Genomic DNA, 57,370 nt, shown 5'->3' with positions numbered 1-57,370 from the left:
ACAGCTCGACGGCACGCGCCTTCTGAACCTCTTTCGATGCCATGAATTTTACGAGCGCGATGGCCGCGTCCTGCTTTTCGGAATATTTCGAAACCGCCAGATTCCAGCCGCCAAGCGTCGAGGAAGGCTTGTCGCCGGCCGCCGCCACCGGCAGCGTCATGACGTCGAACTTGCCCTTCACGGCGCTGTCGGCACCATTGCCGAGGGAATAGGCATAGGGCCAGTTGCGCATGAAGACGGCGTTGCCGGTCTGCCAGACGCCGCGCGATTCTTCTTCCTGATAGGCAAGCACGCCGGGCGGTGAAATCGTACCGATCCAGCTCTTGGCGCGGTCAAGCGCTGCCGCCGCCTTCTCGTTGTTGATCGAGATCGTCCCGTCCGGCTCGACGATCTGGCCGCCACCCGACGACTTTACCCATTCCAGCGCGTTGCAGGTCAGCCCTTCATAGGAATTGCCCTGGAAGACGTAGCCCCAGATGTCCTTCTGTCCGGCCTGGCGTTCCTTGTCCTGAACCTCTTTGGCCGTTGCGGCCATCTCGTCCCAGGTCTTCGGCGGCTGCTTGCCGTATTTCTCCAGCAGGTCCTTTCGGTAAAACAGCGCCGGCGCGTCGGTAAACAACGGCAGCGCCACCAGCCGGCCATTGACCGTCTGCGAGGCAATGATCGACGGGAAAAACTGGCCGGCCACATCCTTGGTGGCCTCCTTGAGATCGATGAACTGATCGGCAAGCTGCGGCGCCCAGATGACGTCGGTCTGATAGACGTCGATGTCCTTGTTTCCAGCGGCGAGCCACAGGCGATATTGAGAGAACTGCTCGCTGCTCGAGGACGGCATCGTGACGAGCTTGACCTGATTGCCGGTCTCCTTCTCGAAAATTGCCAGTTGCTTGTTGAGGAATTCGACGTTTTTCCCCGTCGTGTTGGCGGCAAATGAAATCTCGGCGGCACGGATCGGACCGGCGACTGCGATGGCGACTGCGAGCGCGGAAAAGCCTAATGCAAACTGTTTCATGATCTCCTCCCAGAAATTGAAATCGATTTGGCTCGCAGAACATTGCAGAAGGCCTTGGCCGCGTCAATACGCCAACTGAACACTTTTCAGTTGCAGATTACGCGACTTCCAACACTATATACACTTTAAAAGAAAACCTATGGCCTTTGCACGCGACGCATCCAGCCGCCAAATTTGAAATCGATTTCAATCATACTTGAATTGGATATTTGCCCGTTGCGTACCGCCAACACATCGTCCATTGATTGCCCAGATAAAGAAGACACCGATGAAACTTCGTGAATTCGCAAAGCAGCTTGGGCTTTCTCCGACGACGGTCAGCCGTGCGCTCAGCGGCTACCCGGAGGTGAGCGAAGCCACGCGCGCCCGGGTTGCAAGCGAAGCAATGCGGCTCGGCTATCGTCCCGACATCAATGCCGTGCGCCTGAAGACCGGACGAGCCGGAGCGATAGGCGTTATGATGGGACGTTCGGGAGAAATTCATTTCGCTGAATTCGTGTCGGGAATGGCGCAGCGCCTGGAAACGGCCGATACGGATATTCTCATCACACCCATCACCGCTCACAATGATGACGACGAGATCCAGGCCTATCGACGCCTGGTCGAAAGCCGCCGGGTGGATGCCGTGATCATTCATTCGCCACGCCCCCAGGACCCTCGGATCGAGATGCTGAACAGCCTCGGCGTGCCTTTCCTGGTTCACGGCCGCTCGGACACCGAGCACGTTCATGCTTGGCTCGACATCGATAATGACGGTGCCGTGCGCAGGTCCACCGAACACCTGCTCGATCTCGGGCACCGCCGCATCGCCATGATCAACGGCCTCAGGGGCAAGACCTATTCCATCCATCGCGAACAGGGTTTTCGGATTGCCCATCAGGAGCGTGGACTCATCGCCGATCCCAACATGATGGTCTGCGATAAATTCTCCGACGAGAGCGGCTTTCGCCATGCCCGCTCCTTCCTCGAGAGAGCGAATGCGCCGACCGCCATCGTCGCCGGTTCCACGATGACGGCGCTTGGCGTTTACCGCGCCATCCGCTCGCTTGGGATGACGGTCGGGCGGGACGTCTCCGTTATCGCCCATGACGACGTCTTCCCTTATCTGACGGCCGAAAATATGGTGCCGTCACTCTCGACAACGCGATCCTCCATGCGTGCTGCGGGCACACGTTGCGCCGAGCTGACGCTGCAGCTTATTGCGGGACGCGCCGCCGAGGAAATCCACGAATTATGGCCGGTCGAACTGATCCTCCGAGAAAGCACTGCGGCCCCGCGCTGACAGATACGGAACTCCGCTTCAGCGGGAGATGGCAACGCGCGCGGCACCTCTCGCACCAGATCTGCGAACAAGCCGGCGATTAGAGTAAGGTTTGCCGGACGGGCCAACCGACTGCGTTGTCGCCGAAGTCCATTAGCCGGCATTTCGCCTTACCCCGCCATTCGCCCTGACGAGCGCCATCAACATCGGGCCGATCGCAAATTCGCCCCTTTCGGTCCTGCGGGTGAGATCGCGAAGATAACCGCCGGGCGAGTTGATATGCCCTCCTCGTTCCAGGATGCAGGCGATCACAGTGGCGGCGTTTTCCGGCCCCATGCCGGCACAGGCGTCCTCATAAGCCGAGGGGCTGACGCCGAGCATCGAGCGCACGACGACGGCGGCCGACATCAGGTCGCGCCAATTGCCGATCGCGCCACCCGGCCCATAGTCGAGAATGGCGGGGCAGGCCTGCAGGACGAGGCCGAGCGGGAAGGATTTTAGGCTGTGGCCGGCGACAGGATTGGCCGCACCCGGCCCCTTGCCACCTGGTCCCGTGGAAGGCCTCGGCGGTTTCAGCCTTTGTGCATCCAACGGCTCGGCCATCCCTTCGTTGTTTGCCAGTGCCTTTTCGCCCTGCTTCGTTTCGAAGCTTGGTTCAAGTTCAGAATTGGATTCGGGGTTTGAATTCTGTTTGTGGCGCTCAATTTGAGACTCATTGGCGTTCATTTTTTCTATTTTTATCTGCCTTTCCAGCAGGTTGACGGCCTCGTCGCGCAACAGCGCCATCTCGTAGAGCAGCGATGCCAGTTCTTCGATGCACGCCACCCGCGGGATCCTTGCGACAAGCGCACGAAACATCACGGTCATCTCTTCCCAGTCACCGGGAACCGCTTCGTCGATGGCCGCCGAAATCAGCTTGGAGATATCGCGCCGGCAGACCGTCAGGCGTTCTCTCGTCGCCCGGAGCAGCTCCCGGTCGGCAATTACCTGGGCCGCCAGGTTTTCAATCTCGACCGCACGGGCCAAAAGCGGCGCGACGCTGAAGCCGAAGGCTTCGCCGATCGCCCCTGCCCTGTCGCGGCGGGCATAGCGTTTCCCGTTCGGACTGTCCTTGCGCAGGATCAGGCCGGCCTCGACCAGGACGGCCAGGTGCCGCCGCAGCGTCGCCGGCGTCATGCCGCGGGCGCGCAGCGATAGCTGGGCATTCGAGGGAAAGACGATCAGGCCCCTCTCCTCGGAGATTTCATCGTCGGGATAGAAGGTCAGCAGCGCGTCGAGCACCGTCAGCGCCCGATCGGTCACGCCGAGCGCCGGGCGCGCCTCGCAGATCGCCCGGAACAGCTTCCACTTGCTGCGCTTCATCCCCGGCTCGATCGTCTCGGCCAGTTGCTGGCTTGCCAGCATGCCAAGCGACATCGGCCGCCGCCCAAAGGGCGTCGTCACATATCCACTCTCCATTTGCCTTCACCTTCGTTCAGGCAAAAGAAAACCATCCACCAATTTGGTGCCTAAGACGCTTGACTGTGATTCGTGGAAATGCGATTCTCGATGTGCTTAAGATCTGAGAAGGGCTTCCACGACGGCGTCGTTGGGGGCCTTTTTCTTTTGCGCGCTACGCTCCTCTGTGCTTCTTGAATTCCTGGAATAGGTCTTGCAGCCGTTCCTGGACGAATTGATCGAAACCCGGCGCGGTCTTGCCGTCGAAGACGAAAGTAGCGCCGGCTGCTGTCTTCTTGATCATCACAGGAACGCCGCTGACTTCGGTTTTGGCCACCGCCGGCTTTGGCGTGGCCGTCTTCTTCGTCGCCAGAACCAATGCCCGGTGGAAGCGTTCGTCGCTCGAAATCTTGCGTGCGTCGTCCGCGGACAACTCCGCGATGATCGTCCCGACGTCGGCTTTCTCCAGTCGCTCGCCCAGCTCCAGCCAGCGGCGGCGGCCGATCTCGGGCGCAGCACCGATGGCGTTGATGAGGTCGAGCGGCACCTGCCGCATGACGATCAGCATTCTCGACAGCGCCGCTTTGTCGACACTGAGCGCCGCCATGATGACATCCCGGCCGAAGCCGCGTTCCTCGAGCCGCGACGCGAAGAGCGCGCGCTCGATATAGGAGAGATTGGTGCGGGCGCTGTTTTCCTGCCCCTGGCTGACGACCAGCTGGTCATCCGTGAGATCGCGCACGACCGCACGAACCTTGATGCCGAGGTCTCGGATGGCCGCCAGCCGTCGATGGCCGTAGGCGACCTGATAACGTCCCTTGGCTTCAGGATGCGGGCGCACGAGGATCGGAACCTGCTGCCCGTGTTCGCGGATCTGCTCGACGAGCTCGCTAAGACCGGACGCGTCGATCGCCAGGCGGTCGCTGACGAAGGAGGCGTCGATCAGGCCTGGGTCGAGCTCGATTATCATCTGGCCCGCCGCCAGCTGCCGTTCCAGCTCGCCCGCTCGCTCCATCTTTTCGGTGATGTTGCCGAGCGTCTTCGTAATGCCGCCGACCGGCCCGCCGACACGCTCCTGCGGCACGAAGCCGGCGATCGGACGATTGTCGCGTGGCGCGACCGCTTCCACCCTTGCCGGGCTCGGAGCGGAGATTTCGATGAGATTCTTGCGCGCCATTTCTATCTCCTTCCCCAGGTGGAGCGAATATGCGCTTCGATCTCACCATTCACGAGGTTCAGCGACTCCAGCGCCCGGTCATAGGTTCCGCGCGTGAATTGCGACCGCTCGACCTCATAAAGGGTTTGCTTGGTGACGCCGGCGTCGGCGACCGCGGTCGATTTCACCATGGCGTTGTGGAGCATGCGGTTGCCGAAGATCGCCCGCATGAAGCCGGTCATCTGGCTCTGCGGTCCGTCATTCGGCTCGAACCGCGTCACGAGATAGCGCATCCAATCATAGCTGGTGCGCCCGCCGGCCCTCTCGACGACCGACATGAGTTCGCTCGTCATCGTCAGGAACTGCGACATCGACATGACGTCGAGCATCTGCGGGTGGACCGTGATCAAGACCGAAGTCGCCGCGCAGAGCGCCGACATTGTCAAGAAACCAAGCTGCGGCGGGCAGTCGATGACCACGATGTCGTAGAGGCTTTCGATGTCGGTCAGCACCTCGCCGATGCGGGCGAAGAACATCGTCTCCGCCGTGCCGGACGCCATCGCCTTCGGCGTCTCGTGCTCGAATTCCATCAGCTCGAGATTGCCCGGAATGAGATGCAGATTGGGCGTATAGGTGGCGCGCACGATATCGGCGATCGGGCGCGGTTCTTCATAGCGGATCGCACCGTAGATCGTCTCGCCCTCGCCGACGTCGAACTCCGGCTGGTGACCGAACAGCGCCGACAGCGATGCCTGCGGATCGAGATCGACGGCGAGCACGCGGTAGCCGCGCAGCGCCATGAACTGCGCCAGATGTGCCGCCGTGGTGGTCTTGCCCGAGCCGCCCTTGAAATTCATGACGGAGACGATCTGGAGCTTCTCGCCGGCTCTGCGGGCCGGCACATATTTCGGCGTGCCGTTGCGCTCGTCGAGGACCCGGCGAATGCGGTCCATGTCGGATGCGCTGTAAAGCCGACGTCCGTTTGGCAGCGGATCCGGTCCGTGGCCATCGGCCGCCACCTGCCTGAGATAACCTTCACCGATGCCGATGAAGGCTGCGGCTTCCGCCGGCGAGAAGGTCCTGATCGTCTTCTGGGAAAGCGGCGGAAAGATTTTCGCCTGATGCTGCTGAAGCTGATAGGACAACTCCTTCGCATCTGTTGCCAGAAGCGACGGGAGATGCTCTTGATCGTCTTGAAGAGCAAGACTCGGCTGCATGATTGTTTTCCCAAGTAACTGCGCAATTTTGAACGAAAGCGCTTCAGTTGCGCAGTTACTATATGCCGCGATTCGTGACCGAATTACAAACGCTTAACCAAACCACGCCTCGACCCACACCGAACGGGTTCCGGAATCCGGCAAATTCGCGGACAGACCGGCGGGTGATTCGCATCCGCGCGAGGGCCGAAGGGCAAGGCCTATGCCATCGGTTATGCACATGAAATTCATGAAATTTTTGCGAGGCCGCGGGCGGAATGGAAAGGCCCGAGCCGACTATTGCCCGTCATCCTTCAGATAGTTGTTGCCGTTGATCACCAGAAGCCCATCCGAACCCTTGTCCGGCTCGAAAATGCTCAGGCTCTCCGTCTTACCGGTCGCGTCAGTCAGATCGAGGCGATAGCCGGAAAGCCTATAGCGTCCGCTGGAGCCGGGCCGATCGCCTGACGCGGTCACACCCGTCCGCGACTCGCCGATTTCGTTCGTCATTGAGACGCCAGACCAGCGGCTGCGTTCGAAAGTGCCGTTTTTATGCAGCGTCAGCGTATTGCTGGAGGCGACCGATCCCGACGAGGTCGCGGTCATGCCGCTCGAAGCGAAGTTGTAGACCCATTCGCCGTCGAGCGTGGCGCCATCCTCGAATGGCGGCACCGCACGATACTCGTCTTCGTCGATCACCAGGTCGTCGCCTTTTTTCGAAAATGGCTTCGTCTCGATCTCGATCGTGCCGTAGGCAGAGGTGACGCTGCGCGTTTCGATCGATCCGGCGGCGGTGAAGAAGCCACCGCCGATGAGTTTATAAAGGCCGCAGTCGGAGGGGTTTTCCGTGCAGTGCTCGGTCATGCTGCGGCCGCCCTTCGGCAGCTCCGTGCTGAACAGGCCCTTCGGATCGAACATGGTGATCTCGCTATCGGAATAGAAATCCACGCCGCCGAAGAGATTGGGGCGGACACCGGTATCGAGATGGGTGAAGACGCCATCGAGCCCGCCGTCGTCGCTCGCGGGAGCAAGATCGAAATCCTTGTCCGAAGGGTCAAGCTTCACCGAACGCACGAGAGCCTCGAACTCGGCCTCGGCGCTTTGGCTTCCGTCGCCTTTGAGGTTCAAGAGCACGAGCTGCAGATAGGCCTGCCGCTCGTCATTGGCGATGCCGACGACGATCTGGCTGATGCTGACATTCTTCTGCTGGACGCAGCAGCGTTCCTCCACGCGGATATCGTGGCCGTTTATCGTGACGCCATAATACTTAATCAGAATATCTTCCTTGGCCATGTCGGGCAGCGTTGCGACAAAGGTCTTCATCCCGGCCGGAAGGGAATTGCGCCCTCCCGCAAGCGGCTTGGATATCTGGATCAGAGCGCTGCCGCGCTTGTCATCCCCGGTTTCGGGAAAATCCTTCTGCAGCATGAAAAGATCGCCCTTGCCGGCCTTCCTCCAGCCGGAAGCGGCATCGGGCAGCGTCACCGTCAGCCCCCCAATATCGGCGGGCGCGGCAAACGCCTGCGGGCAGGATAGAAGGCAGAAGAGAACAACAACGTGTTCCAAGACCGATTTAATCCCACGGATCCGCCCGCCGTCCCTATTGCCCATGCGCCCCTCCCCTGCCGTTTCGGCGACCGCCGGCGGGATTTGGAGCTGGACCGGAGCTTTTCAACCCTGGGCTTCATGAAGATTTATTTGAATGTGCCGCGCGCCGCAAAGCGCCGGCTTAAAAATCGGGCGATATCAATTTCAGCGAGGGGAAATAGGTGCGGTAGCGCCCGACATCCCGCGCCAAGAGCGGCAGTTGCTGCATGGCTGCGTGAGCGCCGATGAAGAAATCGGCTAGCACACCGGTGCGTGATCCGCCTATTACCTCGCGCCGCCAATTTCAAGCCGGCCGTTAGGCGGCCATCGATTTGAAGAGCCAGTCGGAGAGGGTCTGCCTCGCCGTGCGGGCGCCAGCACCGGGAAGCAGTACATCGCCGGTCAATTCGACGTCGAAATAGGAAACAGCTGTATCGGTCGTTACCGGCCGTTGGTCTTCGTTTGCGGCGAGATATATCCGCGCGATTTCGTCGATACCGAACTGTTCCGGGCCGCCGATCTCGACAATGTCCCCGACCGGAGTTCCCGGTGCCAGTTCCATCAGAAACGCGGCGACGTCACCGGCCGCAACCGGCCTCATAGCCGCCGGCGGCAACCGAAGGACGTCGCCATCAGCACCGATATCGATCAATCCACTGATGAATTCGTAGAACTGCGTCGAGCGGAGGATCGTATGGGGTCGGCCGGACGCACGGATGAGATTTTCCTGCACCATTTTCGCGCGGAAATAATCGCTTTCGACGAGGTAAGGCGTGCCGACGACGGAGAGCGCGAGATAATGTCTGACGTTGGCACAGGCCGCAGCGGCGAGCAGGTTCTTCGTCGATGTCCTGAAGAAATCAAACGCCGAACTGTCACCGAATGATGCGGCATTGGTGACATCGATGACGACTTCGTTTCCCGCCATCGCTGCTTCGAGGCCCCTGCCCGTCACCGTATCGACGCCAAGCGATAAGGATGCGGCGGTGACATCGTGGCCCGCCCGGCGCAACTTCGCCGTGAGTTGCGTTCCGACAACGCCGCTTGCTCCCGCCACCATGATCTTCATATCGACACCCTCTCTATCTCTACCCAATGCCCGCGGTTGAGCGACAATGACCGGAAAGTTAGAGACCTTCCATCGTGCCTGAGGTCCTGCATCCTAGCCCATGGGCATAGGGGAGCCAGCCTCCGGTATAGGGTGCGCCATCGGATAAAGCGGCCCCTGCTTCACTCCGAAATCCGGCTACATCCCCGCGCAATGCATGGGTTTCCATGAGTTGCGGTTGTGGTGCGGCAGGATTACGGTTCGAACATGAGCTCGCCGGCCCCAAAATCAAAAACAACCATCGCAAATGCTGACGACCCCCCGGTTATTTCCGTCCGGCAGGAGCAGCTGATGATGAGCGTCTGGTCGCACCGTCCCAAGCTTTTGCATCTGGGCTTCTTTGTTGCGGCTTATGTGCTTGCCTGCGGCTTTGCTCAATCTCTTGCAATCGTGCCCGGAACCGGCATTTCCATCTGGCCGGCGAGCGGACTTTTCATCGCGACGCTGATTCTCAGCTCCGGCTACAGCTGGCCGTGGTGGGTGCTGGGCGGCTGCCTGGCGGAGATGTTCAGCAATGTCCTGTGGTTTCACAGCCCACCAGTCGCCGCCTTCCTGATTTATGTCGGCAACGCCCTGGAGGCGCTGGTGGGAGCCTGGCTCGTGAACCGCGTGCTGACACGGCCGGTGCGGCTGGAAAGCCTGCAGGAAGTCCTTGCTTTCGTCGCGCTGGGCGCCGGGGTTGCGCCGATCGTCAGCGCGACCGTGGGAAGTGCGACGCTTGCCTGGTTCAGCATCCTGTCACAATCCTTCTTGACGGCATGGCCTCTGTGGTGGATCGGCGATGCCACCGGCGTCCTCATCGTGGCGCCGCTGGCGCTGGTCGTGCTCCACAACTGGCGGGGCAGACCGCAGCTTTCGACCACACAGTGGATGGAAGCCTGCGTTCTCGGGCTGATATTTCTAGCCATTGCCGCTCTTTCGCTGAGCGGCTACCTGCCTTTCGCCTATATCATCATGCCGCCGCTTCTGTGGGCCGCGGTCCGCTTCGAGTTCAAGGGCGCGGCGGTGTCACTCGTGCTACTGGCGCTGATAACGGCAATCTTCACGATAACGGGCGCCAGCCAATTCGCCGGCGATCCGGAGGCCCAGAAACACAAGCAGATCATGCTGCAGCTTTTTCTGGCCATCTCGGCGCTTTCGGCGCTCATTGTCGCCGCCATATCCCGCCAGCATCAACTGGCAGTGCTTTCGCTGCGCCAAAGCGTGGAGGCATTGCGCGAACGGGAACGCGAGCTCTCACAACTCGTCGACATGGTCCCGGCCCAGATCCGACGGTTGACACCGACAGGCGAGCCTGTCTTCTTCAACAAGCGCCTGATCGACTTCTTCGGCCTCGACGTCGGTGACATGGATCAGCCGGGCGTGAGCCGTCTTTCGGCCGTCATTCATACGCTGGTTCATCCCGATGATGCACCGAGGCTACTTCAGACGGTTCACCGTTCCCTCGTCAGCGGCGATCCCTTCTCGATCAAATACCGCATGCGCCGCTTCGACGGAGCCTATCGCTGGGTCGACGGCCGCGCCGAGCCGCTGCGGGACCAGAACGGCACGATCACGCAATGGTACGTCATCTCTGTCGATATCGACGATGAGATGCGCGCGCAGGAGGCGTTGCGCGAGCGGGAACGCGAGCTCTCGCAACTCGTATCGCCGACGGCGATCATCCGCCGATCGTCTTCATCACCGGACATGGCGACATCCCCTCCTCCGTGCGTGCGATCAAAAGCGGTGCCGTAGATTTCCTGACCAAACCGTTCAGCGATGCCGATCTCATGACGGCGATCCACGCGGCGATTGACCAGGATCGAAAAAAGAGAGGCGAGCGCGCCGAGCTCGACACGCTGAAACGGCACTATCTCGACCTGACGCCGCGCGAGCGCGAAGTGCTGCCGCTCGTGGTCAGCGGTCTTCTCAACAAGCAGGCGGCAGCCGAACTCGGGATTAGCGAAGTCACGCTGCAGATCCACAGAAGAAATGTGATGCAGAAAATGGCGGCGGCGTCGCTCGCCGATCTCGTGCGGATCGCGGAGAAACTTGAAATACCGATTACCCACTCGCGTCGGGTGGGGGGGAATTGAATATGAACGAGACAAGACATGTCGTCGCCGTTGTCGATGACGATCCAAGACTGCTTGAATCGATGGGCGACCTTCTGGAATCGGCGGGTTATGTGGCCCGAGGTTTCCCGTCGGCGGGCTCGCTGCTCGTCAGCGGGCTGTCGGACCTTGATGTGCTCATCACCGATATCGGAATGCCCGGTATCGACGGCTTCGAACTTCGCGACCTGGTAAGGAAGTCACGTCCGGAGCTGCCGGTGTTCCTGATCACGGGCCGCCACGAGATCGCCGATCAGGGCCGCGCGCAGGGCACCGGCGGGTTTTTCCGCAAGCCCTTCGATGCCCAGGCCCTGCTGACGGCTATCGCCAATGCTTTACAACAATCGAGAGATGGAGGGTAACATGAGGGTTGACCAGCCGTTGCTGCGGAGATCGGCGCCGTTATCATTGCAGTGCAGATATCAAGAGGACCAGCCGCTCGTCATTATCGTCGATGACGACGCATCGGTACGCGAGGCCCTGTCCGAGCTGATCCTGTCGGCGGGCTTTCAGCCGGTCAGTTTTGCCTCGACCCGAGAATTGCTTGACGCCGACATATTGGAAAATCCCGGCTGCCTGATCCTCGATGTGCGCATGCCGGGGGCAAGCGGCCTTCACCTGCAGAGCCATCTAGCCGAGAACGGCATTTCCAAGCCGATCATTTTTCTGACCGGCCACGGCGACATTCCGATGACCGTCCAGGCGATGAAGGCGGGTGCTGTGGATTTTCTCACCAAACCGGTGCGCGATCAAACGCTGCTCGACGCCGTCGCGGCGGCCATTGCGATGGATGCCGAACGACGTGCCGAAGCCGCAATTGCCAAACGCAATGTCAAACGCCTGGAGACGTTGACGCAGCGCGAGCGCGAAGTTCTGCACGAAGTGGCACGCGGACGCCTCAACAAACAGATCGCGTTCGATCTCGGCATTAGCGAGGTGACGGTCAAGCTGCATCGCAGCAATGTCATGCACAAGATGGAGGCCGCCTCAATCGGTGAACTGATCCGGGCCTGGGAAACGCTGCCGGCGCAAATGCGTCAGGCCGGCTCGCGTTAGCTCTTTTGTCTGGCGCCTTCCAATGACGACGAATACCGGCCTTGCACGCGGTCGGCCTGTCCATTTAATGCGCGCCGTATCCGATTCGCGTTGAAAAAGACGGCGCGGCGCCGGCAATGGGTTTCGGCTTTGCACCCTTGCGGTATCTCTAAATTAAAGCTCAGGGATATGACCTCATGCCCGGCTTTGATTCCATAAGGAGATCACGCCTGAACAATCGATCGTCAGCCACGCCTTCCCCTGAAACCAACGCCTTCGACACCGAAGCAACCTTCTTGTCGGCCATTGGGAACGCCAAACGACTCCACATCCTGCATCTGTTGACCGAGGGAGAAGTGTCGGTGACCGTCCTCGCCGATGAAGTGGGATTGAGCCAATCGTCGACTTCCCAGCATCTGGCAATTCTTCGAGAACACGGACTCGTGCAGACGCGAAGGGTTGCCCAGACGATCTATTATTCCCTTCAATCCGGCGCGGCGAGGACGATGCTCGATACGCTCGCCGATATCTTCGGATCGCGCCGTCGCGCCCCTGGAGAACGCCTCCGAGCCGGGCACCTGACGAAATGACCACACGTTGCCCTTGCCGCTTCTGATTCGCCTCCAATTTTGCTGAGGCTGACCTTGCAGCCAATCAGCATCGGCGCCGCAGCGACGAGAACGCGGTTTGAACGAGATGACAGCGGCTTGAGCGTCAGCACCAAGCTGAGGCCTGTGGCACTTCACCGACATACCCCTCTGACGCATCGATCCCTGATGGACGTTTGATGTACGCCTCCTAGACCACGGTGTGGTTACGTCTCCGTGGCGAACGGCGATAATGAACCCATCAGCAACGGAACGGTCAGGAGAGGGATCATGGACGTCTATGAGGCAGTCACAAGCCGACGGTCGGTGCGCGGTTTCAAAGACAAGCCAGTGGCGAGGGAGATACTCGAGCGCGTGCTGTCCGCCGCGGCGTGGTCGCCCTCAGGATCGAACATCCAGCCGTGGAACACCTATGTGATGACCGGCGCGTCGCTGGCCGAGCTCAAGACGTCAGCCATCGAGCGCGTGGCCCACGGCGACCCCTGGGACAAACGGCAGTACGAGATGTACCCGGCCGCGCTCAAGCCCCCGTACGGGGAACGCCGATCCGCCTTCGGCAAGGAGCGCTACGGCGCGCTCGGTATTGCCCGCGAGGACTGGGAGGCCCGCCAGCGCGCAGCAATCGCCAACTGGAACTGCTTCGGCGCGCCCGCCGCCCTGTTCTGCTACATCGACCGTGACCTTGGTCCACCCCAATGGGCCGATGTCGGCATGTATCTGCAGACCGTCATGCTGCTGCTGCGCGCCGAAGGACTGCACAGTTGTCCGCAGATGGCATGGTCACAGGTTCGCGAGACGGTCGCGGAAGCCCTGTCACCGCCGGACGGGCTCATCCTCTTCTGCGGCATGTCGATCGGATACGAGGATCCCGCAGTCAGTTTTGCCCGGACGGGCCGCGCGCCCCTCGCCGAGACGGTCACTTTCGTCGATGAGTAATACCTGCGCTCAAGGAACAAGAGACCCCTTCCATGCGTCCTGCGTATGATAGGTCCTTGATCATCCGCGATATTGGAGAACGCCATGACCACGCATAAAGTCGGTTATCTCATCGGCAGCCTCGCCAAGGGCTCGATCAATCGCAAGCTCGCCAAGGCGCTGGTGCGGCTCGCCCCGCCGGAACTTGAAATGTCGGAGATATCCTTCAAGGATCTGCCGCTCTACAGCTACGACTATGACGCCGACTATCCTCCGGCCGGCAAGGCATTCAAGGCGGCAATCGCGGCAGTCGACGCCGTGTTGTTCGTCACGCCCGAATACAATCGATCCATACCCGGCGGGCTGAAAAACGCCATCGACTGGGCAAGCCGCCCCTACGGCACCAACTCGTTCACGCGCAAGCCGTCAGCGGTCATCGGCACCTCGCCGGGCGCGATCGGCACCGCAGTCGCCCAGCAGAATTTGCGCAGCGTGCTCAGTTTCTGCAACTCGCCCCAGATGAATGCCCCGGAAGCCTACATCCAGTTCACACCGGGGCTGATCACCGATGACGGTGAGGTCACGAACAAGGCCACGGCGGAATTCCTCCGCAAGTTCATGCAGGACTTCCATGTCTTCATCGCAAGGGTTCGCTCGGTGCTGCCGAAAGATGCGTAGCGCTTAAAAGAACTGGCCGCTGCGATGCGGCAGCGGCCAGTACCCGGTTTTCTTGAGCGACTTATTTAAGCGAAGGCGTAGGAGCCGTCCGGCCGCTTCGGCACGCGCCGCTGCCAGTGGATGTAGCCCTCCTCCTCCATCGCCTTCTCGTCCATTTCGACGCCCCAGCCGGGCCGGTCGGGACGCAGTTCGAGATAGCCGTCCTTCGGCAGATAGGGATCGACCACGTAGCGCGTCTCTCCCTGGCGCTTCTCGACATCGAGGCCGCCATAAACATAGGCCTGGCCCTTCGGCAGCCGGTATTCGAGGATGCGGAAATTCTGCGCGGCGGCGGAGAAATGCACATTGACCGCGGTTGCCAGCGGGCCCATCGGGTTATGCGGAGCGACGCCGACGAAATAGGCTTCGGCAAGCGTGGCGATGCGGCGCATTTCGCTGATACCGCCGACGACGCAGATATCGGGCTGGATCAGATCGGCGCCTTTGACCTGTAGCAGCCGCAGGAATTCGTTCCTGTTGTAGAGCGACTCGCCGGTCGCCAGTACGCAGTTCAGACCTTGTTTCAAGTCACCCCAGGCCTCGATATTCTCCGGGCGCAGCGGCTCCTCGAAAAACAGCGGGTCGTAGGGCGCCAGCGCGTTGCCGAGCTGGCGGGCAGCGATCGGCTCGAAAATCTTGGCATGCGCATCGAAGGCGATCTCGTACTCGTCATTGACCGTCTCGCGAAGCGAGCGGAAATAATCCGCAGACGCTTTCACGACATTGCCCCAGCGATGGGCGTGCATATCGATCCGCCAAGGGCTGAGCTTGAAGGCGGTGAAACCCCATTCCTCCTTCAGGCGGTCGAATTCGTCGCGGGCGGCCGGCGCATCGGGCGCGGTGTAGACCCCGGCATAGACCTTGATGCGGTCACGCACCTCGCCGCCGAGCAACTTGTAAACCGGCACGTTCGCCGCCTTGGCCGCCAGATCCCACAGGCAATGATCGAGCGCGGAGATCGCGGCAAGGCCGAGTGCGCCCGGCGGGAAGCGGCTTTGCTGGATCAGCAGATTGACCAGATATTCCACGCGCGTCGGATCCTGTCCGGAGAGAAATCCGTAGAGATAATCGAGCAGCGGCGGCAGCGCCTTGTCGGGGCCGTGATTGTAGCATTCGCCCCAGCCGGTCAGCCCGTCGTCGGTATCGAGCGCGACGATCACGCGCGGACGGTCCTTGTCGCGGGTCATGAAAACCCGCATGCGGTCGATCTTCATCATTCTGTCCTTCTAGCGATTGAAATAGCTGCGGCACGCCACGCGCGTCTGCACGTAGACATGTTCGTTGTCGGTTCCTGGATTATGGGCGCCCGCGGCTTGCGGCACCGAGACATTGCCGCCGCTCGGGAAGCGGGCGACGAATTCATCGTCGATATCGCAGCCCAGCCGTTGTTCGGGAGCCCAATTCGAGGGATCGGGCTGGCCGACATGCATGAGAAACGTGCGGATTCCAGTGATTTTCATCTCTGAGAACTTCCATTCTTCAGACTGTCTGGCTTCAGACTATCAGGCGCGACGTAGCGGAAGCGCCTCGAATGATCGCGGTCGCGCGGGTCGGGGCGCGGGATCGCCGAGATGAGCGCCTGCGTATAGGCGTGCTCGGGCGTATTGCAGACCTTCTCCGCGTCACCGATTTCGACGAGCTGGCCTTTGTACATGACGCCAACACGGTCGCACATGTAGCGAATGACGCCGATGTCATGGCTGATGAAGATATAGGCGAGACCAAGTTCATCCTGCAGGCGCATCAGCAGATCGAGCACCTGTGAGCGCACCGAGACATCGAGCGCCGAGGTCGCCTCGTCGGCGACGATGACACGCGGATTGAGCGTGATGGCGCGGGCAATGCCGATGCGCTGGCGCTGGCCGCCGGAGAAAGCGTGCGGGTAGCGTTCGCGCGCCCTCGGATCGAGGCCGACCTGCTCCATGAGATGAGAGACGCGCTCGTCCAGCGCCCGCCCCTTTGCAACGCCATTGACCAGCAACGGCTCGCCGATGATCTGGGAAACGGTCATACGTGGGTTGAGGGAGCCGAACGGATCCTGAAACACCATGCGCAATTCGCGCCGTGCAGCAGCCAACGTCGGGCCCTTTGCCGTTGCCAGATCGATGACCTCGCCGCCGGCGCGGCGGTAGAGGATTTCGCCGGCAGTCGGGTCGAGCAGCCGCATGATCGAACGGCCCATCGTCGTCTTGCCGGATCCGCTCTCGCCGACAATGCCGAGCGTTTCGCCCGGCAGAAGCGAAATGGAGACATCGTCCAGCGCTTTCAAATCACCGAAATTCATCGACAGATTGCGCAGTTCGAGGATCGGCGCCGCCGTCCTGTCGAGCGGTGCGCGCGCCAACCGGATTTCGGCCTTCTGCTCCAGCTTCAGCACCGAGCCGATCAGCATGCGGGTATAGTCGTCTTTCGGCGCATGAAAGATCTGCTCGACCGGTCCATATTCCTTCGCCACACCGTTGTGCATGACGAGCACGTCGTCGGCGATCTGCGCCACGACGCCCATATCATGCGTGATGAAGAGAACGGCCATGCCTTTGGCCTTCTGCAGCCGGGCGATCAGGTCGAGGATTTCGGCCTGCGTCGTCACGTCGAGCGCCGTAGTCGGCTCGTCGGCGATCAGAAGCTGCGGTTTGCAGGCAAGCGCCATGGCGATCATCGCACGCTGGCGCATGCCGCCGGAATATTGGAAAGCATAGCGATCCAGCGCTTTTTCCGGTGACGGAATTTCGACCTGTTTGAGCAGCGATATCGCTTCCGCGCGCGCCTCGGCCTTGCTCATCCTGGTGTGCAGACGAAGCGCCTCGACGATCTGGTTGCCGACCGTGTGGATCGGCGACAGCGACGACATCGGCTCCTGAAAGATCATGGCGATGTCCCGGCCGCGGATCGCCCGGATCTGGCGCCCGCGCGGATTGAGACTGGTCAAATCGGTAGAGCCGCCGTTCTGATCGTTCAGCACGATCGATCCGGCAGCAATGCGACCGGGCGCATCGACGATCTGCAGAATCGAACGCGCCGTGACCGACTTGCCGGATCCGCTTTCGCCGACGACACAGAGCGTCTTGCCCTGTTCGATCGAGAAAGAAAGATCGTTGACGGCGCGAAAAACACCGGTGCGCAGCGGGAACTCGACGGTCAGGTTTTTCACCTGGAGCAGCGGTTTGCCGGCAATGGAAACGATATCGGTCATGCCGGCCTCATTTGTTGTAGGGATCGGCCGCATCGCGCAGGCCGTCGCCGAGAAGGTTGAGCGCCATCACGGCGATCACGACGGCGCAGCCGGGCATGAACAGCCAGGGTGCGGTGGCGATCGAGCGAATGTTCTGGGCTTCGCGCAGAAGCACGCCCCAGGAGATGGTCGGCGGCTGCAACCCGAGCCCCAGGAAGGAGAGAGAGGTTTCGGCAAGGATCATCGCCGGCACCGCAAGCGTGATCGATGCTATGATGTGGCTGGCAAAGCTCGGCAGCATGTGGCGAAAAATAATGCGTCTTTCACGCACGCCGTCGAGCCTCGCGGCAGCAACGAATTCCTCGGTGCGCAAGGACAGGAACCGGCCGCGAACGACGCGGGCGAGCTGCGCCCAGCCGGTCAGCGACAGAATGATTGTGATCATCATATATTGCAGTGTTGCCGGCCAATCCTGCGGCAGGGCCGCGGCCATGGCGAGCCAGATCGGGATCGTCGGCAGAGACAGCACGAAATCGATCACGCGCTGCATGAAGAAATCGATGCGGCCGCCATAATATCCTGAGATGCCGCCGATGACGATGCCGAGCATCAACGACAGGAAGACGCCGACAAGGCCGATCGACAGCGAGACCTGCGAACCCTGCACCGTCCGGCTGAAGACATCGCGCCCCAGCCGGTCGGCGCCGAAGAGGAGCAGTGGCGTGGTCTTGTCGGGTGAGGCGATCAGATGGATGTTGCTATTGAACAGGCCAAATACCGAATATTCGTAGCCGCGCCCGAAGAACTGCACGTCGACACGCTTCGTCGTGTCTTCCTTGAAGATGGCCGCCAGGGTTTCCGGATCGCGGGTCAGCTTCATCGGATAATAATGCGGGCCGAAGGAGAACCCGTTCTCGGTATCGATCAGATGCAATTTCTGCGGCGGATGAAAGGTCGCCCGCGCATTTTGCAGATTCGGATCGTTGATGGCGAAGAAGCCGGGAACCAGGGCAACGAAATACATCAGCACGGTGACGACGAGCGCCACCATGGCCAGCCGATGCCGGCGGAAAGCCCACCAGATCAGCTGCCACTGCGATGCGACGGCGGCGCGGTCCGGCTGCAGATTTGTAACGGTGATGTCGGCCATGTGAGGCTCCTATTCCAACCGGATGCGGGGATCGACCAGCGCAAGCAGGATGTCGCTGATCAGGGAGCCTATCAGCGTCAGGGCGCAGATCAGCAGAACGAAGGCGCCCGCCAGATACATGTCCTGAGCCATCAGCGCCTGCAGCAGCAGGGGTGCTGCCGTCGGCAGATTGAGGACGATGGCGACGACGACCGAGCCGGAGATGAGATTGGGCAGCAGCCAGGCAATCGTCGAGATGAACGGATTGAGCGCGATCATCAATGGGTATTTCATCAGCAGCCGGAACTCGGAGAGTCCCTTTGCCCGCGCCGTCGTCACGTAAGGCTTCGGCAGTTCGTCGAGCATGTTGGCGCGCATGACGCGGATGAGGCTCGCCGTCGACGAGACGGCAAGAATGATGACGGGAAGCCAGAGATGCGAGAAGAGATCGACCATCTTGGCTAAGCTCCAGGGGGCGTTCTCGTATTGAGGCGAAAACAGCCCGCCGACATCCTGGCCGAATTCGACCGCCGCGATATACATCAGCACCAGCGCCAGCAGGAAGGAGGGAACGGCCAGACCGAAAAAGGTGAAGGCGGTGAAGAAATAGTCGCCGATCGAATATTTGCGTACGGCGGAAAACACGCCGATCGGCAGCGCGATCGCCCAGGTGGCGATCAACGTCGAAAGAGCCAGGACGAGGGTCAGCGCCATGCGCTCCCAGATCAGGTCGGAGACCGGCTGCTGCCATTCGAAGGAGATGCCGAAATCGCCGCGCGAGAGGATGCCCCACATCCACTTGAAATATTGGATTAGCATCGGATCATCGAGGCCGAAGCGCTCACGCAATTGCGCCGCCGTGTTCTGGTCGACGATCTCGTTGGAGGCTGCCAGCGTCGCGATATATGTGGTGACATAGTCGCCCGGCGGCAGCTGGATCAGCACGAAAGCCAGGAAGCTGACGGCAAAGAGCGATGGAATCATCCATAGCAAACGTTTGGCGATAAAGACCAGCATGAGGCGCCTCTTGCATTGAACACCGCCCTTCGGGCCTTGCCGGCTGTCGCGGCCGGCAAGGCGTCTCGGAGGACGAACCGAAAGAAAGCGCCGTGCCGTCGGTACGGCGCTCGATCAAAATCAGCTCGTGAAGGTGAATTGCTGCGGCATCGCCGGCCCCGGATTGGGCCAAGACCAGCTGTCCGGCTCCTTCTCGGGAACATTGCGCAGATTGTTGCGGATGATGCCGAAGCCGCCGACGGCGAGGCAGAGGCCGACGGTCTCGAATTCCTCCGCCGCGATATCGAAGATCTGCTTCATGATCGCGCCGCGCTTGTCGAGATCGGCCGTGGAACGCGCCTCGTCGAACAGCTTCATGCGCTTCTTCTGGCTTTCCGGCGGTTCCTCGCCGCGCGCACCGTTGGACGTGTACCAGAGCGTCCAAGGAATGGCGTAGCGCGAGCCCTGCGGATGGAAGGCGAAAAAGTCACGCGGGTCGAGCATCGGATCGAGACCGCCAGGACCCGGCCACACCGCCGCATCATGGGCATTGTCGTCGCCGCGGGTGTAATAGAGCGCCCGCTCGATCGTGTTGACCTTCATGTCGATACCGATCTGAGCCCAATGCGTCTTGACCAGTTCCAGCGCATCGACGAGGTCGGGATAGAGCGTCGGAATGACGTCGATCGAGAAGAATACCTTCTGGCCATCGGGCCGGAGGCGAAAACCGTCGCCGCCCTTCTTGTAGCCGGCTTCATCGAGCATCGCGCCGGCCTTGTCGGCGTCATATTCGGTGAACTGGCGCGCATATTTCTCGTTGTACCAGGGATGGGTCGGACGCGGCCCGGCCTGGTAGGGTTCGCTCTGTCCGAAATAGACGATGTCGATCAGTTCCGGCCGATTGATGCCGATCGACAGCGCTTGCCGGAACGACTTGTCGGCAAACATCTTGCGCATGGCAGGATCTTTGTGGGTGATGTTGAAGTAGATCTGGCACTGTTGCGCGGCTGACGGCACGAGCGTCAGCAGGCGGTAGTCGCCTTTCTGCATATTCTGCGATAGCGTCGGCTTGTTGGCGAGCACGCTGATGTGGCGCTCCTGGATGTCGATCTTGCCGGAGATGACGTTCAGCATCAGCGATTCGACGTCCTGCGAAATGCCGAAGTTGACCTCGTCGATATAGGGAAGCTGGTTGCCTGCGGTATCGACCTGCCAGAAATAGGGGTTGCGGGTCATGACGACGCGGGTCGCACCCCCGACATAAGGCTCCTGGACGACCCAGGGATCGAGCGTCGGCTTGTCGACATTGCCCCAGCGCGTCGGAATTTCGATGTCGCCGCAGCGGCTGCGGAACAGTTCCGTCCAGCTGGTGACCCCCGCCTTCTTCACATCGGCCTCGAGGTTGGGATTATATTTCGGCAGGAACTGGCTGCAGTAATGCTTCGGGAAGAGCGTCGGATGCTGGCCGAGCGGCGTGGCAAGATTTTCCAGATAAAGCGCGTTGGCCGCTGCAAAGGTGAACTTCACCGTGTAATCGTCGATTTTCTCGACGGTGACCGGCTTGCCGGCGACGGCAAGCTGCGCCGGCGTGGCGCTGTAGAGCTCGGTATTCTTGACGCAGTCTTCGATCGCAAAAACGATGTCGTCGGCCGTGAAGGGATGGCCGTCGGACCAGCGCACGCCTTCGATCAGATGGAAGGTGAACTGGGTGGCGTCGTCGCTGACCTCCCAGCCTTCGGCCAGGTTCGGCTGGACGGCGGTGAATTCCAGGTTCCAGCGCACGAGGCTCTGGTTGCCGACCATGCGCAGGATGCCGTTGTGATCCGATGAACCGCGCAGGCCGCGCCGCAGCGTACCGCCATAGGTGCCGACCTTTTCGAACGGCGTCACCACCATCGGCTTTTTCGGCAGGCGCTCGGCGAGCGGCGGCAGTTTTCCGTCCTTGACGAGCTGCGCCAAAGCCGGCGCTTCACCTCCCGCCGCAAAAGCGCGACCGGCGATGGACAGTGCCGCAGCGCCGGCCATGCCGCCGAGAACGGCGCGGCGGGTGACACCGCGAGACAGAATTTCATTGGGCATCGATTCCTCCCCTTTTATGCCGGAACAGGCTTGTCCCGCTTGGCACGGCAGGCTCCCGACCTGCCGTTTCGCGCCCTCCTCGGCGCTGGGAGGAAACCATAGACACGTTCCCAGATGATTACAAGAGTTGACAGATAATTACAGATTCTGTAGCGATGCAGCATCAAACCTGGCGCCAAAGCCGTTGGGACGAGCCTTGGGGAGAAAAAACGGCTGATCTGTCAGATGCTGTCCAGTAGCCACACCGTGGCTGCGACAGCACGGCGCCATCCCGGCGCATGATCGAGCAGGCACATTCGGCTTCTACTCGCCGGCCAGGAAGGCGGCGGCTGAAATTGCCGCGGGGGCGGGAGAGAAAAGGACGATAATGACATTCGCAGTCGATGCCGTTTCCAACAGAGGCGCAACGCGCTTCAGCGACATCATTTACGAGAAGATCGTAGGGATGATCGCGGACGGCAAGTTTCCGGTAAATGAGCGGCTGCCGTCGGAGACGAAGCTCGCCACCGATTTCGGCGCGTCGAGGCCCGTGGTGCGCGAGGCGCTGGAGCGGCTCAGAACCGACGGCCTCATCGTCTCGCGCAAGGGGTCCGGCTCCTATGTCCGGCAGCGGCCGGACTCGTCGATGCTGAAAATGGTTCCGGTCGGCTCGCTCGCCGACGTGCAGCGCTTCTTCGAATTCCGCGCTGGGCTCGAGGCAGAGGCCGCGGAGCTGGCCGCGCGGAACTGGCAGCCGGCCGACAAGGAGCGGATCACGGCGGCCCTGGTCGCGATCGAGCAATGCCTGAAGAATGGCGAACTCGGCGCCGAGGAGGACCAAGCCCTCCACGACGCGATCGCCATGGCGACAGGCAACCAGTTTCACATCACCGTGCGCGAATGGTTCCGGCCGCATTTCGCCATCGGCCATTCGGTGACGCGAAGCCTCAGCCTGAAGCGCACGCCGGAGCAGATCCGCAGCGTGCAGGACGAGCACGCGGTGATCGTGGAGGCGATCTTCGCGCGGCAGGAAGCCGAAGCCCACGATGCGATGAAGAGACACATACTGAATGCGCGCGCCCGCATGTTCCAGGGGGTTTGAGCGATGATGGAAGGAAGAACGATGAGACGGGTTGCTGTGACAGGTGCTGCCGGACGCGTCGGGGCGCTGCTTCGCCCGTTCCTTCGCCAGCACGCAGAGCACTTGCGTCTGATCGACATTCATGAGCCCGCCGAGCTGGCTGAAAACGAAGATTTCGTGCGCGCCGATCTCTCGCAGCTCGACGAGGCGACGGCGGCCCTCAGAGAGGTCGATGGCGTCGTTCATCTTGCTGGCATCGCCAGCGGCGTCGACATGAATGCCATTCTTCAGGCCAATGTGCTCGGGACCTACAATCTCTACGAGGCCGCCCGGATCAACAAGGTCGGGCGGATGGTCTACGCCTCGAGCAACCACGCGACGGGCTTTTATCCGCGTGGCGAAGTCATATCGCCGCTTGATCCGATGCGGCCGGACAGTCCCTACGGATTGTCCAAATGCTGGGGCGAGCTGGTGGCGGGGCTCTACTACGACACTTCGGGCATCCGTTCTCTTTCCATTCGCATCGGCAATGCCGGCAGCTATCCGAACAGCGAGCGATCGATCGCGATCTGGATCAGCGCCCGGGATCTCGCGCAGCTGGTGCAGATCGGGCTCACCCATCCGTCGATCGCCGCGACTGTGGTCTATGGCGTCTCCGATACGGACGAGAAATGGTGGAACAACGATCTGGCAAGGCGGCTCGGCTACCAGCCTCAAGACCGGCCCCGCGATCACGCCCATATCGAGGGCGGAGCCGAGGGACGGGTCGCCCGCGCCTTCCAGGGCGGCGGTTTCTGCGAGTTCAACCATGACGGCAACATCCGCATGCGCGATGCCGAGGGTCTCATCAAAGACCTGGAGACGGCACCGTGACGGCGCCCCGCATCATTGAGCCGAAGATCCGTTCGGTGCTGCAGCAGCCACTGACGGTCGGTGAATCGCCCGTATGGGACGAGGAGACTGGTACTCTCTGGCTTGTCGACATCCTGGCGCCGGCAGTGCTGCGGCTTTCCCCGGAAGGCGCGGTCGACCGCTTCGCAATGCCGGCGGCGGTCGGCTGCCTCGGGCTTTGCCGTGACAGCAGGATAGTCGTCGGTCTTCAGACGGGCGTCCACCTCTTCGATCCCGCCTCGGGCGATATCGAGTTTCTTTGCGATCCGGTCGGGCGTCACGTCAACGGCCGCCTCAACGACGGCAAGGTCGGCCCGGAAGGACACTTCTGGGTCGGCTCGATCAGCGAAGCCAAGCCACAGGTAAATGACGCCGCGCTTTTTCGCGTGGGAGCCGACGGCAGCGCGCGCGCCGTCGCAACTGGTCTAACGAGTTCCAACGGCCTCGCCTGGTCGCCGGACGGCCGGCGCATGTATCACTCCGACAGCCGGCAATGTTTCCTGCAGGCCTTCGATTTCAATCCCGGGACGGGTGAACTCGGCGAAGGACGCCGCCTTCGCAGCTTCACCGAAGAACAGGGACGGCCTGATGGCGCGACGACCGATCGCGACGGGTTTTACTGGAGCGCCGGCGTTTCCGCCGGCCGCCTCAACAGAATATCTCCCGAAGGCGAGATCGTCGAAATCTACATTCTGCCGGTCGCAGCACCGACAATGCCGTGTTTCGGAGGGCCTGATTTCAGCACCCTCTACGTCACGAGCCTGTCGACCGACCGGACCGGCCGTTTCGAGGCGGGCACGGTCATCGCCTTCGACGTGGATGCGGAGGGGCTGCCGCCTTTCCGCTTCGGCAAACAGTCATTTTGATGGAAAGCGAGCGGGGTAGAAAAATGAGCATCGCGATCATGCGCAAGGCGCTTACGGGCGTGTCGGGCGTGCCAGTCACGGCTTATGACGGTGGGGGCGAAGTTGAACCCCGAATTACGGCGAAGGTTTATGCGCGGGTGGCTGCGGCGGGCATTCACAACATCGTCGCAGCCGGCAATACCGGGGAATTCTATGCCCTGACGCCGCAGGAGATCCGGATCGTCCACGAAGCGGCGGTTGCAGGCGTCGACGGCCGCGCGCCGGTGACGGCGGCGGTTGGCCGCTCGCTGCGCGAAGCGATCGGCATGGCCAAGGATGCGGCGGCGATCGGCGCATCGGCCGTCATGTCGCATCAGCCCGTCGATCCTTTCGCGGCTCCTTCGGCTCAGATCGATTATTTCTGCAACCTCGCCGATGTGTCGGCCCTGCCGCTCGTCGCCTATGTCAGGGCCGAGGGTTTCACCGTCGCCGAAATCGTCCGCCTTGCCAATCACGGTAATATTGCCGGCATCAAATTCGCCACGACCGATCTGATGCTGCTGTCGCGCGCGATTCCCGCCGCCGACCCGAACGGTGCGCTGTTCGTCTGCGGCCTGGCGGAAAGCTGGGCGCCGACCTTCACCGCAGCCGGCGCGCGTGGCTTCACGTCAGGCCTCGTCAACGTCGCACCGAAGCTTTCGCTCGCCGTCCACGACGCACTTGAGAGGGGCGATTTCGCCGCAGCAAGAGCAATCGTCGGCAAGCTCGAACCCTTCGAGCGGATGCGAACCAAATTTCGCAACGGCGCAAACGTGACGGTCGTCAAAGAAGCCGTCACCTATTCCGGCCTCGATGTCGGGCCGGTGCGTGTGCCGGGATTGCCGCAGCTCGATCAACATGATCGCCAGGAGCTGCATCGCCTGCTTCGAGGCTGGGAGGCCGAGGGCGACATTCAAACGCAACCGGACCGGCAGGCCGTGAAGGCTGCCGGCTGAGTTCGAACATCTTCTGCAAGCAACAGGCGCGGGATGGCGCCATGAGATTGGGAGGTCTTGAGATGCTGAAACAGCTATTGACGACGATCGCAGTTACCGGAGCCCTGATGGCGGCGCAGCCGAGCGTGGCGGCATCGCCGCGCAACATGCTGGTCATCGGAACGAATCTGACCGGTATCCGGACGCTCGATCCGGCCCAGAACAACGCCCGCACGGTGTCCGAGCTGATCTCGAATCTTTACGACAACCTCGTGCAACTCTCGCCCGACGACCTCAAGACGCTGAAGCCGATGCTTGCGACGAAATGGGAGGTTTCGGCCGACGGCAAGATCATCACGCTGACCCTGCGCGACGATGCGGTCTTCCAGAGCGGCAACAAGGTGACCGCCGAGGATGCTGCCTGGTCGATCCAGCGCGTCATCAAGATGGGCCAGGTCGGCTCCACCGATATCGCTCTCTGGGGTTTTACTTCAGACAACGTCGAAAAGCTCGTTCGCGCCAAAGATGAGCATACGCTGGAGATCGAGTTGCCGCAGGCCGTCAACACCGACCTCGTGCTCTATTCGCTGGCCGGCTCGTCGATCGGCATCGTCGACAAGAAAACGGTCCTGTCGCATGAGGCGAACGGCGATTTCGGCGGCGCCTGGCTTTCGGCCAATTCCGCCGGCAGCGGCCCGTTCAGGCTGGCGCAATGGCGTCCGAACGATGTGGCGATCTTCAATGCGCAGCCGAAATATTGGGGCGGCAAGCCGGCCATGGCGCGCGTCGTCGCCCGCCACATCCCGGAATCCGGCAATCTCCGGCTCCAGCTCGAGGCCGGCGACGTCGATGTCGGCCAGTATGTGGCAAGCGGCGATCTCGATGCGCTCGCCAGCAACAAGGACGTGATGATCGAAAACGTTCCGGGGCTCGGGTTCTACTACATCGCCCTCAACCAGAAAGACCCCGATCTGCAGAAGCCGAAGGTTCGCGAGGCATTCCAGCATGCCTTCGACTGGAAGGCGATCTCCGGCAACATCATGCGTTATACCGGCTTTCCCTGGCAGTCGATGATCCCGCGCGGCATGATTGGCGCGCCCGAGGAGGCGGCCGTTCGTTATGATTACGACCCCGCCAAGGCCAAGGCGCTGCTGGCGGAGGCAGGGTATCCCAACGGCCTGAAGAAGGTGCTCAATCCCTCGGGAGCCCCAACCCTGCCCTTCGCGGAGGCGCTGCAGGCGAGTGCGCGCGCCGCCGGTTTCGATCTCGACCTGGTGCCCGGCGAGTTCACGCCCGCCTTCCGCGAGCGCAAATTCGAGGTGCTGCTCGGCAATTCCGGCGCCCGCCTGCCGGATCCCTTCGCTGTCGCCACGCAATATGCCTTCAACCCCGACAATAGCGACGAGGCGCGCCTCGGCAGCTACTATCTCTGGCGTACGGGCATGAAGGTGGACGAGCTCAACACGCTCATCGACCAGTCGATGCGGGAGCGCGACACCGAAAAGCGCACCGACATCTTCAAGAAGATGGACGGCATCTATGCCGGCATGGCTTCGCCGCTCGTCATCTTCTTCCAGCGAACCGACCCCTATGTCATGCGCGCCAACGTGAAGAATTATCACGGGCATACGACCTGGTCGACGCGCTGGCATGATGTGACCAAGGAGTAGAGCGCGTGGCGAGCGCCGATCTGACATCGAAGCGGGAGGGCCGGCAACCGGCAGGGAGCGGGTTCACCGATGCGGCTCCGCATCCGCTGCTGAGTCTGCTGCGGCGGCTGGCGGGACGCGTGGTGGCCGTTGTGACGACGCTGCTCGGCCTGCTCTTTCTGACCTTCTCGATGGGCCGCCTGCTGCCTGCCGACCCGGTGCTTGCTATCACCGGGGCGGAGGTCAGCAAGGAGGTTTACGACCGCGTCTATAACGAGCTCGGCCTCGGGCAGCCGATCTGGATGCAGTTCCTCTCCTATGTCGGGAAGATCGCCACCGGCGATCTCGGCATGTCGGCGACGACAGGCCAGCCGATCCTGACCGATCTGATGACGATCTTTCCGGCAACCATCGAGCTTGCCATCATCGCGATGATCATCGGAGCGATCGTCGGCATTCCCTTGGGCATCACCGCTGCGGTCCGGCGTGGGACGATCATCGACCATATCGCCCGCATCGTCGCCCTTGCCGGCCATTCCATTCCGATCTTCTGGACCGGCCTGATGGCGCTCTTCATCTTCTACGCCAAGCTGAAGCTCGTCGGCGCATCGGGCCGGGTCGACGTCTTCTACGAAGGCCTCGTCACGCCGATGACCGGTTTTCTCTTGATCGATGCGGCGATTGAGGGCCAATGGGACGTGTTTTACAATGCGCTCGGCCACATCATCTTGCCGGCGGCAATCCTCGGCTATTACTCCGTCGCCTATATCAGCCGCATGTCGCGAAGCTTCATGCTGGAACAGCTCAGCCAGGAATATATCATCACCGCCCGGGCAAAGGGGCTCGGCACCCGCAAGGTCGTCTGGCGCCATGCCTTCCGCAATATCCGCGTGCAGCTCCTGACGATCCTGGCGCTGACCTTCGGCGGCCTGCTCGAAGGCGCGGTGCTGATCGAGACGGTTTTCGGCTGGCCGGGGCTTGGCCAATACCTCACCCGCGGGCTGCAGATGAACGACATGAACGTCGTGATGGGCTCGGTGCTGACGATCGGCGCCGTCTTCCTGACCATCAACATCCTGTCTGACGTCCTCTATCGCATCCTTGATCCGAGAACACGGTGACGCCATGACGATCTCTACCGAAGACGCAGAGACCACCCATGCCGGCGGCTTTCGCAACTGGCTGCACGCGCCCGAGCCTCAGGGCTGGTTCCAGTCGTCGGCGCAGCAGATCCATCAGGGCTGGCAGAAATTCAGCCTGCATCCGCTCGGGCTCGCTGGCCTCGTCATCATCGTGCTGCTGATCGTCGTGGCGACAGCCGCTCCCCTGCTGACGAGCTACGATCCGATCGTTCAGGACATGGCAGGGCGGCTTGCGCCGCCTTCCGCCGAACATTGGCTCGGCACCGACAATTTCGGCCGCGACGTCTTTGCGCGGGTGATCTACGGCGCCCGCACGACGCTCTACATCATCATGCTGGTCACGATCATCGTCGCGCCGCTCGGCCTGCTGATCGGCACCTTTTCGGGCTATTTCGGCGGAATCGTCGACGAAATCCTGATGCGCATCACCGATATCTTCCTCTCCTTCCCCGGGCTGGTGCTGGCGCTCGGCTTTGCCGCCGCTCTCGGGCCCGGCATCACCAATGCGATCATCGCCATTTCGCTGACGGCCTGGCCGCCAATCGCGCGACTGGCGCGCGCCGAAACGCTCAGCCTGCGCAAGGCCGATTATATCGCCGCCGTGCGCCTGCAGGGCGCAACGTCGATCGCCATCATCACACGCCACATCCTGCCGATGTGCATTCCCTCGGTGATCGTGCGCGTCACGCTCAACATGGCCGGCATCATCATCACCGCTGCCGGTCTCGGCTTTCTCGGCCTCGGCGCACAGCCGCCATGGCCGGAATGGGGTTCGATGGCCGCCAGCGGCCGCGAATTCATGCTCGATAGCCCCTGGGTGATCGCCGCGCCCGGCATCGCCATCGCCCTCGTCAGCCTCGCCTTCAATCTCGTCGGCGATACGCTGCGCGACGTACTCGACCCGAGAGGTTCGGAATGACGCAGCCCCTGATCGACATCCGCAATCTCGAAATCGCCTATGGCGGCGGCCACATGCGCGCGGTGCGCGGCGTGAGCTTTGCGCTCGGCCAGGAAAAGCTCGGCATCGTCGGCGAATCCGGATCGGGCAAATCCACAGTCGGCCGGGCAATCATGAAACTGCTGCCGCCGACAGCACAGGTCAGCGCCGAGCGAATGCGCTTCCGAGATGTGGATCTCCTCAAGGCGAATGAGCGGACGATGATGACGATCCGCGGGCGGCGGATCGGCCTCATCCTGCAGGACCCGAAATATTCGCTCAATCCTGTCATGCGGATCGGTGAGCAGATCGCCGAGACCTACCGCTTCCATCATCCCAAGGTGAGCGCGAAAAAGACCTACGCCCAGGCGCTCGACATGCTCGAAGCCGTGCGGATCCGCGATCCCGAGCGCGTTGCCCGCCTCTATCCGCACGAAATATCCGGCGGGATGGGCCAGCGCGTGATGATCGCCATGATGCTGATTGCCGAACCAGAGGTGCTGATCGCCGACGAGCCGACCTCCGCGCTTGACGTAACCGTAAGGCTCGAGATCCTGGCACTGCTCGACGAACTCGTTTCAAGCCGCAATCTCGGCCTGATCTTCATCAGCCACGACCTCAACCTCATCCGCAATTTCTGCGACCGCGTGCTCATCATGTATGCCGGCCGCGTCGTGGAAATGCTGGAGGCGCGCGATCTCGACAAGGCGAGGCACCCGTATACGCAGGGCTTGCTCGCCTCGCTGCCGACGATCGAGGATCCGCCCGCCCGGCTGCCGATCCTGAAGCGCGATCCCGCGTGGCTGAATGACTTCGCGGAGGCGCCACGATGATCCGGATCGACAATCTCACCATCCGCTTCGGGCACGGCCAGCGGCCTGTCGTCAAGGATGTGAACCTCGCCATCGAGAACGGCACGGCCTTCGGCTTGGTAGGCGAATCCGGCTGCGGCAAGTCCACGGTTCTCCGGGCGCTTTCCGGCCTCAACGCCAACTATGACGGCCGGATCGCCCTCAACGGCGAGACGCTGGAGCAGCAGCGCGGCCGGCCGTTCTATCGGCGGGTGCAGATGGTGTTCCAGGACCCTTATGGCTCGCTTCATCCGCGCAAGACCATCCGCTCGCAGCTGCAGGAGCCGCTGCGCAACCAGGGCTTGGACCGAAACTCCGTCGATGCGAACGCCGTGCTGCGATCGGTCGGCCTCGATCCGGCGCTCAGCTACCGGTTTCCGCATCAGCTCTCCGGCGGGCAGCGGCAGCGTGTGGCGATCGCCCGTGCCCTGATGCTGAACCCTGATGTCCTGCTTCTCGACGAGCCGACGTCGGCGCTCGATGTGTCGGTCCAAGCCGAGATCCTCAATCTGCTGCAGGACCTGCGCAGGGAGCGCGGCCTCACCTATCTCCTCGTCAGCCACGATCTCGCTGTCGTCTCCCACATGTGCAGCCGCGTCGCCATCATGGAAGCGGGCGAGATCGTCGAACAGGTCGATATAGAGGCCTTGCGAAGAGGCGCGGTCGAACATCCCTATTCGCAACGCCTGCTGCGGGCGAGCCGGATGTATGGCAGGGGTTAGCTCCCCCTCCAGCCAAGAGAAGGCTTGACCGCTTCGCTCGGCGATGACCGCCAGCGGTTCAGCCTTGGCATGCTCTTTCCACGCCGGCCGACCGCCGTCTGTACACAAGTGAACACTTGACATCGGCCTTGTTAAGGCCGAAGCCGCATTCGGCCGCGCATGCGCGGCCATTTTTGTGAGGATTCGGGAATGAAGACCAAGACGGCCGTCGCCAATACAGGAAACCTGATCATGACGGGCGTCGTACTGATGCTGCTCGGCGATTTGCTGTTTGCGCTGAACGATGCAATGGGCAAGTGGTTGATGTCCAGCTTTGCCGTCGGCCAGGTGCTGGTGATCCGCTCGCTCGGCGCTTTCATCGTGCTCGGACCGATGATCGCACGGCAAGGGCCGAGGGCCTTGTTCCGCGTCGAGCAGAAGGGCCTGCAGTTCATGCGGGTGGCCATGGCGACCGGCGATGTCGCCCTGTTCTATGCCGCCGTCGCCTATTTGCCGCTCGCAGACGTCATGACCTTCTATATGGCGGGGCCGATCTACATAGCGGCACTCTCGCATTTCTTTCTCGGAGAAAAGATCGGCTGGCGCCGGTGGCTCGCCGTTCTGATCGGCTTCGCAGGCGTCGTCATTGCGCTGCGCCCGTCGACGGCGATGCTATCGCTTCCGTCCTTCTTCGGCCTTGCGGGCAGCTTCTGCTTTGCCCTGTCGCTGGTCATGAGCCGCTATCTGCGCTCGACCAGCGACACGACGCTGGTAACCTGGCAGACGGTCGCCGCCCTTGTCACCGGCATCGGCCTAAGCATCGGCCACTGGCAGCCGGCAACACCGGTCGATTGGTCGGGCATGCTGCTGCTTGGGATCGTCGCCACCTGCGCGCATCTGCTCATCACCCGCTCGCTGAAGCTCGCACCGGCATCGCTGCTGGCGCCGTTGCAATATACGCTGCTGCTCTGGGCGATCGTGCTCGGCTACATCTTCTTCAACGATATTCCCGACATGCAGATCGTCATCGGCGCCGCCATCATCGTCTTTGCCGGGCTCTTCATCTTCCACCGGAAGAATTTGAAAGAGACGGTGCCGGCCGAAGCCGTCCCGCCGGATGGGCACTAACCGTCAGTCTTTACCCGCCAGCGGGGCTTCCCAGCCGAAGACGCTGCGCCCGCCGAAATCGGCGGATTGACGGAACTCGCCTGCGATGATTTCCTTGAGGTCGGGGCCGGTCACATAACGTTCCATCTGCCGGGATTGCTCATCCAGGCGCTTCAGCGCCTGCAACTCCTCCTCCCGTCCAAGCTTGCCCTTCAGCACCGCCGATTTCATCACGCCGATCGTCTCGTCGTAAACCTTGAGCGGGACCGGGAACGGGTGGCGGTCCTTGCCGCCATGGGCGATCGAGAAGCGCGCCGGGTCGGAGAAACGACAGGGCGCACCGTGGACGACTTCCGCCACCATCGCCAGCGCCTTCACCGTGCGTGCGCCGACACCGGGAACGAGCAGCAGTTCCTGAAAATCAGCTGGCCCGCGATCGGCCGCCGCGGCGAGATTGCCATGCAGACGACGCATATTGACATCGCTCTCGCGGACATCGTGATGGGCGGGCATGATCAGGTGCGGCAGCATCGGCTGTTCGTCGACCGCGGGCTCAGGTTGCTCGGCGCGTTGCAGCGCGGCCGCCTCGCGGACGATCCTGTCGGGACCGAGGGTCGCCAGCAGATCGAGCTGCCCTTGCCGCGAGCGCTCGGCGCGCCTGTCGGCGAGATTGACGATCTCGCCCTGGCTCCGTCCCTCGATCGCCGCATGCGGTGAGTCGAGGAAACTCTCCAAGCCTTCGGATAGCCAATGATAGCGCCGGGCCTGCCGCCGGTCGCCATTCATGCCCTGCTGTACGACCACCCAATGACCATCGTCGGCGACGATGAAGCCGTGGAGATAAAGGTCGAACCCATCCTGAAGGGCGGCACTGTCGACCTTGGCGATCAGACGGCTGGTCGTCGCCAGCCCCTCCCCGTTAAGGCCGACGCGCTCGCCGATCGACACGAGCTCCTGCGGCGTCTTACGCGAGTGCTGGCCGCGTCCGCCGCAAACATGCAGGCCGAGTTCGCCGGCGCGCGGTTTCAGCCCGCGCTTCAAGGCGCCGAGAACGCTTGTGGTGATGCCGGACGAATGCCAGTCCATGCCCATGACCGCACCGAAGGACTGGAACCAGAAAGGGTGAGCGAGCCGGCGCAGAAACTCATCGCGGCCGTAGTGATGAACGATCGCCTCGGCGATCAGCGTGCCGAGCCGTGTCATCCGTTCGCCGAGCCAATGCGGCACACGTCCCCCGTGGAGGGGAAGATCAGCGCTGCCTGCTCTTTTTGACATTTCTTTTCCTTACATTTTCCATCGCCGGCTACGATCGGGAACTCGGGAAAGTCCCGGGCGTTTGCTTTCAGTCGAAAAGCCGAGGCAACCATGACCGCGTTAGAAACCATGCTCAATCAACCCTACCTGCTTAGAACAAAAGCGCAACAGCCAGGCGGCGGTGAAAAACAGGAACTCGAAGGCTACGCCGAAAAAGCGGCCTTCCTGATCAATGGCAACCAGTATTTCGCCGAGCTGGCGCGCACGCTGCGGCAGGCGCGGCGCAGTGTCTGGATCGTCGGGTGGGATTTCAATCCGGACATCCGGATGGAGCCCGAAAAATCCGACGAAACATTGGCAGACCTACTGCATGCCCTGGCGGCGGCAAATCCGGCACTTGAAATACGCATCCTCATCTGGGCGCTCGGGCCGATCTATTCGGACAAATCTCTGCAGGTGCTTCGCAAGAAAAACTTCCCGAGGAATGCCGGGATCGATCTGCGCTTCGATCTTCAAAACACGGTGCGCGGCTGCCACCATCAGAAACTCGTCTGTATCGACGACGCCGTCGCCTTCATCGGCGGCATGGACCTGACATCGCGGCGGTGGGATACGAGACGCCACCGGGCAAGGGAGGCATTGCGACGCGACCCCGAAGGCGTGTCCTACGATCCGCTGCATGACGTTCAGGCGATGGTCACCGGCGACGCGGCCAGGCTGATCGGCGATATCGCACGGCGGCGCTGGGAAAGGGCCACCGGCGAAAAGCATGGACCGCTTGCCGAGAGCTTCCCTTTCACATGGCCGCGCGATGTTGCCGTTTCGCTGAAGCAGATCCCCGTGAGCTTCGTGCTGACGGAGCCGGCGACCACTTTCCGCGCCGGAATCAGCGATGGCATCGCCTCGACTCTCGATATCATCGCCCGGGCACGGCGGCAGCTTTACATCGAAGCGCAATATCTTGCCTCCTTCCGCGTCGCTGACGCCCTCGCCGCGCGGCTGCAGGAGGAAGATGGCCCCGAGATCGTCGTCATCTGCACACGTCTTTCCCATGGCCTGATCGAAAAGCTCTTCATGGGCGGCAATCGCGACCGCGTCATCCGCCGCCTCAAGCGCGCCGATCGTGCCGACCGGTTCAGGGTCTATTTCCCCGTCGTGCCCGGGCCGCCAGTGCCCGGGGCGTCAGAGCCGAGGAAGGCCGACGGGGTGGAGGTGCTCATCCATTCCAAGCTGATCATTGCCGACGACGAACTGATCCGCATCGGCTCCTCCAATCTCAATAACCGTTCGGAGGGATTGGATTCGGAATGCGACATGCTTCTCGAGGCCGGCAATGACGAGCATCGCGGCGCAATCGCGGAACTGCGCCACCATCTGCTGGCCGAATATCTCGGAACGACCACGGAGACCTTTGCCGCAGCCTATGCGCAGAGCGGCTCGATCATCCAAGCAGTCGACAAGCTCAATGATGGGCCTCGGGGCTTGCGGGAATTTGCCGTCGATCTCTCGGGCAGTATTTCGCCGATCAGGGGCACCGCGCTCTTCGACCCGGCGCGGCCATTGGGGCTCCTAGATCGACTGGGCCTCGGCGCGCTCTTCCGTCTCCTGATCCGCCCCGCGTAACCGGCGCCGGAAGATCACTTCGCTGACGATGAGAAGCGTGGTGCCGAGCGCCAGCGGAATGAAGAAATAGGCGCAGCGGAATGCAATCAGCGCGCCGATCGATGCCTCCTGCGGCACGGCATAGGAGACGGTCGCCTCGAGTACGCCGAGACCGCCCGGGACATGCGTCGCCAGGATCGCGGAATTAGCGAGCACGTAGGCCGTAACCGACCTGAAGAAGGCAACGTCGCCGAAGACCGTGAGCATCTGGTGCAGGCAGGCGGACACCAGCGTGAAATTGATCGTCCCGACACCGACCTGGGCGACCGCGATCGAAAATCGCGGCAGCTGCAACGACCAGCGCCAGAGCCGCAGCCGGCGGCGGATAAAAAACGCCAGCCCGGCATAGACGACCGGCACGGCCAGCGCTAGCAGACCGAATAGCCGAGTGCTCGCTGGGTCGATGCGCAGCAGACGCGCGGCATCGCCGGGATTGACGATCAGGGCAAGGCCACCGAGTGTGATCAAGCCAAGGCCGACGGTGACGCCGCAGAACAGGATAATCTTCGCCACGTCCTCGGCCCTCAGGCCCCAGCGGGAATAGAAACGATAGCGGAAGGCGCCGCTGCTCAGCCCCGCAAATCCGATATTGTGGCCGAGCGAAAGGCTGATGAAGGAGGCGAGCACGATCTTCCGGTAAGGCAGGGATTTGCCGAGCGAGCGGATCGCCAGATAGTCGAAACAGCTCAGGCACAGATAGGATGCCGCCGCAAACAGAAGTGCTGTGCAAAAGGTCGCAAAGGGTATGCTGCGGACCGATTGAACGACCTGCTCCAGGCTGTACTGGCGGAAGATCCGATAGAGAAGAAAGCCCGCGATACAAAGGGCGGCAACGAGCAGTCCTTTCCAGATTACCTTTTTCAGACTCATCGATTGTCCGTTTTCGAAGTGCGAGCGCATGGCTCGATCATCTGGAACGATCAAAAGAGTTTTGTGTTCCCCACCGGAGTACGAGTCCTGTCTCTTGTGGGGAGACCAGCTTGAGCGGGTCTATGCCGGATAAATCGATCAAACTCCTGACCTATAACGTGCACAGCTGCATCGGCAACGACCGGAAGCTCGACCCCGGCCGCATCGCCTCGGTCATCGCCGAGGCTGGAGCCGATATCATCGCTCTGCAGGAGGTCGATGTTCTGAGACGGAGGACCGGCGGCGTCGATCAGGCACACCTCATCGCCTCGCTGCTGAAGATGCAGGCTCATTTTCATCCGGCGCTATCGGTTGCCGAAGAACAATATGGCGATGCGATCATCACGGCGCTGCCGACCGCTGCGGTCAAGGCCGGTCCGCTGCCATCGATCGGCGAACAGCGCGGCGCGCTTTCGGTCGAAGTCCTGGTCGGCGACAGGAAGCTGCTGGTCGTCAACACTCATCTCGGCCTTCGCGGGCGCGACCGCATCCGGCAGATGACGACGCTCTTGAATTCGGGCTGGCTGCGCGGCACCAAGGACGAACCTCTTCCCTGCATTCTCTGTGGCGATTTCAATGCCATTCCGTCATCGGCGACGTACCGGCTTGCCACGCGGTCATTGAAGGACGCCCTGCTTGGAGGCAAGGCCGCACCAAGAGCGACCTTTCCCTCCCGCTACCCGCTGATGCGCCTCGACCACATCTTCGTCACCGACGACCTGGTCGTCCAAAGAGCCACTGTCCTGCAAAATCGCCTGACGAGGGTCGCCTCGGACCATCTCCCTCTCTTTGCCGAAATCAGTTTCGCTTGAGGACACTTCTGCAACTGATCGATCAGTTCCCGCGGGAGGAAACGAACGGGCGTGGCGTAGCCGCTGCTTGGAGGGTCAGTGACGGCTGTAGAGCGGCGGCGTCACATCTTCGTCCGCGAGGTCGGGATAAAGCTGCCTGCGGGTGCGGGCGAGCGCTTCCGCCTCCCGGCGATTCCGCTCCAGCAGAATGGCGGTGACGTCCTTGTAGGGTCCACCGTCCGACAAGGCGACGCGGACGGTTCCACCCTGTGAGAGGAAGTCGCAGAACGACCGCATCGAGCGAAGACGCGTCGTGATCTCGACATAGCGGTCGTCATGTCCAGCCATGTTCATCTCCCTTCCAGACAGTAAGATGGCACAAACACTTCGGCGAGAAGATGGCGCTCTTTCAGCCTAGAACAGGATGCAGATTTTAGGCCCGGTCGGCCTAAAATCTGCATCCTGTTCTAAATTAAAGAGTTAGAGCATGATGTCGTCCGAAAACCGCTCACACTTTTCGGCATCATGCTCTGTCCTTCGGACATCAATTTCTGGCGAGCTTCCGGTTGATCGCGGCGGCGGCCAGGGGCAGCGCCGTAGTCGCCACAGTCCCGAGAGGCAATCGCCGGAGACCCCTGGTAACGACGAAGGCCGCCGCCATCGCGCCGGCCAGCTTGAGCCATGGCCGGTCACCGAGTTGCGCATGGGCGCTGGCATCGGCCCAGCGGGCATTTTCGGTCAAGACGGTTGCGGCCTGTCGCCTGATCACGTGCAGACGGGCCTGGAGGTTTTCGAGCTCTTCCCGCAACTCCCGCAGACGGCCTTCCAGAACATGCCCTTCGGAGATCTCGACGGTTTCCACCACATAGGCGTCGAACGGAATCTCTTGGCCAAGCGTGGCGAGGTAGGCGCGGTATTCGGCCTCGCTCGCAAAACCCTCGCGCCTGAGGAGGTCAGGATTGATGTCCGCCTCTTCTCTGTTAGCCAGCGGGATGCCGGCGTCGTCTAGCCTATCGTCCGCGCCCGTTCCGGATTCGTTCTTGATCATGATGCGTCTCCCGTGTTTCCTCACCGCAGAACGCCCGATGGCTCGAATTGATCCCACCCGCCGACGTGGCCGCTACGGGGCCTATGCTTTCGTTGCCGAAAAAGCTGCAAGCTTCTGCTGGATTTGCTCTAATCAAAAAGCTCGCCATGTCCAATCTGCTCCCGCTTGCCTGGAACGTCGCTGATGATGGGATCGTCGGCAGGATCGGGATCTTTTCTGTTGGCTTCGCTCAAAAACCGTGCGGCCTCGACGAATGCGACCGAGATTTCCTCGGTCCCCCATCCGGCTTCATTGGCGGCTGCAATCAGTTTTTCCAAAGCGTCGCGTGCAGCAGCGCGCGCTTCTTCGAAGCGCTGAGCGGGAGCTTCGGCTTTCGGCCGTGGAAAGGTCATCGTCTTCCCTCCATAGACTGGCTATCGAGGATGAACGCAGTTCCCAGGAAATGGATGCACCATGAGCACGATTTAGCTGCGGATGCGCCGATTTCTTTCTCAGATGACCGTTCGCAACAGAAACGGCGAGCGCTCCAGTGGACGTTGGGCGAGGATTCTCAACATCGCCGGGCCCTGTATGCCGGTAGAGGTGCGCGAGCGGCCGTCATGATAGACGACCGTCATGACTTGCCCAAGAATATCATAGCGTATCTGCGCGATCGTCCGGGTGTGAACCGGAAATACGAATTCGTCGGGCTCTGATATCTGCCCGGAGGTCTCCAAAGTCATCGCCATGCCCCAACGATAATAGCGCCCCTGCCCCTCATTTTCCTAGTTCCAGGTCACCCGGCCTGGATATCGGAAGCGCCGAACGCCCCAATCAAGCACATATTGCCTCCACGGTCGCGTGACATCGGCGTGACATGCCGATCCGTGATAGGAAAACTATTTTGGAACAGCCACTTAGACGTCGGGTTGCTGCGCAATTCAGGCAATCAGTGCAGCGTCGGGCAAAATCGCGATGCTGACAATCCTGAAATCTTGTCAGATCCGCTCGCGCATCCTGTCGTAGAAGTCTCTAAAATCTCGCAAGGCGGATGGCTCGCGACGACGCGGCGAGGAGACGTGATATGAGGCAAAGGCGAACACACCCGCGACAGCAGCCACGAGCAAAACCGTTGAAAGCGGATGGTGTTTGACCACTGCTTCGGTCTGATGGATCGCTTTTCCGGCGCGGTCCTTCGCCAATCGCCCGGCGCCCAGGACCTGCTGCTGGAGCATGCCAATCTGTTTCCGCAGCGAGCTCAGTTCTGCTCGCAGGTCCTCTTCGGGCTGGCGGGGGATGCCGACGGATGCGGTGTTGACGTCGATAATGGCTTTCGGCACCGGTTCGCCGATCTTGGCTCCGCTGGTTTCGAGATTTGTCGTCTCACTGCTCTTGCGCCGCGGCATTTTCACATCTCCTTAAATCAACGTTCCGACCTCGCGGTCCTCCACGAGAACTGCTTTGATGATCGATTGACAGCGCATGTCGCGACACGCGCAGTCTGCCTAGCGCTTGGGCCGACAATGATGTTGTCGGACGCCTAAAACTTGTCGCTGCGACGCCTTACCGCGTGCTTCAAAGCCAACAAGTGTCTGCGCCGCTCCATCATATAGTCGGCATAACCGACGCAGATAAACAGCAATGTCGGGCCGGCGTAGATAACGATGAGAGCCAATGCAACAAGGATGAATGCGGTCGTCATGGTCTGTTTTCCATCATGTTGATCATGTGAAACGACGGACCATCTTTCGACTGGTCAGGTTCCGCCGCTATGTCTGCCCCTCACTTCCGCTGCGGGTCGTGGCCATGATGGCGATCATGCTCGCCGCCACCGCCGGAGACCTTGCTTTGCGTGCGCTTGTCCGGCTCCGCCGCCGGCTTCGGAATGTCGAGCGGAGCCTTGGCATTTTCATGCGAAGCCCCCGGGCCGCCCTGGCGGATGGTCGCGGCGCTCTTCTTGGATGTGGACATCGATGCCTCCTAGCGATCCTGCTGATGGCCCTGATGGCTGGTATTGATCTTGCTGTTGCCTTGCTGACCCTTCTTATCCGGGTCTTCGCCGCCGCTTGCCATCGCGGCGTCTTCTGCTTTGGTCTTCAGCGGCTTGCCTGCACCCTTGCTGCTGACGTTGCCCGCTGGAATTGGAGGTAGCCTGCTGCTCATCGCGCCTCTCCTCAGTCAGGGTCTCGGTTGGAACTGTGATCCATATATTGCTCGGTCTGAATGGTCTTGCCGTCCAGACCACGCTCCTTGGAGTGTTGCGTTTTATCGCGGTTCGACAGGACCTTGTTTTCGGGAAGCTGCTCTTCGTTAAGGTCGGTCATGGCGCCGCTGCCATCACCTTTTCCCTTTGCGCCAGCGCCGATATGTTTCCGGTCGGCATGTGCCATGACGTTCTCCTTAATTCATCGTATCAAACAATGCAGATCGGCCGAGGTTCCGGGATCGAGGGCAAATGACGCGACGACGCGCCGCTTGGCCAACTGGCTCTAGCGTTCGTCGAGATGCCGTCGCAACTCGTCCTTCTGGATGAAACCATCGGTGCTGCCCGGCTCGTGATCGGGATGCGATACTTCAACATCGAGATCATCGGGAAGCTCGAGCGCCTGCTTGGCGTTCATGATGCCGAGAGGGACACGCCCTTCTTCGGTATCCACCGCGACTTCGACCAGTTGTTTCTTGGAACTCATTTCGGCGATCCCTTTCTCTATCTATTCAGAATCCGCCGGCTTCCTATTCGTTCCCTTGCCATACGATTTTGCGGCCTTTCCTCGCGCATCGCCGCCGTCACACGCTTGACGAGTGGGTTCGACATCAGGTCCTCGAGCGAAACCGACAGCTTCGGCTTCCAATTCGGATAGCTGTCGCTGGTGCCCGGAATATTGGTCGGGCTTTTTTCGTCTGTGAGATCGGCAAGGCGAACCGCGACGAGGAGTGGCGGGCTTCTGGCGATGAAGCGATAGGCGCTGACGGTCAGTTCCCTCAGCGCCTCCCGACTTGCCCTTGCGTCAAGACGTTGCGGCAGGCCGAGACCGGCGGCCCGGAGTGCCGCCTTCAAGCTTCTCCGCTCGCGCTTGCGATGTTCGAGATGTTTTTCGGTGAGATCGGTCGGGACAATGCCGTGCTCGCGCCGGTCCTGAATGTCGGAGCCGCGCCACCAGCCGGCCAGGGTCTGGTGATCGTGCGTCGAGATGCATGCCAAGGCAAGAACGGGATAGGCATCCGCCGGCTTGAAACCGCCTTCGTCCTGTTCGTAGGAGAGGATCCGATAGGAGAGAATTCTGGCCGCCGCCAGATCGTCGGGCAGGTCTTCAGGGATCATTCCCAAGGCTTCGCCGATGACGAGGCATCGATGCTCGGCGGACGTCTCGGCAAGGATCTGCAGGAGCCGGTCCTGGGGATAGCGCACATAGCCGCCGCCCGCCGCGCTGCTGCCGAGCGGCACCAGAAAGAGGCGCCGGAGCGCCGGGGCATGGTCGATGCGGATCGCGCCAGCGTAGCGCATGGCGGCACTCACCATACGACGAAAGGGAGAAGTTTTCCCCGATGCGATCCTGGAAGGCAGATAACCGGCAAGATGCCAGTCCTGCCCGTCGACGGCGAAGGGATCTGGAGGACTGCCGATGGTGGCTTCGGAAATATAGACCTCTGGTTCGCTCCATGTCGCGGAGCCGTCGACTGCCTCGCCAACGGCAAGATCGAGATAGAGCCCGATCCGCATGCCGGCCTTCAGCGCCCGCTCCGCCGCCTGCATCATCTGCCGGTGGGCGAGCCATTGCAGCCACATATGGAATAGCACATCATCTTCATGATCGCGCTCGAATTCTGCGACGGCTGGGCTGTCGGCACGCTGAAAATCTGCGGGCCATGCCTGCCAGCCGGCGCCCTCGCCGCGCTCGACCATCGAAAGTGACAGGCATTCGAACAGAGCGTGCCGCCGCAGGCCGTCGCCGCCTCGCGCCACGAAGGCGTCGAAATCCGCGGGAGCATAAGCCTTGTCGACTGCGCTCCGTACCCGCCAGCCCGGCCAGAGATCCCGCAGCGCCTGAAGCTTGACCTCAGCCACCTGCGCATAATCGACGAGATCGGCCCGGCGAAGCCTCTCCAGCTTCCGTTCGAGCTCTCGACTCAGGATAAAACCGGGGAGGCGGTCAACGGCAATATAGAGCGGGTTGAGATGCTGGCGGCTCGACGGCTCATAGGGACTGCAGCGGTCGGGATCGGCAAGGAAGGGCGCATGAAGCGGATTGAGGCCGACGAAATCGGCGCCGAGCGATCCCGCTAGATCCGCCATCACGACCAGGTCCTCGAAGTCTCCTATGCCCCAGTTGCGCGCCGAACGAAGTTCGTAGAGCTGCAGGCTGATGCCCCAGATCCGCGTGCCGGATAAAAAGTCCGGCAGGTATGACATTGCGATTTTTTCCACCGCCGGCTTCGGCTCGCGCCGCGCCTTGCCCCGCCCGTGATCAACGACTGCCCTCAGGTCGACCTTCAGCGCCGACAATATCTTGCGCTTCGTCTCTCTGGAGATCGGCACCTCCCGACCGTCAGGGCTCGGCCTCGTCGGGCTGATGCCGTACCACTGGGCAAGCCTGTCAAGCTCCGCGGGCTTCATGGTTCAGTCGCTTTCATATGGCCCCTGATGCTTCACCAATGCTCCAGATCACCGTCCAGGGCGCCAGCTCGCCGTCGGCGTTGTCTCCGAGGCGGAAGATCATCTCTCCGCCCGCCTGATGGGCAAGGCTTGCCCTCTCGTTGCCGAGATTGGCACGGAGGTGCAGGCGTCGGTTGCCGGCGAGCGTCCAATCCACCGCGACCGCAGTGCCGGCCGAATGATAGAACGCATTTCCGACACCGGCTTTCAGCAATGGAGTAATCCTCCGGCGCCGCAGATCGAGAAGCGTCCTGTAGAAATCGAGGACCTCGGAGGAGGCGAGCTTCGACCAGTCGAGCTTTGCCGCCGCGAAGGTCGACTGCGCCGTCGGGTCGAGAAGCTCGTCGGCATCAAAGCCCGGTAGGCGCGACAGCTCCTCGCGCCGGCCCTTGCGGACTTTGTCGTTCAGATCCTCGCCGAAATCGCAGAAAAACGGAAAGGGCTCTTTGGCGCCCCATTCCTCGCCCATGAACAGCATCGGGATCTCGGGCGCCAGCAGGTAGATTGATGTGACCGCCTTGATGGCATCGGCCGGGCTCGCGGCCATGATGCGGTCGCCGAGCGCCCGGTTGCCGATCTGGTCATGGTTCTGGATGAAGGACACGAAGGCGGTCGGCGGCAGGTGGCCGCTCGGCCTGCCCCGGCTCGCGCCGCGATAAGGCATATGCTCGCCCTGGAACACAAAGCCTTCCGCCAGAGCGCGGCCGAGCTTATCGGCGTCACCGGCGTAGTCGGCATAATAGCCGAAGGTCTCGCCGGTCGCAGCGATATGCAGCACATGGTGCAAGTCGTCGTTCCACTGGGCCGTGAACAGTCTCGGCTCGGCGCTCTCATCGCGTTGCAGAAGGTCGCTGTCGTTCTCCTCGTTCTCGACGATCAGATGAACTTGCCTGTCGCCGGCCGCTGCCCTGACACGACGGGCGAGCGCATGAAGAAGATGTTCCTTGCTGTCGTCCTTGATGGCATGGACGGCATCGAAGCGAAAACCGTCGAGCCGGAACTCGGTGATCCAATAGAGGGCGTTCTCGATGATGAATTCGCGGATCATCTCGGAGCCGTCGCCGTCATAATTGATGCCGTTGCCCCAGGGTGTCTTGTGATGATCGGTAAAGAGCGGCGCGTAGGACGGAATATAGTTCCCGTCCGGCCCGAAGTGATTGTAGACCGCGTCGAGGAAGACCGAGATGCCACGCTCGTGTGCGGCGTCCACAAGCGCCATGAGATCCTCCGGCCGGCCGTAGCTGCTGTCGGGTGCATAGGGAAGCACGCCATCATAGCCCCAGCTATAGCGGCCCGGAAAGTCACTGAGCGGCATGATCTGCAGCGCTGTCACCCCCAGTTCACGCAGATGGTCAAGCCGGTCGATCGCGGCCCTGAAAGTACCCTGCCCTGTGAAGCAGCCGATATGCAGTTCGTAGATGACCATCTCTTCCCAAGGCCGGCCGGTCCATGCATTGGTCTTCCAGCGGTAGTCGGAAAGATCGACCACTTCGCTCGGACCATGCACATCCTGCGGCTGGGAGCGTGAGGCCGGATCGGGAACTTCGAGACCGTCGGGCAGCACGAAACGGTAGCGTGTGCCGGCTCGGGCATCCGCGACCATGCAGCGATGCCAGCCGTCGTCGTCCGCCTGCATCGGACGCGGGTCCGCGCCTTCGATTCTCAATAACACGCTTTCATGCAGAGGAGCCCAGAGGCGGAACAGAACGCCGTCTTCGCTGAATGCGGGGCCGAACATCATTTTGGTCAAGGGAGAGCCTTCGATGAATGGACGGGATCTGGGTAACTTTCGCCGGAGCAAAAAGTTTCGTCTGCAAGCGGACGTGGGAAAGCGGCCGCCGTCACTCCGCCAGCATATACGAGGCCACGTCCGTCGCCACAGGCCAGATGGCGCACGCATTAGATCGCATCGGGCGCTGGAGGGCATAGATGCTATCAGTTGCGATAGCGTGACAAATGAAACCAACGGCAAGCGTGACAGTCGATAGTCAAGAAGAGTAGGATTCTCTCCAGCAGCGCATGAACAACGGGCAGAAACGGGACGCAACGATGAATTCAACCCGGCGGATGAATATTGCTTTGCCCGTGGAATCGGCGAAGCACGTCGAGCATTGGCTGCGAACGCAAGTTGGGGCTACCTATGATGCTCATAAGGCAGACCCCTCCAAAGCCAAGCCCCTCGCCGAAGTCTGGAAACGTCTAGAAGCGCGCATGGACGAAATCGATCAGGAGCAAAGGTAATACTGTGAAATATATTCTTAGCTTTGCGTCAATTTTACTTTTTACTGGAGTTAAAACAATTCATTTACCCGAGAGTTTCTCGATAAAGTCTCTCAATTCCATCGAAAACAAGTGCCCAGGATTCGGCAAAAATTCGCCGGATGCGGCACTTGTATTAAAATGCGATGGAAACAGGCGAACCTTAAGGATCGCAAAGACACTTAGACTTGATGGCTCTTCGTACATGAAAGATCCAGATCCCCACGCAAAGGAGATCCTGCGAGATGTCGGCAAAATCATCAACGAAGATCTGAGTATAAAAAAAAGACATCTAATGTTTTGCGATCCGACGGTAGATGCTCTCGGCAGATGCAAGACCGTTTATATCCTTAGCGGCTCCAGAGATTTTGATGAGGCGGCTTTGGCGATAAACCCCAGGGATAATAAGATTGATAGCTTCTCCTACTTTCTGATCATCGCTTGGGAGCGAGGCAAATAAGAGGCGGCCCCACCGCCGCTTCAGTCTCAGCCCAACGTTCGGCCGATCCTGCCACTCGCTTCGTCGATCACGCCGCCGCGACCTTGTCCCGGAGCGCTTCGTCCATGGCCGCCTGAAGCTGCTCTTGCGTGAACGGCTTCGTCATCCTGAGCATCCGGCCGAGCCCTTGGTCCTCGGCAAGCTCGACATAGCCGGAAGCGAGGATCACTGGCAGGTTGGGGAAGGCTGCACGAAGGTGACGCGCGAGCTCGGCACCGGTCATGCCCGGCATGGCGTGATCGGTGATAACAAGATCGCACTCCTGTCCGCCGGCGAAGAATTCCAGCGCCTGGGAAGCGGAAGCAGCCTCGCGCGGGAGATGTCCGAGGTCCTCCAGCATCGCCACAGTTCCGGTCCTGACGAGCGCATCGTCGTCGACGACAAGAATGGCAAGCGATCGCGACACCGGCTTCACTGGTTCTGCGGGCGTCGGCACGACCGCCGGCTGCGCCTTGGTGAAGCTCTCGGCGACGGGCAACCAGAGTGAGACGGTGGTGCCCTTCCCTCTCGTGCTCGAAATCTGGATCGAGCCGCCCGATTGCGCGGCCAGGCCGTGCACCATCGACAGGCCGAGACCGGTGCCCTTGCCGATCCCCTTGGTGGTGAAAAATGGCTCGGCGGCACGCAGGACCGTCGCCTCGTCCATCCCCTCGCCATCGTCCGAAACCGATATCTTGATGTAATTGCCGCCCGCAAGGCCGGTCGGCCGTGCCTCTTCCGCCGCCGCGGTGACTGTCACCGCGCCGCCGCTTTCGAGTGCATCGCGTGCATTGACGAAGAGGTTGAGCAGCGCCAGCTCCAGCTGGTTGCTGTCCACCAACAGCGGCGCCAGATCCGCCGGGATGCACTTTCGGATCTCGACGCGCGGCCCCACGGCCTTGGCGAGCAGATCCTCGACGTTTTCGAACAGCCTGAGGAAGTCGACTGCCTGCGGCTTCAGCTCCTGACGGCGTGCGAAGGCGAGCAGGCGCTGAGTGAGCGCCGTGCCGCGCTCGGCCGCCTGGATGGCGTTGGTCACCAGGCGTTCGCTGCGCTCATCCGCCGGCAGGCGTTTCTTCAGCAGGCTGAGACTGCCGAGCACCGCCATGAGAAGATTGTTGAAGTCGTGCGCAACGCCGCCTGTGAGGTGACCGATCGTGTCGAGCTTCTGCGCTTCGAAGAGCTGTGCCAGCGCCTCCTCGCGCTCGCGCGTCCGCTGGTCGATCCGGTGCTCGAGTTCTTCATTCAGCTGACGCAACTGCGCTGCCGATGTTTCGAGCTCGGCGGTGCGCTGGTGCACCCTCGCCTCCAGCTCGGCATTCAGGCGTTCGAGTTCCCGCGTTTTCCGGTAAAGATCGGCAAAGACCCTGACCTTGGCCCTCAGCACCTCGGGCACGATCGGAACGGAGACGTAGTCGACGGCGCCGACCGCGTAGCCGCGCAGCCGGTCCGGTTCGGCCAGCATGACGGCGGAGACGAAGATGATCGGCGTATTCTGATAGCGTGGATGCTGCCGGATCATGCTGACGAGCTCGAATCCGTCCTGCTCGGGCATGCAGACGTCGACGAGGATGACGGCGATTTCGGTGCGCAACAGGTGCTCGAAGGCTTCGCGCGCCGATTGCGCCTTGATGAGGTTTTCCTCGAGCTCTTCGAGAATGACCTCGTAGCTCAAGAGCTTCGCGGGCTGGTCGTCGACGAGAAGGATGTTGACGCGGTTCATGGCCGGATCCTCAGCGATGCAGCCACATGCGCAGCGCCGACAGCAGCTGCTCGGTATTGACGGGCTTCGCCAGGTAATCCGACGCTCCCGCCTCCAGGCATTTCTCCCTGTCGCCCTTCATTGCCTTGGCCGTCAGCGCCAGGATCGGCAACCGCCGGAAGCGGGGCTCCGAGCGGATGACCTGCATCGTCTCGTAACCGTCCATCCCGGGCATCATGATGTCCATCAGCACGATCGCAACCGAGGGTTCGTTGTTGATGACGTCAATGGCTTCGCTGCCGGTCGTCGCGGTCAGAACTCTCATGCCGCGGCGCTCCAGCACGCTGCTGAGGGCGAAGATATTGCGGGCGTCGTCGTCGACGAGCAGCACGGTTTCGCCGACGAGATCCTCGTCCGAACTATGCAGTTCCCGCAACGTCGCCTGCTTTGCCGCCGGCAGATCGGCGACGACCCGGTGCAGGAACAACGCCGTCTCGTCGAGAAGCCGTTCGGGGGACTCCACACCCTTGACCACGACGCTGCGGGCCATGCTGTGGAGCGTCGCGTCCTCCTCTGCAGAGAGCTCCCTGCCGGTGAAGACGACCACCGGCACCTCGCCGATTTCGACATCGTCGCGTATCTGCTCCAGCACGTCGAAGCCCGACATGTCGGGAAGAGAAAGATCGAGCACCACGCAGTCGGCGGAATTGCGACGCAAAGCGGCAAGCGCCTCGGATCCGGAGCCGACGCTGGTGATGTCGATGTCGTCATGTCCGAGAAGCGCAGTGACGCTCAAGCGCTCCGCCTCGTCGTCTTCCACGAGCAGCAACTGCTTGCGGCGCGGCTCGGCATAGGCCTTCAGGCGCGACAGCGCCTTGCCGAGGCCTTCGGGCGTCGTCGGCTTGCTCATGAAGGCAAAAGCGCCGCGCGTAAGTCCATGCTGCCGATCCTCGTCCAGACTGATGATCTGCACCGGAATATGCCGCGTCTGCGGGTTCTGCTTGAGTTGGCTCAGCACCGTCCAGCCGAGCATATCGGGCAGGAAGATATCGAGCGAGATCGCCGATGGCTTGTAATCCTGCGCGAGCGTCAACGCATCGCTGCCGCGCATCGCCACCAGCACCTTGAACCCGTTGTCGCGGGCGAGATCGACCAGGACGCGGGCGTAATGCGCGTCGTCCTCGACGACGAGCAGCACCGAGTCGCCGGCCTCTATCCGGTGACGGTCGTCTGCGACGTGCTCGGCGGGCTTTTCGGCGCGGCGGCTTGCCGCCGCCTCGGCGAATTCCACGACATTCGCCGGCGGAACCGGCCTGGGTGCAACCGCACCGGCGCCGACATAGGTCAGCGGCAGGTAGAGCACGAAGATGCTGCCGACACCCGGCGTGCTGCGCAGCTGGATCTCGCCGCCGAGCAGGTTTGCCAGTTCGCGGCTAATCGCCAGCCCGAGGCCGGTGCCGCCATATTTGCGGCTCGTCGAGGCATCTGCCTGCTGGAACGCCTCGAAGATGATGCGCTGTTTTTCCGGCGGAATACCGATGCCGGTATCGACGACTTCAAAGGCGATCACCGACGGTGCGTGCCAGAGCGAGGGATGATCCGACGACCAGCCGCTCGTCGCCGATGCGACACGAAGCGTCACGCCGCCCTGCGCGGTGAACTTAAAGGCGTTCGACAACAGGTTCTTGAGGATCTGCTGGAGCCGCTTGGAGTCGGTGATGATGCTCTTTGTAACGTCGGCGCCGACCTCCACCGCGAAGGACAGGTTCCGCGTTTCCGCTTCGTGCCGGAACGGTCGCGCCATCATTTCGAGCAGGTTGTCGACGAAGATCTCCTCGGCATCGACCGAGACCGTTCCGGACTCGATCTTGGAAAGATCAAGAATATCGCTGATGAGGTTCAGCAGATCGGTGCCGGCGCCATGGATCGTCTTGGCGAACTCGACCTGCTTGCCCGACAGGTTGCCGTCGGGGTTTTCTCCGAGCTGCTGGCCGAGGATGAGGATGGAGTTGAGTGGCGTGCGCAGCTCATGCGACATGTTGGCAAGGAATTCGGATTTGTATTTTGAGGTCAGCGCCAGTTCGGCCGCCTTTTCCTCAAGCGCGCGCCGCGCCTGCTCGATCTCCTGGTTCTTCGCCTCGACTTCGACGTTGCGTTCCTCGAGCTGCTGCGCCTTCTGCCCGAGCTGTTCATTGGTCTGCTGCAGTTCGCGCTGCTGCGTCTGCAGCTCGGCGGCGAGCTGCTGGGATTGCTTCAGCAGGCCTTCGGTCTGCATGGTCGCTTCGATCGAATTGAGAACGATGCCGATCGATGTCGTCAGCTGGTCGAGGAAGGAGAGCTGCAGCTCGGTGAATTCGCCTGCGGAGGCGAGCTCGATCACCGCCTTCACCTGCCCCTCGAAATGCACCGGCAGCACGATCGCACTTCTCGGCAGGGTGGTGAACACGCCGGAGCTGATCGGTACGACATTATCGGGCAGATCGGTGACGAGGATGCGGCGGGCATCGCTGGCGCACTGGCCAACCAGGCCCTGGCCGAAGTCGAGCCGCGGCGGATGCGCCGCCTCGCCGCCTTGCGCATAGGTCGACAGTAGCGACAGGAAGGGTTGGCTCTCGTCGGCATCGACCTGATAGATGACGCCCTGATGGGCGCCGACCAGCGGCGCCAGCTCCGACAGCAGCATCTTGCCGACCAGCGTCAGGTCGCGCTGCCCCTGCAGCATGTTGGTGAAACGCGCCAGGTTCGTCTTCAGCCAGTCCTGCTCGGTGTTGCGCTCGGTGGTGAGCCTCAAATTGTCGATCATCGTGTTGATGTTGTCTTTGAGCTCGGCCACTTCACCGCGCGCATCGACCTTGATCGAGCGCGTCAGGTCACCCTTGGTGACGGCGGTCGCCACTTCGGCGATGGCGCGCACCTGCGTCGTCAAGTTGGCGGCGAGCAGGTTGACGTTGCCCGTCAGATCCTTCCAGGTGCCGGCCGTGCCCGGCACGTTCGCCTGGCCGCCGAGGCGGCCCTCGACGCCCACTTCGCGCGCCACCGTAGTCACCTGGTCGGCGAAGGTGGCAAGCGTGTTGGTCATGTTGTTGATGGTTTCGGCAAGTGCGGCGACTTCGCCCTTGGAGGCGACGGTGAGGTTCTGCTTCAAGTCGCCGTTCGCCACCGCCGTCACTACCTTGACGATGCCGCGCACCTGCTCGGTGAGGTTGGCGGCCATGACGTTGACGGTGTCCGTCAGGTCCTTCCAGGTGCCGGCGACACCCGGCACCTGCGCCTGGCCGCCGAGCTTGCCCTCGGTGCCAACCTCGCGGGCGACGCGCGTCACTTCGCCGGCGAAAGCGTTCAGCTGGTCCACCATCGTGTTGATGGTGTTCTTAAGCTCGAGGATTTCACCCTTTACGTCGACGGTAATCTTGCGCGACAGGTCGCCGCGCGCCACGGCCGTCGTCACCTCGGCAATGTTTCGAACCTGGGTCGTCAGATTGGCGGCGAGCAGGTTGACGTTGTCGGTCAGGTCCTTCCAGGTGCCGGCGACGCCGGGAACGACGGCCTGGCCGCCGAGCCGCCCGTCTGTGCCGACTTCGCGGGCGACGCGCGTCACTTCGCCGGCGAAGGAACGGAGCTGATCGACCATGGTATTCAAGGTGTCCTTGAGCAGCAGGATCTCGCCGCGCACGTCGACGGTGATCTTGCGCGACAGGTCGCCATTGGCGATCGCGGTCGCCACCTCGGCGATATTGCGCACCTGAGCCGTCAGGTTGCCGGCCATCGAGTTGACGCTGTCGGTCAGATCTTTCCAGGTGCCGGCCACACCGGAAACCTGCGCCTGACCGCCAAGCTTGCCTTCGGTGCCGACTTCGCGCGCCACACGCGTCACTTCACCGGCGAAGGCATTGAGCTGATCCACCATGGTATTGATGGTGTTCTTCAGCTCGAGGATTTCCCCCTTAACGTCGACGGTGATCTTGCGCGACAGGTCGCCGCGCGCCACGGCGGTCGTCACTTCGGCAATGTTGCGAACCTGGCCGGTGAGGTTGGAGGCCATGGAATTGACATTTTCGGTCAAATCCTTCCAGGTGCCGGCGACACCCGGCACCTGCGCCTGGCCGCCGAGCTTGCCTTCGGTGCCGACTTCGCGGGCGACACGCGTCACTTCCGAGGCGAAGCGGTTCAGCTGATCCACCATGGTGTTCAGCGTTTCCTTGAGTTCGAGGATTTCGCCCGAGACCGACACCGTGATCTTCTTCGACAGGTCGCCATTGGCGATGGCGGTCGAGACTTCGGCGATGTTGCGCACCTGCGCCGTCAGATTGCCCGCCATCGAGTTGACGCTGTCGGTCAGGTCCTTCCAGGTACCGGCGACGCCGAGCACGTTCGCCTGACCGCCGAGCCGGCCTTCCGTGCCGACCTCGCGGGCGACGCGCGTGACCTCGCCGGCAAAGCCGTTCAGCTGATCGACCATGGTATTGATGGTCTCCTTCAGCTCCAGGATTTCGCCCGAAACCGGAACGGTGATCTTCTTCGACAGGTCACCCTGGGCAACCGCTGTCGCGACTTCGGCAATGTTACGCACCTGGCCGGTGAGGTTGGAGGCCATGGAATTGACGCTGTCGGTCAGATCCTTCCAGGTGCCGGCCACACCGCGCACGTTTGCCTGGCCGCCGAGCCGGCCTTCCGTGCCGACCTCGCGCGCCACACGCGTGACTTCGCCGGCAAAACCGTTCAGCTGGTCGACCATCGTGTTGATGGTTTCCTTCAGCTCGAGAATTTCGCCCGAAACCGGGACGGTGATCTTTTTCGACAGGTCGCCATTGGCGATCGCGGTCGAAACCTCGGCGATGTTGCGCACCTGCGCCGTCAGGTTACCGGCCATCGAGTTGACGTTTTCGGTCAGGTCCTTCCAGGTGCCGGCGACGCCGCGCACATTGGCCTGGCCGCCGAGCCGGCCTTCCGTGCCCACTTCGCGGGCGACGCGCGTCACTTCCGAGGCAAAGGCGTTCAGCTGGTCGACCATCGTATTGATGGTTTCCTTCAGCTCGAGAATTTCGCCCGACACCGAAACGGTGATCTTCTTCGACAGGTCGCCATTGGCGATCGCGGTCGAGACCTCGGCGATGTTGCGCACCTGCGCCGTCAGGTTCGAGGCCATCGAATTGACGTTGTCGGTCAGGTCCTTCCAGGTGCCGGCGACTCCCGGCACCTGCGCCTGGCCGCCGAGCCGGCCCTCGGTGCCGACCTCGCGCGCCACGCGCGTCACCTCGCCGGCGAAGCCGTTGAGTTGATCGACCATGGTGTTGATGGTTTCCTTGAGCTCCAGGATTTCGCCCGAGACGTCGACGGTGATTTTGCGCGACAGGTCGCCGCGCGCCACGGCCGTTGTCACCTGGGCGATGTTGCGCACCTGTGCCGTCAGATTGCCGCACATGGCATTGACGGAGTCAGTCAGATCCTTCCAGGTGCCGGCGACACCCGGCACCAGCGCCTGGCCGCCGAGCTTGCCTTCGGTGCCGACCTCGCGGGCCACGCGCGTCACTTCCGAAGCGAAGGAGCGCAGCTGGTCGACCATGGTGTTGATCGCTTCCTTCAGCTGCAGGATTTCGCCGCGCACGTCGACGGTGATCTTCTTGGAAAGGTCGCCGTTGGCAACGGCGATCGTCACTTCGGCGATGTTGCGCACCTGCGCCGTCAGGTTCGACGCCATCGAATTGACGCTTTCGGTCAGGTCCTTCCAGACGCCGGTCACCTCGGGCACCTGCGCTTGGCCGCCGAGTTTTCCGTCCGTGCCGACCTCGCGGGCGACACGCGTCACCTCCGAAGTGAAGACGCTCAGCTGCTTGATCATTGTGTTGACGATGTCGGCCGAGCGCAGGAACTCGCCCTTGAGCGGCCGGCCGTCGACGTCGAGCGGCACGGTCTGCAGCAGGTCACCCTTGGCGACCGCGGTGATCGTGCGCGTCACCGCCGTCGTCGGCCACAGGAGATCGTCGATCAGGCCGTTGATCGATCCTTCCATCTCGGACCAGGACCCATCGGAAAGGCCGAAGCGCACCCGTGTGCTTGTTCGCCCGTCGCGGCCGACGACCTGGCCGACATGTTCGAGCTGCTGGGCCATGCGCTGGTTGGCGGCAATTATGTCGTTGAGGGCGTCGGCGATCTTGCCGGTGACGCCGGTGAGATCAGAGCGCATCCGCACGGAGAAATCGCCGCGCCTGACCGCGACCAGGACCTCCAGAAGCGCGCTGGCGTCATCGAACGCCATGGTTTTGTGGTCGGGCCCAATGAGGCTCTCTGCCGCGGCGTCGTCACGCGCGAATTCGCTGGTTTGGTTGCTCACGAAAGTCCCCCTCTTCGACGACTGGTAATTTAGTGCTCAACTTGAAAAATGGTATGGGCCATCCCCGGTAGAGCTTATCATGATTTATCATTCAAAATGAACTTAATAGCTGCATAAACCCAAAGCCCTGCAGGCAGCCGGCTTTGCAGTTTTTCGCGCAGGCTGGAACCGTTCTCCGCCGGCCGTCGTTTCCGTCCTGACAATGGAGAGCGACATGTCGAACGTCTCGAGGACCGGCAAGGAAGAGATCAACAACGCCACCAGCCCGACCACCTTTGGAAAATCGGTCGAAAGCCAGGCGCAGATGCAGGATGCGGCGGCGGAAGCCTCCGCCGATGCCGGTGATGAACTGCTCAACATATACCGGCTGGAACCGATCGCCGCCCCCGATGATCCGAGATGGGACAATTCCCCCGGCCATGGCATCGTCGTCGTGGCCGCCAGAACGCCTGGTGATGCCAGGATCGTCGCCGCGGCGCGCGAACTCGATTTCATGGAAGTGGATGCGGCGCCCGCCGAGGATGTGACGACGGCCAATGCCAGTGCCTTCCGCGATGACAAGCTCTATACTGTCATCGAGATCGACCGGAACAGGCGCGATGTCAAACGTGGCATCGTCGAGGGTACGGTCTCGGTCGACACGATCCGGTCGGTTGAACCGGATTAGAGCACGCCTCTTTCATTGGAGTTCTCATGAATACCGCCAACCTGCAGCTCAAGGGCCTGATCATGGCGATGGCGTCGATCTGCGACGCAATCGTGGAAAAAGAACTGCTCACCCACCAGGAACTCAATGCGGCGCTCGCGAAAGCGAGGAAGGCCGTTGAGGACGATGATGACCACGAGTTGTCCGATGCCAACCGCGCCGCCATCCTATTTCCCATCCGTGTGCTGATGCTTGCGGATGAGGCAAACAAGCGAGGCGAACGTTTCACGTTTTCGGACTACGCCAAGGCTGTGGGAAAACTGACCTGACGATGTTTAACGGCTTTGCCCTCGACATGGTCGACATCGGCCCGGGTTCGCTGCGGGTCCGCCACGGAGGCTCGGGGCCTGCCGTTCTTCTCCTCCACGGGCATCCCCGCACGCATATGACATGGGGCAAGACGGCGGAATTGCTGTCACCGCACTTCACGGTCGTTTGTCCCGATCTTCCCGGCTTCGGCCGCTCCTACCAGCCACCTGACACTCCCGATAGCAGCAATTCCTCCAAGCGCGCCAAGGCTCACCCACTCATTGAGCTGATGAGGCGATTGGGGCACGAAAGCTTCTTCGTCGTCGGCCACGATCGTGGAAGCCTGACGGCGTTCCGGATGGCGATTGATCATCCCGCCTGCGTGCGCAAGCTCATCGTCGTCGACGGCCTCCCTGTTATCGAGCATCTCGAACGCGCCGACTGGAAATTTGCCCGGGACTGGTACCACTGGTTCTTTTTCGCCCAGCCGGAAAAGCCTGAACGAGCGATCTCAACTGATCCCTTGGCATGGTACGACAAGCTCTCGCCCGGGCTGATGGGTCAGGAAGCTTACGACGATCTCATCGACGTCATTCATGATCCGGCTGTCGTCCATGGTATGATCGAAGACTATCGCGCCAGTCTCAGCATCGATCATCTCCATGACCGGGAGGACCGCGATGCCGGCAGAAAAGTGACGTGCCCCACGCTATGCCTCTGGTCGTTACGCGACGACCTGCAACAGATCTATGGCGATCCCATCCTCATCTGGCGAAACTGGGCCGAGGACGTGCAGGGTTTCGGGATAGTCAGCGGCCACCACGTGGCCGAAGAAAATCCGGATGCACTCTCGCAGGCGATCCGGGCATTTCTTGAAGCTCGTTAATGGTCCCGCCCGTCAGTTGGCTTCATATCGTCGCTGACATCACAATCTGCCGCCTCTTTTCGAAAATCCTTGTTGCAATTCAGTCGCAATTGCAGAATAGATAAAAAGAGGCTCATCGGCAGTAACTGCATATGCGTCGCATTTCCTCGGGAAATTCGTTGCCGGCCGTCGCGCCGAACGTTTTTTCTGCCTTACGAATACACCAAGGCAGTCTTAATTGCCGGGGATGGCTCGCGAGGATGGATGAAGCAAAGAAGGGAATATTCATGCTTAGTTGCCTAAGACGCAGAGTCATAACCGGGATGGTGGCCGTCGCCGCGCTCGGCCTGTTGGCCGGCGGTGCTGCCGCGCAGGAGAAGTTCAAAGCGGTGACCACCTTCACCGTCATTGCCGACATGGCAAAGAACGTTGCCGGGGACGCGGCGATCGTGGAGTCGATCACCAAGCCCGGCGCTGAGATCCACGAATATCAGCCGACGCCCGGTGACATCCGACGGGCGCAGGGCACCCGGATCCTCTTGTCGAACGGGCTCAATCTCGAACTTTGGTTCCAGAAATTCTACCAGAACTTGAAAGATGTTCCCGACGTCGTGGTCTCCACCGGCGTTGAGCCGATGGGCATCAGCGAAGGTCCCTATAGCGGCAAACCCAATCCGCATGCCTGGATGTCGCCGAAGAACGCAATCATTTATGTCGACAACATCCGCGACGCCTTCGTCAAATACGACCCGAAGAATGCCGAGGTCTATAAGGCGAACGCCGAGGCCTACAAGAAGGAGATCGAGGCGACCATCGCGCCGATCCGCGAGAAGCTCGACACCATTCCCGAGGACAAGCGCTGGCTGGTATCCAGCGAAGGGGCCTTCTCTTACCTCGCTCGCGACTTCGGCTTGAAGGAGCTCTATCTGTGGCCGATCAATGCCGATCAGCAGGGCACGCCGCAACAGGTTCGCAAGGTCGTCGATGCCGTCAGGGCCAATAAGATCCCTGCGGTGTTCAGCGAGAGCACCGTATCGGACAAGCCGGCCCGGCAGGTCGCCCGCGAAACCGGCGCCCGTTATGGCGGCGTGCTCTATGTCGACTCCTTAAGCGAAGCCGACGGTCCCACGCCGACCTATATCGACCTGCTGCGCGTCACCTCCGACACTGTCGTCAAGGGTCTTGCCGAAGGCCTGTCGCAATGAACGCGATTGCTTCCTCTGTTCCTCCCGCATCCTTGGATGCGGGGGGAGGCATTTTCGTAAGGGATGCCACGGTCACCTATCGCAATGGCCACACGGCGCTGCGCGACGCCAGCTTCCAAACACCCACCGGCACCATCACCGCGCTCGTCGGCGTCAACGGTTCCGGCAAGTCGACGCTTTTCAAGGCGATCATGGGCTTCGTGCGTCTCGCCAGGGGCGAGATTTCGGTGCTCGGCATGCCAGTCAAACAGGCGCTGCGGAAAAATCTCGTCGCCTACGTGCCACAATCGGAAGAGGTCGACTGGAACTTTCCGGTGCTGGTCGAAGACGTCGTCATGATGGGGCGCTACGGCCACATGGGGATGATGCGAATGCCGAAAGCGGCCGACCACGACGCTGTGTCCAAGGCGCTCGCCCGCGTCAACATGAGCGAATTCCGCAAGCGCCAGATCGGCGAGCTTTCCGGTGGCCAGAAGAAGCGTGTCTTCCTGGCTCGTGCGCTGGCGCAGGACGGCCGGGTCATCCTGCTTGACGAGCCCTTCACCGGCGTAGACGTCAAGACCGAAGAGGCCATCGTCAAGTTGCTGCGCTCGCTGCGCGACGAAGGTCGCGTGATGCTGGTCTCGACGCACAATCTCGGCAGCGTGCCGGAATTCTGCGACCGCACGGTGCTGATCAAGGGCACGGTCCTGGCCTATGGACCGACGGACGAGACCTTTACCCAGGAAAACCTCGAGAGAGCCTTCGGCGGCGTACTTCGCCATCTCGTCTTGAATGGCTCCGGCGGCAAGTCATATCCCGTCGGCATCCTCACCGACGACGAGCGGCCGCTGGTTCTGCGGGAGGGCAAGCTGCCGACGACCGTCCCGGCGGACGAAACCGGAGAGCAGGGCTGATGGCCGCCATTCTCGAACCTTTCACCTATGACTACATGCTGAACGCCATGTGGGTCTCGGCTCTTGTCGGCGGTGTCTGCGCCTTCCTCTCCTGTTACCTCATGCTTAAGGGCTGGTCGCTGATCGGCGACGCACTCTCGCATTCCATCGTGCCGGGGGTCGCCGGCGCCTATATGATCGGACTTCCCTTCTCGATCGGCGCCTTCTTCTCCGGCGGCCTGGCTGCCGCGGCGATGCTCTTCCTCAACCAGCGCACCAAGCTGAAGGAAGACGCCATCATCGGCTTGATCTTCTCCTCCTTCTTCGGGCTTGGCCTGTTCATGGTGTCGCTGAGACCGACCGCAGTGAACATCCAGACGATCGTCCTCGGCAACATCCTTGCAATCACGCCCGAGGACACGCTCCAGCTTGCCATTATCGGCTTTGTTTCGCTCGCCATCCTGTTGGTGAAGTGGAAGGACCTGATGGTCGTCTTTTTCGACGAGACCCACGCCCGTTCGATCGGGATCAATCCGACGCGGCTGAAGATCATGTTCTTCACGCTGCTGTCGGCTTCGACGGTCGCCGCACTCCAGACCGTCGGCGCCTTTCTGGTCATCTGCATGGTGGTAACGCCGGGCGCGACAGCCTACCTGCTGACCGATCGTTTCCCGCGGCTGCTTGTCATCGCTGTGGCGATCGGAGCAGCGACCAGCTTCGTCGGCGCCTATGTCAGCTATTT

The 57,370-nt window shown here is 61.6% G+C and carries 52 protein-coding genes and 4 pseudogenes (2 of these 56 running past the window's edge); 27 read left to right on the top strand and 29 right to left on the bottom strand.

Annotated elements, in window-relative coordinates; all coding sequences use genetic code 11:
• Positions 1-1,012: the 5' portion of an ABC transporter substrate-binding protein gene (locus tag EFR00_RS16065; protein WP_077989145.1), read on the bottom strand. Its footprint begins 254 nt before the window's first position; 1,012 of the gene's 1,266 nt are visible here — the first part of the coding sequence; its start codon is at positions 1,010-1,012; its stop codon lies beyond the left edge, outside the window.
• A gap of 268 nt (positions 1,013-1,280) precedes the next feature.
• On the opposite strand from EFR00_RS16065, the gene EFR00_RS16060 reads away from it, so the two are divergent.
• Positions 1,281-2,294, top strand: a complete 1,014-nt coding sequence (locus EFR00_RS16060) for a substrate-binding domain-containing protein (protein ID WP_009995482.1) — start codon at positions 1,281-1,283, stop codon at positions 2,292-2,294.
• A gap of 132 nt (positions 2,295-2,426) precedes the next feature.
• Here EFR00_RS16060 and repC read toward each other — a convergent pair whose 3' ends face one another.
• From repC to EFR00_RS16030, 6 genes and pseudogenes are all read right to left on the bottom strand, one after another.
• Positions 2,427-3,731, bottom strand: coding sequence for a plasmid replication protein RepC (gene repC / locus EFR00_RS16055; RefSeq protein ID WP_077989144.1), 1,305 nt, complete (start codon positions 3,729-3,731; stop codon positions 2,427-2,429).
• Between the two features lie 154 nt (positions 3,732-3,885).
• Positions 3,886-4,887 carry a plasmid partitioning protein RepB gene (gene repB / locus EFR00_RS16050; protein WP_077989143.1) on the bottom strand — a complete coding sequence of 334 codons (1,002 nt, stop codon included), beginning with the start codon at positions 4,885-4,887 and terminating at the stop codon, positions 3,886-3,888.
• 2 nt (positions 4,888-4,889) lie between these two features.
• On the bottom strand, positions 4,890-6,083 hold the full coding sequence (gene repA, locus EFR00_RS16045; RefSeq protein WP_077989142.1) for a plasmid partitioning protein RepA: 1,194 nt from the start codon (positions 6,081-6,083) through the stop codon (positions 4,890-4,892).
• A gap of 276 nt (positions 6,084-6,359) precedes the next feature.
• Positions 6,360-7,673, bottom strand: a complete 1,314-nt coding sequence (locus tag EFR00_RS16040; protein ID WP_077989141.1) for a hypothetical protein — start codon at positions 7,671-7,673, stop codon at positions 6,360-6,362.
• A gap of 118 nt (positions 7,674-7,791) precedes the next feature.
• A pseudogene (locus EFR00_RS34225) lies at positions 7,792-7,932 on the bottom strand (DNA-binding protein); the annotation flags it as partial.
• Positions 7,933-7,965: 33 nt separating this feature from the next.
• Positions 7,966-8,718: an SDR family oxidoreductase gene (locus EFR00_RS16030; protein WP_009995534.1), complete on the bottom strand. Its 753-nt coding sequence runs from the start codon at positions 8,716-8,718 to the stop codon at positions 7,966-7,968.
• Between the two features lie 330 nt (positions 8,719-9,048).
• Between EFR00_RS16030 and EFR00_RS34220 the strand changes: the two are divergent.
• The 7 genes and pseudogenes from EFR00_RS34220 to EFR00_RS15995 form a co-directional block, all read left to right on the top strand.
• Positions 9,049-10,419: pseudogene (locus EFR00_RS34220) on the top strand (MASE1 domain-containing protein); the annotation flags it as partial.
• Positions 10,392-10,835: pseudogene (locus EFR00_RS34215) on the top strand (response regulator transcription factor); the annotation flags it as partial. The pseudogenes EFR00_RS34220 and EFR00_RS34215, both read left to right, overlap by 28 nt.
• Positions 10,836-10,837: 2 nt before the next feature.
• On the top strand, positions 10,838-11,215 hold the full coding sequence (locus EFR00_RS16015) for a response regulator transcription factor (RefSeq protein ID WP_040141746.1): 378 nt from the start codon (positions 10,838-10,840) through the stop codon (positions 11,213-11,215).
• 1 nt (position 11,216) lies between these two features.
• Positions 11,217-11,909 carry a response regulator transcription factor gene (locus EFR00_RS16010; protein ID WP_077989140.1) on the top strand — a complete coding sequence of 231 codons (693 nt, stop codon included), beginning with the start codon at positions 11,217-11,219 and terminating at the stop codon, positions 11,907-11,909.
• Positions 11,910-12,118: 209 nt separating this feature from the next.
• Positions 12,119-12,478, top strand: coding sequence for an ArsR/SmtB family transcription factor (locus tag EFR00_RS16005; RefSeq protein ID WP_096769938.1), 360 nt, complete (start codon positions 12,119-12,121; stop codon positions 12,476-12,478).
• A 288-nt stretch (positions 12,479-12,766) separates the two neighbouring features.
• The gene (locus EFR00_RS16000) at positions 12,767-13,432 is read left to right on the top strand and encodes a nitroreductase (RefSeq protein WP_077989139.1); all 666 of its coding nucleotides are present in this window, start codon (positions 12,767-12,769) and stop codon (positions 13,430-13,432) included.
• Between the two features lie 84 nt (positions 13,433-13,516).
• Entirely contained in the window at positions 13,517-14,089 is a 573-nt protein-coding gene (locus tag EFR00_RS15995; protein WP_077989138.1) for an NADPH-dependent FMN reductase, read from the top strand.
• 65 nt (positions 14,090-14,154) lie between these two features.
• On the opposite strand, the gene EFR00_RS15990 is transcribed toward EFR00_RS15995, so the two are convergent.
• The 6 genes and pseudogenes from EFR00_RS15990 to EFR00_RS15965 form a co-directional block, all read right to left on the bottom strand.
• Positions 14,155-15,342, bottom strand: a complete 1,188-nt coding sequence (locus tag EFR00_RS15990; protein ID WP_077989172.1) for a galactarate dehydratase — start codon at positions 15,340-15,342, stop codon at positions 14,155-14,157.
• 12 nt (positions 15,343-15,354) lie between these two features.
• Positions 15,355-15,516 (bottom strand): annotated as a pseudogene (locus EFR00_RS15985) (mandelate racemase/muconate lactonizing enzyme family protein); the annotation flags it as partial.
• 68 nt (positions 15,517-15,584) lie between these two features.
• A complete protein-coding gene (locus tag EFR00_RS15980) occupies positions 15,585-17,321 on the bottom strand; it encodes an ABC transporter ATP-binding protein (protein WP_077989136.1) in 1,737 nt (578 codons plus the stop codon).
• Positions 17,322-17,328: 7 nt separating this feature from the next.
• Positions 17,329-18,450 carry an ABC transporter permease gene (locus EFR00_RS15975; protein ID WP_077989135.1) on the bottom strand — a complete coding sequence of 374 codons (1,122 nt, stop codon included), beginning with the start codon at positions 18,448-18,450 and terminating at the stop codon, positions 17,329-17,331.
• Positions 18,451-18,459: 9 nt separating this feature from the next.
• Entirely contained in the window at positions 18,460-19,446 is a 987-nt protein-coding gene (locus EFR00_RS15970; RefSeq protein WP_040112166.1) for an ABC transporter permease, read from the bottom strand.
• Positions 19,447-19,566: 120 nt separating this feature from the next.
• Positions 19,567-21,504 carry an ABC transporter substrate-binding protein gene (locus EFR00_RS15965; protein ID WP_077989134.1) on the bottom strand — a complete coding sequence of 646 codons (1,938 nt, stop codon included), beginning with the start codon at positions 21,502-21,504 and terminating at the stop codon, positions 19,567-19,569.
• Between the two features lie 367 nt (positions 21,505-21,871).
• On the opposite strand from EFR00_RS15965, the gene EFR00_RS15960 reads away from it, so the two are divergent.
• From EFR00_RS15960 to EFR00_RS15915, 10 genes are all read left to right on the top strand, one after another.
• The gene (locus EFR00_RS15960) at positions 21,872-22,585 is read left to right on the top strand and encodes a FadR/GntR family transcriptional regulator (RefSeq protein WP_009993885.1); all 714 of its coding nucleotides are present in this window, start codon (positions 21,872-21,874) and stop codon (positions 22,583-22,585) included.
• 21 nt (positions 22,586-22,606) lie between these two features.
• Positions 22,607-23,437: an NAD-dependent epimerase/dehydratase family protein gene (locus EFR00_RS15955; protein ID WP_077989133.1), complete on the top strand. Its 831-nt coding sequence runs from the start codon at positions 22,607-22,609 to the stop codon at positions 23,435-23,437.
• Positions 23,434-24,321, top strand: a complete 888-nt coding sequence (locus EFR00_RS15950) for an SMP-30/gluconolactonase/LRE family protein (protein WP_077989132.1) — start codon at positions 23,434-23,436, stop codon at positions 24,319-24,321. The genes EFR00_RS15955 and EFR00_RS15950 overlap by 4 nt, the downstream gene beginning before the upstream one ends.
• A 23-nt stretch (positions 24,322-24,344) precedes the next feature.
• A complete protein-coding gene (locus tag EFR00_RS15945; RefSeq protein WP_077989131.1) occupies positions 24,345-25,295 on the top strand; it encodes a dihydrodipicolinate synthase family protein in 951 nt (316 codons plus the stop codon).
• Between the two features lie 62 nt (positions 25,296-25,357).
• On the top strand, positions 25,358-26,944 hold the full coding sequence (locus EFR00_RS15940) for an ABC transporter substrate-binding protein (RefSeq protein ID WP_077989130.1): 1,587 nt from the start codon (positions 25,358-25,360) through the stop codon (positions 26,942-26,944).
• A gap of 5 nt (positions 26,945-26,949) precedes the next feature.
• Entirely contained in the window at positions 26,950-28,044 is a 1,095-nt protein-coding gene (locus EFR00_RS15935) for an ABC transporter permease (protein WP_077989129.1), read from the top strand.
• 4 nt (positions 28,045-28,048) lie between these two features.
• Positions 28,049-28,984: an ABC transporter permease gene (locus EFR00_RS15930; protein WP_077989128.1), complete on the top strand. Its 936-nt coding sequence runs from the start codon at positions 28,049-28,051 to the stop codon at positions 28,982-28,984.
• Complete coding sequence (locus EFR00_RS15925; protein ID WP_077989127.1) at positions 28,981-29,835, top strand: ABC transporter ATP-binding protein; 855 nt, start codon at positions 28,981-28,983, stop codon at positions 29,833-29,835. Before EFR00_RS15930 ends, EFR00_RS15925 begins: the two co-directional genes overlap by 4 nt.
• Complete coding sequence (locus EFR00_RS15920; RefSeq protein WP_077989126.1) at positions 29,832-30,575, top strand: ABC transporter ATP-binding protein; 744 nt, start codon at positions 29,832-29,834, stop codon at positions 30,573-30,575. Before EFR00_RS15925 ends, EFR00_RS15920 begins: the two co-directional genes overlap by 4 nt.
• A gap of 189 nt (positions 30,576-30,764) precedes the next feature.
• Entirely contained in the window at positions 30,765-31,682 is a 918-nt protein-coding gene (locus EFR00_RS15915; protein ID WP_009991732.1) for a DMT family transporter, read from the top strand.
• 3 nt (positions 31,683-31,685) lie between these two features.
• Here the strand turns inward: EFR00_RS15915 and EFR00_RS15910 are convergent, their stop codons facing one another.
• A complete protein-coding gene (locus EFR00_RS15910) occupies positions 31,686-32,936 on the bottom strand; it encodes a DUF763 domain-containing protein (protein WP_077989125.1) in 1,251 nt (416 codons plus the stop codon).
• 90 nt (positions 32,937-33,026) lie between these two features.
• Here EFR00_RS15910 and EFR00_RS15905 point away from each other — a divergent pair, with 90 nt between their 5' ends.
• Entirely contained in the window at positions 33,027-34,538 is a 1,512-nt protein-coding gene (locus EFR00_RS15905; RefSeq protein WP_077989124.1) for a phospholipase D-like domain-containing protein, read from the top strand.
• Here EFR00_RS15905 and EFR00_RS15900 read toward each other — a convergent pair.
• A complete protein-coding gene (locus EFR00_RS15900; protein WP_077989171.1) occupies positions 34,485-35,447 on the bottom strand; it encodes a lysylphosphatidylglycerol synthase domain-containing protein in 963 nt (320 codons plus the stop codon). The genes EFR00_RS15905 and EFR00_RS15900 overlap by 54 nt on opposite strands.
• 122 nt (positions 35,448-35,569) lie before the next feature.
• Between EFR00_RS15900 and EFR00_RS15895 the strand changes: the two genes are divergently transcribed.
• Positions 35,570-36,298 carry an endonuclease/exonuclease/phosphatase family protein gene (locus EFR00_RS15895; protein ID WP_009991267.1) on the top strand — a complete coding sequence of 243 codons (729 nt, stop codon included), beginning with the start codon at positions 35,570-35,572 and terminating at the stop codon, positions 36,296-36,298.
• 75 nt (positions 36,299-36,373) lie between these two features.
• On the opposite strand, the gene EFR00_RS15890 is transcribed toward EFR00_RS15895, so the two are convergent.
• The 12 genes from EFR00_RS15890 to treZ form a co-directional block, all read right to left on the bottom strand.
• Positions 36,374-36,625 (bottom strand): hypothetical protein, encoded by a 252-nt coding sequence (locus tag EFR00_RS15890; protein WP_077989123.1) that lies wholly within the window; start codon positions 36,623-36,625, stop codon positions 36,374-36,376.
• Between the two features lie 196 nt (positions 36,626-36,821).
• Positions 36,822-37,325 carry a hypothetical protein gene (locus tag EFR00_RS15885; protein WP_077989122.1) on the bottom strand — a complete coding sequence of 168 codons (504 nt, stop codon included), beginning with the start codon at positions 37,323-37,325 and terminating at the stop codon, positions 36,822-36,824.
• Between the two features lie 128 nt (positions 37,326-37,453).
• A complete protein-coding gene (locus EFR00_RS15880) occupies positions 37,454-37,717 on the bottom strand; it encodes a hypothetical protein (RefSeq protein ID WP_009989019.1) in 264 nt (87 codons plus the stop codon).
• Positions 37,718-37,816: 99 nt separating this feature from the next.
• Complete coding sequence (locus EFR00_RS15875; RefSeq protein WP_040112537.1) at positions 37,817-38,047, bottom strand: hypothetical protein; 231 nt, start codon at positions 38,045-38,047, stop codon at positions 37,817-37,819.
• 255 nt (positions 38,048-38,302) lie between these two features.
• Entirely contained in the window at positions 38,303-38,710 is a 408-nt protein-coding gene (locus EFR00_RS15870; RefSeq protein WP_010045167.1) for a hypothetical protein, read from the bottom strand.
• A 134-nt stretch (positions 38,711-38,844) separates the two neighbouring features.
• The gene (locus tag EFR00_RS33030) at positions 38,845-39,006 is read right to left on the bottom strand and encodes a hypothetical protein (RefSeq protein ID WP_167482290.1); all 162 of its coding nucleotides are present in this window, start codon (positions 39,004-39,006) and stop codon (positions 38,845-38,847) included.
• 80 nt (positions 39,007-39,086) lie between these two features.
• Positions 39,087-39,275, bottom strand: a complete 189-nt coding sequence (locus EFR00_RS15865) for a hypothetical protein (protein WP_040112184.1) — start codon at positions 39,273-39,275, stop codon at positions 39,087-39,089.
• A 9-nt stretch (positions 39,276-39,284) separates the two neighbouring features.
• On the bottom strand, positions 39,285-39,467 hold the full coding sequence (locus tag EFR00_RS15860; protein ID WP_040112185.1) for a hypothetical protein: 183 nt from the start codon (positions 39,465-39,467) through the stop codon (positions 39,285-39,287).
• Between the two features lie 11 nt (positions 39,468-39,478).
• The gene (locus tag EFR00_RS15855; protein WP_040141785.1) at positions 39,479-39,694 is read right to left on the bottom strand and encodes a hypothetical protein; all 216 of its coding nucleotides are present in this window, start codon (positions 39,692-39,694) and stop codon (positions 39,479-39,481) included.
• A 99-nt stretch (positions 39,695-39,793) separates the two neighbouring features.
• Positions 39,794-39,994 carry a hypothetical protein gene (locus EFR00_RS15850; RefSeq protein ID WP_077989121.1) on the bottom strand — a complete coding sequence of 67 codons (201 nt, stop codon included), beginning with the start codon at positions 39,992-39,994 and terminating at the stop codon, positions 39,794-39,796.
• Positions 39,995-40,011: 17 nt separating this feature from the next.
• Positions 40,012-41,919, bottom strand: coding sequence for a 4-alpha-glucanotransferase (gene malQ, locus EFR00_RS15845; RefSeq protein ID WP_077989120.1), 1,908 nt, complete (start codon positions 41,917-41,919; stop codon positions 40,012-40,014).
• A gap of 13 nt (positions 41,920-41,932) precedes the next feature.
• Positions 41,933-43,699 carry a malto-oligosyltrehalose trehalohydrolase gene (gene treZ / locus EFR00_RS15840; protein WP_077989170.1) on the bottom strand — a complete coding sequence of 589 codons (1,767 nt, stop codon included), beginning with the start codon at positions 43,697-43,699 and terminating at the stop codon, positions 41,933-41,935.
• Positions 43,700-44,203: 504 nt separating this feature from the next.
• Between treZ and EFR00_RS15830 the strand changes: the two genes are divergently transcribed.
• On the top strand, positions 44,204-44,677 hold the full coding sequence (locus tag EFR00_RS15830; RefSeq protein WP_125462009.1) for a hypothetical protein: 474 nt from the start codon (positions 44,204-44,206) through the stop codon (positions 44,675-44,677).
• 67 nt (positions 44,678-44,744) lie between these two features.
• Here EFR00_RS15830 and EFR00_RS15825 read toward each other — a convergent pair whose 3' ends face one another.
• Together EFR00_RS15825 and EFR00_RS15820 are read right to left on the bottom strand one after the other, a co-directional pair.
• Positions 44,745-46,418 carry a response regulator gene (locus EFR00_RS15825; RefSeq protein ID WP_077989118.1) on the bottom strand — a complete coding sequence of 558 codons (1,674 nt, stop codon included), beginning with the start codon at positions 46,416-46,418 and terminating at the stop codon, positions 44,745-44,747.
• Between the two features lie 10 nt (positions 46,419-46,428).
• Complete coding sequence (locus EFR00_RS15820) at positions 46,429-52,728, bottom strand: HAMP domain-containing protein (protein ID WP_077989117.1); 6,300 nt, start codon at positions 52,726-52,728, stop codon at positions 46,429-46,431.
• A 202-nt stretch (positions 52,729-52,930) separates the two neighbouring features.
• On the opposite strand from EFR00_RS15820, the gene EFR00_RS15815 reads away from it, so the two are divergent.
• The 6 genes from EFR00_RS15815 to EFR00_RS15790 all read left to right on the top strand — a co-directional run.
• Positions 52,931-53,395 carry a hypothetical protein gene (locus EFR00_RS15815; RefSeq protein ID WP_179363839.1) on the top strand — a complete coding sequence of 155 codons (465 nt, stop codon included), beginning with the start codon at positions 52,931-52,933 and terminating at the stop codon, positions 53,393-53,395.
• Between the two features lie 26 nt (positions 53,396-53,421).
• Positions 53,422-53,703, top strand: coding sequence for a hypothetical protein (locus EFR00_RS15810; protein WP_040112194.1), 282 nt, complete (start codon positions 53,422-53,424; stop codon positions 53,701-53,703).
• Positions 53,704-53,705: 2 nt separating this feature from the next.
• The gene (locus tag EFR00_RS15805) at positions 53,706-54,569 is read left to right on the top strand and encodes an alpha/beta fold hydrolase (RefSeq protein WP_077989116.1); all 864 of its coding nucleotides are present in this window, start codon (positions 53,706-53,708) and stop codon (positions 54,567-54,569) included.
• A 266-nt stretch (positions 54,570-54,835) separates the two neighbouring features.
• On the top strand, positions 54,836-55,753 hold the full coding sequence (locus EFR00_RS15800; RefSeq protein ID WP_077989168.1) for a metal ABC transporter substrate-binding protein: 918 nt from the start codon (positions 54,836-54,838) through the stop codon (positions 55,751-55,753).
• The gene (locus EFR00_RS15795; protein ID WP_077989115.1) at positions 55,750-56,649 is read left to right on the top strand and encodes a manganese/iron ABC transporter ATP-binding protein; all 900 of its coding nucleotides are present in this window, start codon (positions 55,750-55,752) and stop codon (positions 56,647-56,649) included. The genes EFR00_RS15800 and EFR00_RS15795 overlap by 4 nt, the downstream gene beginning before the upstream one ends.
• A protein-coding gene (locus tag EFR00_RS15790) for a metal ABC transporter permease (protein WP_141399532.1) crosses the window boundary here: on the top strand, positions 56,649-57,370 show its 5' portion. The gene runs 136 nt beyond the window's last position; only the first 722 of its 858 coding nucleotides appear in the window; its start codon is at positions 56,649-56,651; its stop codon lies beyond the right edge, outside the window. Before EFR00_RS15795 ends, EFR00_RS15790 begins: the two co-directional genes overlap by 1 nt.

This window comes from Rhizobium sophoriradicis (assembly GCF_003939025.1).
Taxonomy (GTDB): Bacteria; Pseudomonadota; Alphaproteobacteria; order Rhizobiales; family Rhizobiaceae; genus Rhizobium; species Rhizobium sophoriradicis.
The sequence above is the reverse complement of the archived record's forward strand: the minus strand, read 5'-3'. Positions and strand labels throughout refer to the sequence as shown.

Coding starts and splice junctions, on each gene's coding strand:
- EFR00_RS15910 (WP_077989125.1), bottom strand. CDS start 32,936: ATGTCAAAAAGAGCAGGCAGCGCTGATCTTCCCCTCCACGGGGGACGT.
- EFR00_RS15945 (WP_077989131.1), top strand. CDS start 24,345: ATGAGCATCGCGATCATGCGCAAGGCGCTTACGGGCGTGTCGGGCGTG.
- EFR00_RS16000 (WP_077989139.1), top strand. CDS start 12,767: ATGGACGTCTATGAGGCAGTCACAAGCCGACGGTCGGTGCGCGGTTTC.
- EFR00_RS15915 (WP_009991732.1), top strand. CDS start 30,765: ATGAAGACCAAGACGGCCGTCGCCAATACAGGAAACCTGATCATGACG.
- EFR00_RS15900 (WP_077989171.1), bottom strand. CDS start 35,447: ATGAGTCTGAAAAAGGTAATCTGGAAAGGACTGCTCGTTGCCGCCCTT.
- EFR00_RS15865 (WP_040112184.1), bottom strand. CDS start 39,275: ATGTCCACATCCAAGAAGAGCGCCGCGACCATCCGCCAGGGCGGCCCG.
- EFR00_RS15925 (WP_077989127.1), top strand. CDS start 28,981: ATGACGCAGCCCCTGATCGACATCCGCAATCTCGAAATCGCCTATGGC.
- EFR00_RS15890 (WP_077989123.1), bottom strand. CDS start 36,625: ATGGCTGGACATGACGACCGCTATGTCGAGATCACGACGCGTCTTCGC.
- EFR00_RS16030 (WP_009995534.1), bottom strand. CDS start 8,718: ATGAAGATCATGGTGGCGGGAGCAAGCGGCGTTGTCGGAACGCAACTC.
- EFR00_RS15860 (WP_040112185.1), bottom strand. CDS start 39,467: ATGAGCAGCAGGCTACCTCCAATTCCAGCGGGCAACGTCAGCAGCAAG.
- EFR00_RS15965 (WP_077989134.1), bottom strand. CDS start 21,504: ATGCCCAATGAAATTCTGTCTCGCGGTGTCACCCGCCGCGCCGTTCTC.
- repA (WP_077989142.1), bottom strand. CDS start 6,083: ATGCAGCCGAGTCTTGCTCTTCAAGACGATCAAGAGCATCTCCCGTCG.
- EFR00_RS15825 (WP_077989118.1), bottom strand. CDS start 46,418: ATGAACCGCGTCAACATCCTTCTCGTCGACGACCAGCCCGCGAAGCTC.
- EFR00_RS15970 (WP_040112166.1), bottom strand. CDS start 19,446: ATGCTGGTCTTTATCGCCAAACGTTTGCTATGGATGATTCCATCGCTC.
- EFR00_RS15995 (WP_077989138.1), top strand. CDS start 13,517: ATGACCACGCATAAAGTCGGTTATCTCATCGGCAGCCTCGCCAAGGGC.
- EFR00_RS15905 (WP_077989124.1), top strand. CDS start 33,027: ATGACCGCGTTAGAAACCATGCTCAATCAACCCTACCTGCTTAGAACA.
- repB (WP_077989143.1), bottom strand. CDS start 4,887: ATGGCGCGCAAGAATCTCATCGAAATCTCCGCTCCGAGCCCGGCAAGG.
- EFR00_RS15940 (WP_077989130.1), top strand. CDS start 25,358: ATGCTGAAACAGCTATTGACGACGATCGCAGTTACCGGAGCCCTGATG.
- EFR00_RS33030 (WP_167482290.1), bottom strand. CDS start 39,006: ATGACGACCGCATTCATCCTTGTTGCATTGGCTCTCATCGTTATCTAC.
- EFR00_RS15875 (WP_040112537.1), bottom strand. CDS start 38,047: ATGACTTTGGAGACCTCCGGGCAGATATCAGAGCCCGACGAATTCGTA.
- EFR00_RS15990 (WP_077989172.1), bottom strand. CDS start 15,342: ATGAAGATCGACCGCATGCGGGTTTTCATGACCCGCGACAAGGACCGT.
- EFR00_RS16015 (WP_040141746.1), top strand. CDS start 10,838: ATGAACGAGACAAGACATGTCGTCGCCGTTGTCGATGACGATCCAAGA.
- EFR00_RS15930 (WP_077989128.1), top strand. CDS start 28,049: ATGACGATCTCTACCGAAGACGCAGAGACCACCCATGCCGGCGGCTTT.
- EFR00_RS16010 (WP_077989140.1), top strand. CDS start 11,217: ATGAGGGTTGACCAGCCGTTGCTGCGGAGATCGGCGCCGTTATCATTG.
- EFR00_RS15810 (WP_040112194.1), top strand. CDS start 53,422: ATGAATACCGCCAACCTGCAGCTCAAGGGCCTGATCATGGCGATGGCG.
- repC (WP_077989144.1), bottom strand. CDS start 3,731: ATGGAGAGTGGATATGTGACGACGCCCTTTGGGCGGCGGCCGATGTCG.
- EFR00_RS15920 (WP_077989126.1), top strand. CDS start 29,832: ATGATCCGGATCGACAATCTCACCATCCGCTTCGGGCACGGCCAGCGG.
- EFR00_RS15815 (WP_179363839.1), top strand. CDS start 52,931: ATGGAGAGCGACATGTCGAACGTCTCGAGGACCGGCAAGGAAGAGATC.
- EFR00_RS15885 (WP_077989122.1), bottom strand. CDS start 37,325: ATGATCAAGAACGAATCCGGAACGGGCGCGGACGATAGGCTAGACGAC.
- EFR00_RS15870 (WP_010045167.1), bottom strand. CDS start 38,710: ATGCCGCGGCGCAAGAGCAGTGAGACGACAAATCTCGAAACCAGCGGA.
- EFR00_RS15795 (WP_077989115.1), top strand. CDS start 55,750: ATGAACGCGATTGCTTCCTCTGTTCCTCCCGCATCCTTGGATGCGGGG.
- EFR00_RS15855 (WP_040141785.1), bottom strand. CDS start 39,694: ATGGCACATGCCGACCGGAAACATATCGGCGCTGGCGCAAAGGGAAAA.
- treZ (WP_077989170.1), bottom strand. CDS start 43,699: ATGATGTTCGGCCCCGCATTCAGCGAAGACGGCGTTCTGTTCCGCCTC.
- EFR00_RS16060 (WP_009995482.1), top strand. CDS start 1,281: ATGAAACTTCGTGAATTCGCAAAGCAGCTTGGGCTTTCTCCGACGACG.
- EFR00_RS15880 (WP_009989019.1), bottom strand. CDS start 37,717: ATGACCTTTCCACGGCCGAAAGCCGAAGCTCCCGCTCAGCGCTTCGAA.
- malQ (WP_077989120.1), bottom strand. CDS start 41,919: ATGAAGCCCGCGGAGCTTGACAGGCTTGCCCAGTGGTACGGCATCAGC.
- EFR00_RS15960 (WP_009993885.1), top strand. CDS start 21,872: ATGACATTCGCAGTCGATGCCGTTTCCAACAGAGGCGCAACGCGCTTC.
- EFR00_RS15895 (WP_009991267.1), top strand. CDS start 35,570: ATGCCGGATAAATCGATCAAACTCCTGACCTATAACGTGCACAGCTGC.
- EFR00_RS16040 (WP_077989141.1), bottom strand. CDS start 7,673: ATGGGCAATAGGGACGGCGGGCGGATCCGTGGGATTAAATCGGTCTTG.
- EFR00_RS15800 (WP_077989168.1), top strand. CDS start 54,836: ATGCTTAGTTGCCTAAGACGCAGAGTCATAACCGGGATGGTGGCCGTC.
- EFR00_RS15850 (WP_077989121.1), bottom strand. CDS start 39,994: ATGAGTTCCAAGAAACAACTGGTCGAAGTCGCGGTGGATACCGAAGAA.
- EFR00_RS15975 (WP_077989135.1), bottom strand. CDS start 18,450: ATGGCCGACATCACCGTTACAAATCTGCAGCCGGACCGCGCCGCCGTC.
- EFR00_RS15980 (WP_077989136.1), bottom strand. CDS start 17,321: ATGACCGATATCGTTTCCATTGCCGGCAAACCGCTGCTCCAGGTGAAA.
- EFR00_RS15805 (WP_077989116.1), top strand. CDS start 53,706: ATGTTTAACGGCTTTGCCCTCGACATGGTCGACATCGGCCCGGGTTCG.
- EFR00_RS15955 (WP_077989133.1), top strand. CDS start 22,607: ATGAGACGGGTTGCTGTGACAGGTGCTGCCGGACGCGTCGGGGCGCTG.